Raw genomic sequence first — 56,101 nt, 5'->3', positions numbered from 1 at the left:
TCGCGCTTCATCCGCGTGGGCCGCATTGGCGAAATTTCCATCATCGGTTTTGTCTTGCTGATGCTGGCCATCATCGGCGGCCAGTACGTGCAGGAACACGCCGTGCTGGGCCCGATGTTCACGTTCACGGGTACGGAACTGACATGGATGCTGATCGGCTACGGCTTCATCGCTTCCGTGCTGCCCGTGTGGCTGCTGCTGGCGCCGCGCGACTACCTGTCTACTTTTCTCAAAATCGGCACCATCCTGGGCCTGGCCATCGGCATCATCGTCGTTGCGCCGTACCTGAAAATGCCGGCCATGACCAAGTTCATCGACGGCTCCGGCCCCGTCTGGTCGGGCAATCTGTTCCCCTTCCTGTTCATCACCATCGCCTGCGGCGCCGTGTCCGGCTTCCACGCCTTGATTTCCTCGGGCACCACGCCGAAGATGATTGAAAACGAAAGCCACGCCCGCTTCATCGGCTATGGCGCCATGCTGATGGAATCGTTTGTGGCCATCATGGCCCTGGTGGCCGCCTCGACCATCGAGCCGGGCATCTATTTCGCCATGAACAGCCCGGCCGCCCTGATCGGTACGACAGCCGAGTCCGCCGCACAGGCGATCTCGCAGTGGGGCTTCTATGTGACGCCGGACATGCTGACGCAGACGGCCAAGGACGTTGGCGAACACAGCATCATCTCGCGCGCCGGCGGCGCACCGACCCTGGCCGTCGGCATGGCGCAGATTCTGTCCGGCGCCATCGGCGGCAAGGCCATGATGGCCTTCTGGTACCACTTCGCCATCCTGTTCGAAGCGCTGTTCATCCTGACGGCCGTCGATGCGGGCACGCGTGCCGGCCGCTTCATGCTGCAAGACTTGCTGGGCAGCTTCGTGCCAGCTTTGAAACAGACGGAAAACGTCATCGCCAACCTGCTGGCCACGGGCCTGTGCGTGGCGGCCTGGGGCTACTTCCTGTACCAGGGCGTGGTCGATCCGCTGGGCGGCATCAACACCCTGTGGCCGCTGTTCGGCATCGCCAACCAGATGCTGGCGGCCATCGCGCTGATCCTCGGCACCTGCGTGCTGTTCAAGATGAAGCGTGGCCAGTATGCGTGGGTCACCATCACGCCGACGATCTGGCTGCTGCTGTGCACCCTGACGGCGGGCTGGCAAAAGATTTTCGACGCCAACCCGCGCGTCGGCTTCCTCGCGCACGCCAAGAAATACTCGGCGGCCCTGGATGAAGGCACCCTGCTGGCGCCGGCCAAGTCGGTGGCGCAGATGCAACAGATCATCTTCAACGATTACCTGGACGCCGGCCTGGCCGCCTTCTTCGTCATCGTCGTGATCAGCGTGCTGTTCTTCGGCATCCGCACCATCATGAAGGCGCGCGCCGACAGCCGTCCGAGCACCAAGGAAACGCCGTTCCAGGCCATGCCCACGGTGCAATGATGATAGACGAAATCATCAAGGCGGGTCGGTATCTGGGGCAAAGCATGCGGCTGATGTGCGGCTTGCCCGAGTACGACACCTACGTGGCCCACCGGGAAGTCACCCATCCCGACGAGCCGATGATGACGTATGAAGAGTTCTTCCGCGAACGGCAGGAAGCCCGCTACGGCGGAGCGGGCAAACGCGGAGGTTGTTGTTAGTAGCGGGGTCAGACCCTTCGGGTCTGACCCCAGCTTTTCACCGGGTTTGATTTTATGAACCCCAAAAGCAACAACTGGGGTCAGACCCGACAGGGTCCGACCCCGGAGTTCCCCTCCCCTCTCTTCCCTTAGACCCACATCAACATCTGGGTGTGTCTTCGCGTCTATATTTTTCCAATAGGAATTAAATAACAGTCAACGGGCGACCGGGGAAGCAGCGACTCATGTTCAATTTCCAACGCTCCAGCATCAGCCAGAAGCTGACCATGATTTCGGTACTGTCATCGGGCTGCGCGCTGCTGCTGGTGTTCGTGGCGTTTGCGCTGACGTCCGTGCTCAGCCACAAGAACGATGAAGGCAAGCAATTGCTGTCGCTGGCGGGCGTGATCGGTGCGGCCGGCGCGGTGCCTTTGCTGGCGGGTAAATCGGCGCAGGGGCAGGCGGAACAGGTGCTGGCGGCCTTGTCCGCGCGCGACGAGGTAGCCCAGGCGGCCCTGTTCGATAAGGGCGGGCGTTTGTTCGCCCTGTACCGCGCGCCGCAGCATGCGGACGGCCTGCCGGCGCCGGAAGACATGGACCCGGCCTTGCTGGCCGACATGGCCGTGCAGCCCGTCACGCAAGGTTCGGGCACGACCCTGGCGCCGGCCATGCGTTTGTACCGCCCCGTCTACCGGCCAGGCGAGCCGCAACAGATCATCGGCGCCGTGCTGATCGAGGCGGACCTGAACCACATGTGGCGCGACATCGGCCGCCACGTGGGCGCCATCGGCGGCGCCACCGTGCTGTCCTTCCTGATCGCCGTGTTCCTCGCGCGGCGCTTCAAGAGCGTGATCGCCGAACCGATCACCAAACTGATCGATACAGCGCAAAAAGTGTCGAGCAGCCAGACCTACAGCCACCGCATCGCGCACCAGCGCAGCGACGAGCTGGGCGTGCTGATCGACAGTTTCAACGACATGCTGGCGCAGATCGACAGCCGCGACAGCACCCTGGCCAATTACCGCGACCAGCTCGAACGCCAGGTGGGCGTGCGCACGGCGCAGCTGGAAAAGGCCAAGGATGCGGCCGAGGCGGCCAGTCACGCGAAAAGCGCCTTCCTCGCCACCATGAGCCATGAAATCCGCACGCCGATGAATGGCGTGCTGGGCATGACGGAACTGCTGCTGGCCAGCCCTTTGAGCCCGCAGCAGCGCCACTACACGAGCATGGTGCAGCGCTCGGGACAGAATTTGCTGGTGATCATCAACGACATCCTCGACTTTTCCAAGATCGAGGCGGGCAAGCTGAGCGTGGAATACATCCGCTTCAATTTCCGCGAATTGCTCGACGACATAGAACACGTGTTCGCGCCGCAGGCGGAAGCGAAAAACATCAGCCTGGAATTCGATATCGCCTACGACATCCCCATCGCCATCTGCGGCGACCCGAACCGTTTGCGCCAGATCATCGTCAATCTGCTGGGCAATGCCATCAAGTTCACGGAAACGGGCAAGGTCACGGTGAAAGTGACCGTGTGCAGCGAAGACGCACCCAGCGTGGGCTTGCGTTTCGAGGTGCACGACACGGGCATCGGCGTGTCGAACGAGGCGCAGACGCGCATCTTCGAATCGTTCTCGCAGGCGGACGGTTCGACCACGCGCAAGCACGGCGGCACGGGCCTGGGGCTGACGATCTCGAAACAGCTGGTGGAGCTGATGGGCGGCACTATCGGCGTTGATAATGCTTTAACGCAAGGCTCGATCTTCTGGTTCGAAGTAAATTTCGATAAGCGGCGGGTCGACAGCGACGACCCGTCCTTCAACCTGAAAACCACGCGAGGGTTACGCGCCTTGATCGTCGACCACACACCCGCCACGCGCGCCGTGCTGGAGCGGCAACTGGCCAGCTGGCACATCGTCAGCGACAGCGCCGGCACGGCCAGCGACTGCCTGGGCAAGCTGCGCGCGGCGGCCCAGGCGGGCACGCCGTATGCCGTGGCCCTGCTGGACATGGAATTGCCGCGCACCAGCGGCCTGGCCCTGGCCGCCAACATCAAGAGCGATCCGCTGCTGGCCGACCTCAAATTACTGCTGCTGAGCACGGAACAGGCGGCGGCCGATCCCGTGCAGCGGCGCGAGGCGGGCGTGGCCTTCCAGCTGATCAAGCCGGCCCGCGAATGCGACCTGTTCGACTGCATCGTCACGCCGCCACGCGCCAGCGACATCCTGCGCATCCATCCGCCGCACACGGCGCGCCAGGTAGGCCGGCGCCAGCGCCGCCGCGTGCTGCTGGCCGAGGACAATGCCGTCAACGTGGAAGTGGCGCTGGCCATGCTCGACAGCCTGGGCCTGGACGTCGTCTGCGCGCGCAACGGCGAAGAAGCCTTGCAGGCGGCGCAGGCCGAGGATTTCGATTTGATCTTGATGGATTGCCAGATGCCGGTGATGGATGGCTTTGCCGCCACGGCGGAAATCCGCCGCCACGAACAGCAGTGCGGCCACGCGCGCGTGCTGCCTATCGTCGCCATCACGGCCAATGCGCTGCAGGGCGACCGCGAAGCATGCCTGGCGGCCGGCATGGACGATTACCTGAGCAAACCATTCACGCAGCAAGACCTGGGCCACACGATCGCCCGCTGGATCACCCTGCCGCGCGCGGCCACCGTGCACCACAGCGAAGCGCCGCAGTCACACACGCCGCAGGAGGCGCCGCCCGAAGTGCCACCGCCTGCGCCTGCCTCCGCGATATCGGCCCAGCCGCTGAACCGGCAGGCGCTGGAAAACATCCGCGCCCTGTCCGGCACGGATGGCGATGCGCTGCTCGAACGGGTCATCCTCGCCTTTACCGGCGAGACGCCGCGCCAATTGAGCGCCATGCGCGAAGCGATTGCCGGCGCGGATGCGGAAGCGCTGCGCAAGGTGGCGCACAGCCTCAAGTCGGGCAGCGCCAACGTGGGCGCCGACGGCCTGGCGCAGCTGTGCAAGGAGATGGAAAAACTGGGCCGCGCCGGCAGCACCGAGGGCGCGGCTCCCCTGCTGCAAGAAATGCAGCAGGCCTTCCTGGCCGTACGCGAATCGCTGAACGCCATCCTCGTGAAGGAACACTGACATGACAGCGCCCCTCTCCCCTCCCCGCGGCCTGGTGCTGGTGGCCGACGACGATCCCGTGATGCGCTTGCTGATGCGGCAAATGCTCACGCAGGTGGGCCTGGACGTGATCGAGGCCGAGGACGGCGTGCAAGCCCTGGCCAGCTACAAGCACAGCGGGCCGGACCTGGTCATGCTCGACGTCGACATGCCGGCCATGGACGGCTTTGCCGTGTGCCGCGAAATCCGCCACCAGGAAGTGGGCGGCACGGTGCCCATCATCATGGTCACGGGCGGCGACGAACTGGAAGCCGTCACGCGCGCCTACGAGGTGGGCGCCACGGATTTCATTTCCAAGCCCATCAACTGGCCCATCCTCGGCCACCGCGTGCTGTACGTGCTGCGCGCCAGCGACGCCATCGCCCGCCTGCGCATCGCCGACGCGCACAACCGCGCCGTGCTGGCCGCCATCCCCGACACCTTCTTCCGCCTGAACCGCGAAGGCTTTTATCTCGACTACGAACAGGGGCACGACGCCAGCGCCGGCTTTTCCCTCAGCGACTGCGTGGGCAGCCATATCCGCGATGTGCTGCCGCCCGAAATCGCCGCGCGCCTGCTGGACCAGGCGCACGCCGTGCTGGCCACTCAGCATATCGGCTCGGTCGACTACACGCTCACGCACGAAGACAGCACGCGCCATTTCGAGGCGCGCCTGGTGGCGACGGGGGCCGATGAAGTGCTGGGCCTGGTGCGCGACATCAGCGAGCGCAAGCGCACGGAGGAGCAGATCCGCCGCCTCGCCTATTGCGACAGCCTGACGGGCATCCCCAACCGCCAAGCGTTCCTGGAAACGCTGGAGCGCGAACTGGTGCGCTCGAAGGAACACGACAAGAAATTCGCCGTGCTGTTCATGGACCTCGACGCTTTCAAGCGCATCAACGATACCCTGGGCCACGACGTGGGCGACCATTTGCTCAAGGTGGTGTCCGAGCGCCTGCGCGAAACCATCCGTCCCAGCGACCTGGTGCTGCGCGCAGAGTATGAACTCGACGGCATCTCCGGCGGCAGCAACCTGGCACGCCTGGGCGGCGACGAATTCACGATCCTGATTCCCGACCTGGAGCGGGTGGAGGACGCGCTCAACGTGGCGCATCGCGTGAAAGAAGCCATGCGCCGGCCCTTCATGATCGAAGGACACGAGATTTTCGTCACGGCCAGCATCGGTATCTCGCTGTATCCGGAAGATGGCGAGGATTGCAACTCGCTGCTCAAATATGCGGACACGGCCATGTACCACGCGAAGAACTGCGGCAAGAACAACGCCAAGCTGTACAGCTCATCGCTGACGATGGAAATCATGAGCCACGTCAAGATGGAGGTGGGCCTGCGCAAAGCCTTGCAGAACAACGAGCTGTATCTGCTGTACCAGCCGCAGATCGACGTGCCCAGCACGCAGATCGTCGGCGTGGAAGCGCTGGTGCGCTGGCGCCATCCCGAACGGGGCATCATCTCGCCCACGGAATTCATCCCGCTGGCCGAAGAGACGGGGTTGATCGTGCCGATCGGCGAATGGGTGCTGCGCACGGCGTGCAACCAGGCCAAGGCGTGGCAAAGCGACGGCGGACGCGCCATCCGCATGGCCGTGAACCTGTCGGCCAAGCAATTCAAGGATGAAAACCTGATGCAGATCGTGCTCTCGGCTCTGGCCGACACGGGCCTCGACGCGCGCCTGCTGGAACTGGAATTGACGGAAGGCACCTTGATGGACGATGCGCGCGCCACCATGGTGACCCTGGAGCAATTGCGCGGCATCGGCGTGTACCTGTCGATCGACGACTTCGGCACGGGATATTCTTCAATGAATTACCTGAAACGCTTCGATGTGCGGGCCTTGAAGATCGACAAGAGTTTTATTGCCGGCTTGCCGCAGGATACGGAAAACGCGGCCATCACGCGCGCCATCATCGCCATGGCGCATGGCTTGAAGATGGTGGTGGTGGCCGAGGGCGTGGAAACGGACGAGCAACTGCTGATGCTGGAAGAATACGGCTGCGACATGGCGCAGGGATACTTCCTGGGCCACCCGTCGCCGCACGACACGATCACGGCCATGCTGGCCAGGCAGAGGGGCCAGTTGGCCAGCGTGGAAACTAGAGCACTTCGAAGGCAAGGATTTGCGTGACTTGCTGGGCGTTGAAATTGTCGTCGGAAATCATCACCAGGCTGCGGCGGCCGTTTTCCAGACGCGGCCCCCAGCTGATGCCTTCGATATTGTCGACTCTTTCAAGGCCGGTCTTTTCCAGGTCCAGCAGCAATCGCTTGCGCGCCGGCACATAGCTGGCGCCCGCCAGCGCCGGAATGGCCTGGATATCGGTGGCGCCCTGCGTTTCCATCTCGTAGATGCGCACGTGATTCGTATACAGGCCATCGGCGTGTTCCACGCCGGCCCGCTCCACCACCAGCAGCTGGTGATCGTTGACGGCGAGGATTTCCGACACGCCATTGTCCGCTTCCTTCCCCGGCGCGGGCCGCGACGCCACGGGCTCAATCGGATACGCGTACTGGCCCAGCACGCTGCCGGCGCGGTCCAGGCGCGTAATGCGCACCACGGAGCCGATGTCGGGCGTGGCCAGCGGAGCATCCTGGTACAGGGCCGCTTCCATGCCCAGCCACAGGCTCTTGCCATCCGAAGAAAACGACAGCGCTTCAAAGCTCATGTTGTTGCGCGAGCCGATTTCATCCTTCGCAACCTTGAACATGGCCGGCGTGGGCAAGGTGGCCAGGTAGTGGCCGCCACTATCGGCATGGCGCACGAACGGGTCCAAGCCCACCTTGCGGTTGCCTTCGCTGCCGTACCACAGGCTGCCGTCCTGGGGATCGACGCGGATGGTTTCGATGTCGGGTACCTGGTCGCCCTGCTCCAGCTTTGCATGCGCCAGGTTCGGATAGCGGCTGCCGTCGGGCTGCGTGAAGAAATGCACGCTGGCCAGGGTCACGCCCGTAAACGCCTTGCTGTCGTAGGCCAAGGTGGCGCGGTAGAAGCGGGCCGGATTGATTGCCGAGCGGTCATCGCTTTCCATCACCCAGCTCTTGTTGGCCGCATCGTAATCGATGCCGGACAAGCCGCCCACCGTGGTGCCCTCGAACGGGTATTTCAAGGCGATGCGCTGTTCGCCGATCAGGCGCAAGCCCGTGACCGGTGCGTCGCGGGGGAAGCTGGCGCAGGCGGAAAAGAGGATGGAGATGGCCAGCGCGGGGATCAGACGCGCACGGGGGGCGCGGAGGGACGACTGCTTCACGATATTCCTTAATAAAACCCAAAGGACAGAATCCGGGGTCAGACCCTGAGGGTCCGACCCCAGCCCTTGCCTGGGGTCAAGATGATTTACCAAGCTAAACCTACACCACCCCATCGGCCTTCAGCCGCGCGATGGCGGCCGCGTCATAACCCAGCGACGCCAGCACCTCGTCGTTGTGCTGACCCAGGGTCAGCCCCAGCCACTGGGTCTTGCCCGGCGTGGCGGACAGTTTCGGGCTGATCGCCGGCAATTTCACGGGCGTGCCGTCGGCGAAATGGTGCTGTTCGAACATGTCGCGGGCGAGGAATTGCGGGTCGCTCAGCATGTCGCGCACCGAGTAGATTTTGCCGGCCGGTACGTCGGCTGCCTTCAACACGGCCAGCGCGCTGTCTATCGTGTGCGTGGCGCACCAGGCGCCGATGGCGTCGTCGATTTCCTGTGTGCGCGCCACCCGGCCGTCGTTGCGCGCCAGTTGCGGGTCGCCCGCCATGTCGATGCGGCCCATGGCCAGCATCAAGCGCTTGAAGATGGCGTCGCCATTGCCAGCAATCACGATATTTTCGCCGTCGCCCGTCGTGTAGGTATTCGAGGGTACGATGCCGGGCAGGGAGCCGCCCGTGCGCTCGCGCACCACGCCCGCCTGGTCGTATTCGGGCACCAAGGACTCCATCAGGTTGAACACGGATTCATACAGGGCCACGTCGACCATCTGCCCTTCGCCGCCATCCCGGCCACCCGTCACGTCGCGGTGACGCAGGGCCATCATGGCGCCGATCACGCCGTGCAGGGCCGCCACGGAGTCGCCGATGGACACGCCCACGCGCACGGGCGGGCGGTCGGCAAAGCCGGACACGTAGCGCAAGCCGCCCATCGATTCGCCGATGGCGCCGAAACCGGGCAAGTCCTTCATCGGCCCCGTCTGGCCAAAGCCGGACAGGCGCACCATGATGAGCGACGGTTTCTCTTTCTTGAGCTGCTCGTAGCCGAGATCCCACTTTTCCAGCACGCCGGGGCGGTAATTCTCGATGATGATGTCCGCTTCCAGGGCCAGCTGGCGCGCGATGGCGCGGCCCTCGGGCGACTTCAGGTTCAAGGTGATGCTTTTCTTGTTGCGTGCCTGCACCGACCACCACAGCGAGGTGCCATCCTTCAGCACGCGCCAAGTACGGATGGGGTCGCCGCCATCGGGCGACTCGATCTTGATCACGTCGGCGCCGAATTCGGCCAGCATGCGGGCACAGAACGGCCCCGCGATCAGGGTGCCCAGTTCCAGCACTTTAATGCCTTGCAATGGACCAGTGGTCGCGGAGGATGTTGTCATGTTGTGCTCAGGTTGCCCTGCGGTCGAGCATCGCGCGGGCAATCGTGCCCGCGTCGACGTATTCCAGTTCGCCGCCCACGGGCACGCCGCGGGCCAGGCGACTCACGCGCAAGCCCCGCGCCTTCAGCATTTCGCTGATGTAGTGGGCCGTGGCTTCGCCTTCATTCGTGAAATTGGTGGCCAGCACCACTTCGCCGACCACGCCATCGTTGGCGCGGTTCAGCAATTTTTCGAGGTGGATATCTTTCGGGCCGATGCCGTCCAGCGGAGAGAGTCGCCCCATGAGGACGAAATACAAGCCCTTGTAGGTGAGCGTCTGCTCGATCATCAGCTGGTCGGCGGGCGTTTCCACCACGCACAGCAAGCGCTTGTCGCGCTCTTCGTCGAGACAGGTCTCGCACACTTCGTGTTCGGTAAACGTATTGCACAGGCCGCAGTGATGCACGGCATCGACGGCCTGGAACAGGGCGCGCGACAGCATGGCCGCGCCTTCCCTATCGTGCTGCAACAAATGAAACGCCATCCGCTGCGCCGACTTGGGGCCGACGCCGGGCAGGCGCCGCAGCGCCTCGGTCAGGAATTCAAGCGACTTGGACATGGATCAACCTTGTCCCGTGCCATAGATCGAGCGCATGCGGTCTTGCATCAGAATGGCATTTTGAAGCCGGCTGGCAAGTTCATGCCGCCAGTCAAGCCCGCCATTTTTTCCGCGGACGTCGCTTCCGCCTTGCGCACGGCGTCGTTGAAGGCGGCGGCCACCAGGTCTTCCAGCATGTCCTTGTCGTCGGCCAGCAGCGACGGGTCGATGGAGACGCGCTTGACGTCGTTCTTGCACGTCATGACGATTTTGACGAGGCCGGCACCGGACTGGCCTTCCACTTCCACCAGCGCCAGTTGTTCCTGGGCCTTTTTCATGTTGTCTTGCATTGCTTGCGCCTGCTTCATCAGGCCAGCCAGTTGATTTTTCATCATGAGAATGCTCCGTTCAATTCAGTTTGTGAGTGTGTTAATCATCAATGCAGGGTCGGCGCGGCGGAGCCGGCCGGTGCAGGGGTAATCGTTCCCGGCACAACAAAAGCGTCGAATGCACGCTTCATGTCGAGCACGAAGGGATCGCTGGCGATGGTTTCTTCCGCTTGCAGCTGGCACGCCTCGCGGTGGGCCTGCGCTTCCGCGCTGGCCGTATACCAGACGGCGCCCAGTTCCGTATCGACATTGACCTTGCGGCCGAAGCGCTCGCTCAGCACGGCAGCCAGTTTTTCCACGTTGGCCGGACTGCGCCACGTGTCGATCGGCACGCGCAGGCGGAACGTGGTGCTGTGACCGTCGTGCAGGCATTCGATCAGCTCGGCCTGCACGGCCAATTGCTGGGCTATGCCGCGCAGGGGCAGCACGGCGGCGACGGCCGGCCAGTTGCCGTCCCAGTCCAGGCCAGGCACGGGCGTGATCACATACGGTCCGCTGGGCGCGGCTTGCTTGGCGGCACGCTGCGGCATGATGACGGCCGGCTGCTCGCTGCTCTGCGCGGCGGGCGCCGACACGGCCGCGGAGGCGCTGTCGTCGGAAAATTCGGTGACCCACGGCGGCAAGTCGTCGTCAGCGGGCGCCTGCTGCTGTGGCGGCGCCTGGCGTACCGGTGCCGCCGTCGATACGGATACCGGTGCTTCCATCACGGCCACGGGTGGCGCGTCGTCCCACGGCGCCGGCGCTTTCGCGGCGGCGGGCGGTGGCGGCGGAGCTGCCTGGACCGGCGCGGCCGGGGCAGCGGCGGCAGGCGCCACTGCTGGTACCGGTGCGGCTGGCTTGGGCGCCGACGATGGCGCCGATGGCGCGCTGCCCGGACGGCCCTTCGAGGCGGCGCGGGCCGCTTCCAGCGCCGCATTGATGGCGGCGCGCGCGGAACTGATCGGGGCGCCCGATGCTGCCGGGGCAGCCGCAGCCGCTGGCGGCGTAGCGGGCGGCGGCGCCATTGGTGCCGGCGCCGGTGCAGCGGCTGGCGCCGGCGCAGCCGCGCGCGGCGGCGGCGCTTCGCTGCGCGCCATGCTGGCGGCTGCGGCGGCGACCACGGCGGGCGGTGTCACGGCGGCGTGGCTGGCCACGCTGTTCGTGGCGGCGCGGGCGGCGGGAGCCGAAGCCCCAGCCGCAGCGCGCGCGGCGGCCACGGCGGCCGGACGGTTGCCCGTGGCAGCGGCCGGTGCAGCCGGCACGCCATCGGCGCCGCCTATGCCGGGCCGAAAGGCCAGCATGCGCAGCAAGGTCATGGTAAAGCCCGCGTATTCATCGGGCGCCAGGCCCAGCTCATTGCGGCCATGCACGGCGATCTGGTAAAACAGCTGCACTTCTTCCGCGTCAAACGCGGAAGCCAGGCGCACGATGTCCGCGTATTCGGGCAAGTCCTGCGGCAAGGCGGCGGGCACGGTTTGCGCCAGCGCAATGCGGTGCAACAAGGTGCCCAGGTCCTGCAAGGCGCCGTTGTAGGACAGGCTGCGCGAAGCCATTTCGTCGGCCACGGCCAGGAGATCGGCGCCATCCTGCTGCGCCAGTGCGTCGAGCAGGCGCACCAGATACGACTGGTCGAGCGCGCCCAGCATGCCTTGCACGGCGTCCAGCGTGACTTCGCCAGCCGCATACGCGATGGCCTGGTCCGTCAGGGACAGCGCATCGCGCATGGAGCCGTGGGCGCCCTGGGCCAGCAGGCGCAAGGCCGGCTGTTCGAAGGCGATGCCCTCTTGCCCCAGGATATTGTCCAGGTGGCTGATGATGTGGCCGGGCGGCATCTGCTTGAGGTTGAACTGCAGGCAGCGCGACAGCACGGTCACGGGAATCTTTTGCGGGTCCGTCGTGGCCAGGATGAACTTCACGTGCTCGGGCGGCTCTTCCAGCGTCTTCAGCATGGAATTGAACGCGTGGTTCGTCAGCATGTGCACCTCATCGATCATATAGACCTTGAAGCGCGCATTGCTTGGCGCATACACGGCTTGCTCGAGCAGCTGCGCCATTTCATCGACGCCACGGTTCGATGCCGCATCCATCTCTATATAGTCGACAAAGCGTCCCGCATCGATCGCCGTGCACGCTTCGCACACGCCGCAAGGCTGGGCCGTGATGCCGCCCGTGCCATCGGGGCCGATGCAATTGAGCGACTTGGCCAGGATGCGCGACAGGGTCGTCTTGCCGACGCCGCGCGTGCCCGTGAACAGGTAGGCGTGATGCAATCGGCCGCTGTGCAAGGCATGCGTGAGCGCGCGCACGACGTGCTCCTGGCCGACGAGCGTCTCGAAATTCTTGGGGCGGTATTTACGGGCGAGGACTTGATAGGACATGCTGAGATTTTACCATGCGATTTTGCGGGTGATCCTGCGCGGCGGGCGCAAGCCTCATGGCCGGGCCATTCAAAATGGCAAACGCGGCAAAGCAGCAATTGTATAACATGGCCAGCTGGAAATATGGAAAACACGGCAAGCCCGGCAATGCTGCGGGCCGGCAAGAAAATGGCGCCGTAAAAGCAAAAAAGCTGCCCATGGCAGCTTGATTGTTGATCCTGATAAAACATTCCCGAAGGAGGCGAGCCTGATCTGCGGCACTCATGGTTAATAGCCGTGGCTGCTTCGTTCCCGACCTGACCAGGTTAGCCATGCCACGATGCGCAGGGGCCCGCCAGGGACAATTATACCCGACCTGGGCAGGATTGGGAAATTGCCGTACTGAACGCGATCATTTTATGCGTAGGTCGGCTTAGGCCGCAGGCCGTAAGCCGACACTGCTGACTACGCAGGCCCTGAACATGCAAGCGCCGCAACGTCGGGTTACGCGCAAGCGCTAACCCGACCTACTTAGCGCCTACAAACCCAGCTCTTGCCAGATGCCATCCACCTTGGCCTTCACTTCCGGCGTCATGGCGATCACCGTGCCCCACTCGCGCGTCGTTTCGCCCGGCCATTTATTCGTCGCGTCGATCCCCATCTTGCTGCCCAGGCCGCTGACCGGCGAGGCGAAGTCCAGGTAATCGATGGGCGTGTTGTCGACCAGCGTGGTGTCGCGGATGGGGTCGACCCGCGTCGTGATGGCCCAGATGACTTCTTTCCAGTCGCGGATATTCACGTCTTCGTCGACCACCACGATGAACTTGGTATACATGAACTGGCGCAGGAAGCTCCACACGCCGAACATCACGCGCTTGGCGTGGCCCGCGTACTGTTTCTTGATCTGCACCACGGCCATGCGGTAGCTGCAGCCTTCGGGCGGCAGATAGAAGTCCGTGATTTCGCTGAACTGCTTTTGCAGCAGCGGCACGAACACTTCATTCAGGGCCAGGCCCAGCACGGCCGGCTCGTCCGGCGGTTTGCCCGTATACGTGGAGTGGTAGATCGGGTCGCGGCGCATGGTGATGCGGTCGATGGTAAACACGGGGAAACTGTCCTGCTCATTATAGTAGCCCGTGTGATCGCCATACGGCCCTTCCAGCGCGTGCTCGTAGCCGCTCGGATGGTTTTCATCCGGGTAGATATGGCCTTCGAGCACGATTTCGGCGGAAGCAGGCACGCGCAGCTCGCTGCCGATGGCTTTCACCAGCTCCGTGCGGCTGCCGCGCAGCAAGCCGGCGAACTGGTATTCGGACAGGCTGTCCGGCACCGGCGTGACGGCCCCTAATATAGTAGCGGGATCGGCGCCCAGCGCGACGGCGATCGGATACGGCTTGCCCTTGCTCTGGATCGCGTGCTCGCGGAAGTCCAGCGCCCCGCCCCGGTGCGCCAGCCAGCGCATGATGACCTTATTACGCCCCAGCACTTGCTGGCGGTAGATGCCCAGGTTTTGCCGCTTCTTGTTCGGCCCCTTGGTGATCACCAGGCCCCAGGTGATCAAGGGAGCGACGTCGCCGGGCCAGCAATGCTGGATCGGCAGGCGCGCCAGGTCGACGTCGTTGCCTTCCCATACGATTTCCTGGCACTTCGCGCCGCGCAACTCCTTCGGCGACATGTCCCACACGGATTTCACCAGCGAACCGAGACCCAGCAGATCCTTGAAATCCTTCGGCGGCTCCGGTTCCTTCAGCCGCGCCAGCACATGGCCGATCTTGCGCAACTCGCTCACATCTTCCGCGCCCATGCCCAGCGCCACGCGGCGCGTGGTGCCGAACAGATTGCCCAGCACCGGCATGTCGTATCCCGTCGGATTGTTGAACAGCAAGGCCGGTCCGCCCGCGCGCAGGGTGCGGTCGCAGACTTCCGTCATCTCCAAAATCGGTGAAATGGGGGTCGAAATGGGCTTAAGTTCACCCATTTGTTGCAGTTGAGAAATAAAATCTCGCAAATCTGAATATTTCATGTGTTTTTAATTTTTTTTGACGTCGGACGCCGTTGCTGAAGGATCTATGCCAAGTAATTGATTTTATTGGCTTTTGGCACAATGCAAGTCAAAAAGTAAGACATAAAAGTAATAAAGAAACGATTCGTTAGTATTGACTTGATATAAAACGGCTTCTACAATTCGCCCAACTTGAAAGAGCACGCCGGCCCAGAGCTTGATTTTAGCGTTTCTCTTTCATTCACGGAGTCGGGGCTCCACATGACATTTTAAGGAGTGTTTTCAAAAGGCGTCTGCCTTACCCCCGGTAAAAGTTGTATTGCGACTGATCCAATACCAAAAACGGGACCGATCAGCTCAAGCAAGCAATGACGGCGTTTCTCGCACGCATCCATACGCGGCGGAAACGATGATATTTCTGATGCACGGCATTGGCAGTACCCACAACACCGCGAGACCGCGGAGGGACTGCCTGTTGACGCGACATTTCGGGGAACTCTATGACTCATCGTAGCACTGAAGCAGCTTTGCCTGCTTCAACCGTGGCTGGCCAGCCAGCGTTAGCGCGTTTGCGCGCCCGCGCACAAGCCATTTCGGCACGTGGCGTATTGACCACGGCACAACACACACTGACAGTCTTCGGCATTTCCGCCCTCGCACTGATCGCCCTGCTGATGTTCCGCCCTGACCTGGGCAAGCAACTGACGCACAGCCTGTTCCCGCTGCCGATGGCAGAGGCGCAAGCCGTTGAAGCACCGGCCCTGTCGGCACTGATGGAAGCGCCTGCTTCCGTGCAAACGGCCGCCAGCGACGCACCGCTGAGCAAGGAAGAAAAAGCCTTGCTGGGCACGCAAAAGCAGCAGCAATGGGTCACCAACTGGCTTTCCAAGCGCTACCGCGTAGCCAACGATGCGACCAATATGCTCGTCTCGACGGCCTACCTGACAGCCCGTGAAATCAAGCTGGACCCGCTGCTGATCCTGGCCGTGATGGCCATCGAATCGGGCTTGAACCCGTTCGCGGAAAGCCCCGTCGGCGCGCAAGGCTTGATGCAGGTCATGTCGAAAGTGCACCATGAGCGCTTCCAGGAAATGGGCGGCGTGCAGGCAGCGCTGAATCCCGTCGCCAACATCCGCGTCGGCTCCCTGATTCTGAAAGACTACGTCACGCGTGGCGGTTCCGTCGAAGCGGGCCTCAAAACCTACGTCGGCGCCGCCAACTTCGCCACCGACTCGGGCTATGGCTCGCGCGTGCTGGCCGAATACCGCCGCCTGAAACAAGTGTCGGCCGGCCAGCGCGTGCCGACCACGACGCCGGTGATGGCATCGAACACGCCAGCGCCAGCCAAGGCCCCGGCAGCGGAAAGCGGCATCACCATCAAAGTATTGCCCCATAACGAGATCGCCGGCCTGTGACCCTTTAAAAGCCTTCACAGGGGCATCCAAAAAGCGGCACCCAGTAAAAAAGCCACCGCACGCAAGTGCCGGTGGCTTTTTTATTGCCCTGCGGCATTGGCCGCAGGAACTGCTCTATATTACTTGCGCTTGTTGGCGCCCACTTCTTCCTCGCGGAATTTCACTGCCAGCTTGTCCAGCACGCCGTTCACATACTTGTGGCCATCGATACCGCCAAACGACTTGGCCAGCTCGACCGCTTCGTTGATGACGACGCGGTACGGGATTTCCATGTTGTTCTTCAGCTCGAAAGCTCCGATCAGCAGGATGCCGTGTTCGATGGGCGACAGTTCCGCGATATTGCGGTCGATCAATGGTGCCATGCTTTCACGCAGCGCCAGCGAATCCTTGATGGCGCCGTACAGCAACACCGTGAAATGATCGCCATCGGCCTTGTCGAAACCATGCGCGGCGCGAATATTGTTCACGACGGTGGTCGCGTCTTCATTGTTCAGCAGCCACTGGTACAAGCCCTGCAGCGCAAACTCGCGCGCGCGGTGACGCGGCGTGCGGTTTTTGCTGGGATTGGCGAGCAAATTTTTCTCAGTCATGATTGTTACCTGTTCTTAAATACGTATTTACTGCAGATAGTGACGAATACCGCGGTGCGCTGCCAGGCAGCACACTGCGGCGCAAGCACGATTAATCCTCGTCTGTGTCTTGCAACTCTTCTAGCGCTTGCGCCAGATTGGCCATTTCCACTGCCACGCGTGCCGCTTCCGCTCCCTTGACCAGCATGCGTACTTCCGCCTGCTCGTCGTTTTCGGTCGTCAACACTGCGTTGGCGATGGGGATGCCGTAATCGAGACCGACGCGCGTGATGCCCGCGCCCGATTCGTTCGATACCAGCTCGAAGTGGTAGGTTTCACCGCGAATCACGGCGCCCAGTGCGATCAGGGCATCGAATTGCTCGGTTTCCGCCATTTTTTGCAGAATCAGGGGGATTTCCAGGGCGCCCGGCACGGTCACGTGCAGGATATCTTCATCGGCCACGCCCAGCTTGCTCAACTCTTCCAGGCATGCCGACAGCAAGCCACCACCGACGATTTCATTGAATCGTGCCTGGACGATACCGACGCGCAAACCTTCGCCGGCAAAATTGGTTTCATATGTTCCTACGCTCATCATAAGCCTCTTTATCAGGTGATCAGCGGCGGCGCAATGCGCCAGGCCGCTGAAATTAATTTAATTACTGCTGGCCAGGATGGCACTGAAAACCCGTTACCTCCAGGTCGAACCCGGCCATCGACGGCATCTTGCGGGGGCTGGCCAGCAATTGCATCTTGCTCACGCCCAGGTCGCGCAGGATTTGCGCGCCGATGCCGTAACTGCGCAAGTCCATGCTGGCGGCGCGGCCTTTCGGCTTGGCTTGCGGCGTATCGAGCGCGGCGAACTGGGCAAACAGCTCGCCCGACGTCTCGCCGCAGTTCAGCAAGACCATCACGCCCCGCTCGGCCTGCTTGATGGCGGCCATCGAGGCAGCCACCGTCCACGAGTGGGTGGTCGCTTCGCTTTCCAGCACGTCCAGCAGGGAAACGGGCTGGTGCACGCGCACCAGGGCTTCCAGACCGGGCGCCAAATCGCCATGCACGAGGGCCAGGTGGGCCGACGCGCTGGGCTTGTCGCGGAAGGCGATCAGGCGGAATTCGCCGTGCGCCGTGTGCAAGGTGCGCTCGGCAACGCGCTCGACCAGCGATTCCGTCTGGCTGCGGTAATGGATCAGGTCGGCAATCGTGCCGATTTTCAAGCCATGCTGCTCAGCAAAGACCAGCAAGTCCGGCAGGCGTGCCATGGTGCCGTCGTCCTTCATGATTTCGCAAATCACGGAGGCGGGCGTCAAGCCGGCCATGGCCGTCAGGTCGCAACCGGCTTCCGTATGGCCTGCGCGCATCAGCACGCCGCCTTTTTGCGCTTTCAGCGGGAAGATATGGCCAGGCTGGACGATATCGCTGGGCTGCGTGCCCTTGGCTACGGCCACCTGGATGGTCTTGGCGCGGTCGGCGGCGGAAATGCCCGTCGTCACGCCTTCGGCCGCTTCGATGGACACGGTGAAATTGGTGCCGTAGGCGGTGCCGTTGCGCGACGTCATCATCGACAAGTTCAGCTCGTCGCAACGCTCTTCCGTCAGGGTCAGGCAGACCAGGCCACGCGCATGCGTGATCATGAAATTGATGGCTTCAGGCGTCACGAAATCGGCGGCAAGCACCAGATCGCCTTCATTTTCCCGGTCTTCTTCATCGACCAGTATCACCATGCGGCCGGCGCGCAATTCAGCGACGATCTCTTCGGTGCTGGATATAGACATTGTTCATCCTCGTATGACGCCCGGCAAAACCTGCTGCGCGTCGGTATAGGCGGCTTGCGATGCTCACCGTACCTTCGTACGGTTGCGCTTCTCAGCCACCTCTTCCTTCCGCTCGCGACGGTTTTGCCTGGCGTTGTTAGTGAAACTAAAAACTGAAACCGAACTGAAACATCGAGTGCGAATATTCCTCAGATTTCCGGGAATTTTCTTATAACCTGCTATTTTAAAGGATTTAGCGCTTGCAGACCTGAAATAAGACAGCTTTGCGGCACGGACGCCACCGCCTGCCCCGCAAAGCGCCCATTCCCTGATCCAGCGCATACGGCGACGGCAAGGCGCGCGCCGCCGGCCTTGCAAAGAGCATAAGATCAGCCAGTCACCGCCACGGCGCTGACGCCCCACTCGCAGCGACACCCCACACAGGAGCGGCACTATGAAAACCAATGGATCGGCCATCTGGTCAGGCGGCATCAAGGATGGCAAGGGCGCCATCAGCACGCGCAGCGGCGCCTTGCAGGAATATCCCTACGGCTTTGCCAGCCGCTTCGAAGGCAAGCCCGGCACGAATCCCGAGGAATTGATCGGCGCCGCGCACGCGGGCTGCTTCACCATGGCCCTGTCGCTGATCCTTGGCGAAGCGGGCCTGACGGCGGAAAAGATGGAGACGACGGCCGAAGTCACCCTCGACAAGGTCGACGACGGTTTTGCCATCACGGCCGTCCATTTGATCCTGAAGGCAAAGATCCCCGGCGCCAGCCAGGCTCAATTCGAGGAATTGACGGGCAAGGCCAAGGCCGGCTGCCCCGTGTCGAAGCTGCTTAAAGCCAACATTACCCTGGACGCTACCCTGCAGCCCTAGATTTTCGTCACGGGCTTGACGGGTTCCACGGGGGCTACCGGCGCCACCAGCGGCAGGCGCGAATCGCTGGCCGGCAATGGCCGGTTCATCAAACCGGGATTCAGGGCTGCATTGTTCAGGTTATAGGCGGCGATGGCCGCCGCCACGGACGGGTCTTGCGATGAAGGCGGCGGCACGGCCTGGCCCGCGTTTTGCGCGGCCAGCTCTTGCGCCTGCGCATTTTGCTGGGCCAGCCGGGCTTGCGCCGTCGCCAGGCCGGCATCGGCCTGCCCCTGCGCCGCGCGCGCCAGCGACTGCGCCCGGTCGGATGCCGCCTGGGCCGCCATCTGCGCGTCGCTGGCGGCCAGCTGCGCCCGCGCCGCATCGTCCGCCGCTGCTTGCGCCTGCTGCTGCAATCCCTGCTGCTGCACTTGCCCCTGCCGCAGTTCGTCCACCCGCGCAGCTTCCTGCTGCTGCGCCTGCTGATCGGTATTGATGCGTTCGCTGTCCAGGCGTTCGGCGTCCAGGCGCTGGGCATCGACGCGCTGGTTGTCGGTGCGCTGCGTCTGGGGCCGCAGTTCCTGCAAGTCCAGGTTCAGCTCCTCCGCTTCCAGTTGCTGCTGCAGTTCCAACTGCCGCTGCGCAATGGCGGCCGTTTGCGACGGCGCTTCGTCGATGGCCTGCATCTGCTCGGCCTGCGGAGCCTGCGCAGCGCTGGACGGCAGTGCTTCGCCCGTCAAATCCGCTTCGACCACGGCAGCCAGCGGCGCGCCCTGCTGCTGGGCCAGCACGGCGCCCACCTGCGCCAGCACGTCCGTTCCCTGTTGCAAGGCATCCAGGGTGGCATTGCTGTCGGCCGCATACGCGGCCTGCAAAATGACCGCATCGACATCTTCATTGCGCAAGTCGATGCCAATGCGGGCCAGTTGCGCTTGCGTGAGCAAGCTGCCGTCCTGCGCCAGCGCGGCGGCCGCATCCGTCGTGCCGTCGCCCGACAGCAAATCGTAGCGCTGCGCCAGGCTGCCCGGCGCATCGCCGGCCGTCGCCAGCTGGCTGGCATCGATGCCGCTCGTTTGCAGCTGGGCGAACGATTCCGTCAGCTGCCGCGCCAGCGCCAGCAAGTCGTCATTGATATTCACTGGGGTATTTGCCGCCCTGGCCTCTTCCGTGGCGCCCTGCAAAGCCAGCAGTTGCCGGCGCGACAAGGCCACGCCGGACAGGAACTGGCCCAGCGGGGAGATGTCGACCTGGGTCGATGACAGGATGGCAAGAGCAGCCGCCGCACTGGAAGGCGGCACGGGCAGTACAGGCGGCAGCGGCGCCGTTGCGCCCACGCGGGACGTGGCCGGGATGGTGTTGGGCACGGTTGCGCGCGAAATCGGGTCCATGGCTAGCCTCCACTGCGGAAAGCTTCATAGTATGCGCGTCTGAAAGAAAAGCAACACACGCTTGGCAGGGCAGCAAGTATGTTGCTTCAAGCTGTGGTGTTAAGCGGCAGCCTTGTCCAGCGACAGCATGCGCTCGACGTAGCGGGCGATCAGGTCGATTTCCAGGTTGACCTTGCCATCGACCGTCAAGTGCTTCAAGGTCGTCATGGCGATCGTGTGCGGAATCAGGTTGATCGAGAAGCGGCAGCCATTGACGGCGCCCGCGCCCAGGTCTTCCACGCGGTTGACGGTCAGGGACACGCCATTGACGACGACGGAACCCTTGAAGGCCAGGTATTTCGCCAGTTCGTGCGGCGCCTCGATCACCAGTTCCCACGATTCGCCCACGGCTTCGAACTTGCGCACGATACCCAGGCCGTCGACGTGGCCGGACACCAAGTGGCCACCCAGGCGCTCGGCCAGGGTCAGGGCTTTTTCCAGGTTCACTTCTGTGGGGGTATCGAGGCCCACGGTGCAATTGAGGCTTTCGCGCGAGACATCGACTGCAAAACCCGTGTCCGACTTTTCCACCACCGTCATGCAGGCGCCATTGATGGCGATCGAATCGCCCAGGGCCACGTCAGCCAGCGGCAAGCCGCCCGCGTGGATGTTCAGGCGCACGCCTGCATCGAGGCCGCCGTCGAGCGGTTGCACGGTTTCAATCTTGCCGATGGCGGCAACAATTCCTGTAAACATGAACTAACCCTATAAAAGTATGAAAGTATTAATTGCGCTGGGCGAATCTTGCAAGGATACGCAAATCTTCGCCCACTTGCTGAACCTGGTGAAATTGCAAAGTGTGCTGCTGCTTGATATCCGTCAATGGGGGCAAGGCAAACATGCCTTGCGCATCGCCCAGCAAGGTAGGCGCCAGATAGACCAGCAGCTCGTCGACGCAGCCTTCGCGGATTAGCGAGCCGTTCAGTTTGGAACCGGCCTCGACGTGGACTTCATTGCATTGCCGGCGTCCCAGTTCCAGCATCAGCGCGGCCAGGTCGACCTTGCCGGCCGCGTTCGGCAGCATGATGACTTCCGCGCCGAGCGCCTGCAACTGCGCTTCCTTTTCCGGGTTGGCCACGGCCGCCACGATCCACGTGCCGCCCCCCTGCAGGATGCGCGCGTCGGGGCTGATGTCGAGCCGGCTGTCGACGACGATGCGGCGCGGCTGGCGCGGCGTCTCGACGGCGCGCACGTTCAATTGCGGATCGTCCGCCTTGACGGTGCCGATGCCCGTCAGGATGGCGCAGGCGCGCGCGCGCCAGGCGTGGCCGTCGGCGCGCGCTTGCGGCCCGGTGATCCACTGGCTTTGCCCGTTGTGCAAGGCTGTCATGCCGTCCAGGCTGGCCGCCGTTTTCATGCGCACCCACGGCTTGCCGCGCTGCATGCGTGAGAAAAAGCCGATATTCATTTCATATGCCTCGTCGGCCAGCACGCCCGTGGTGACGGCGATGCCGGCCGCCTCCAGCTTGGCCAGTCCCTGCCCCGCCACCAGCGGGTTCGGGTCCGTCATGGCGGCCACGACGCGCCCCAACCCCGCGCGCACGAGCGCATCGGAGCATGGCGGCGTGCGGCCGTGGTGGTTGCACGGTTCCAGGGTGACATAGGCGGTGGCGCCGCGCACATCGTTGCCGCGCGCCGCCGCATTGGCCAGCGCTTGTACTTCGGCATGATCCTGCCCGGCCGCCTGCGTCACGCCGGCGCCGATCACCTGGCCATCCCTGACGATCACGCAGCCGATGCGGGGATTGGGCGAGGTCGTGTACAAACCGCGCGCCGCCCATTCCAGCGCCAGGCGCATGCCATCGATATCGTTGAGTATTTCCACGGGCTTCTTTGCTAGTGAGTGATAGGTGAGTCGGGTTACGAACTGTCGGCCACGCCGCTGCAATTGACCGCCTGCTGCTGCGGGTCGCACACACGCACCCTGCCCAGCATATTGATTTTAATATGCCGTACCTGCTTTCCCAAAGCCAGGGACAAGGTACCCCAGCGCGCCGCCAGGCTATTGGTCGCGCTGCAACTGCGTCCTGCGCCATTGTAGGCGATATAAAACGGCGCCGTGGCCGACGAAAACGCGAACTGGGCCGTGATGCCCGCCGGCAGCGGCCCCTGGCGGAACAGCAATTCGTCATCGCCATCGAACGCCAGGTTGGCATTGCGGTCGATGAATATCAGCCAGCCCGTACGCCAATCCACGCCACCGGCTCCGGCCGGCATCAACAGCACGCGCCGTCCCCGCGCCATCGCCTGTGCCCGCGTCAATTCGATGGCCGAAAACAAGTCCATGGCCGCCGCGCGCACCTGCTGGCGTGCCAGCACCTGCTGCAGGCTGGGCATGGCGGCGGCAGCCAGCAACGCGGCAATCGCCAACACGGCCAGCAATTCGGGCAGGGTATGCCCGACGGTGTCCCCGACGGTGTGCCCAATCCGCAGTGAGCGATTGTGCATGGCCATGGCCTAGGGCCAGCAGTGGCTGGACGGGCCGCTGCTGCCGCGCTGGCCCGTGCTGCTCAAGGACAACACGCCGCAATCGGCATCCTGGAAGTGCGCATCGACCTTGGACGTGCCCGGCATCGCGCGCAACAGCACGCATTGCCCGATCGCCAGGCCGGGACAAGCCAGCGCCTCGATTTCATACGCGCTGCCGGCCGCGCCCCCTTCGCCAGACCACCATGGAAACTGCTGCACTTGCGACGACGGCGACGCGGAGGAAAATGCCAGATAGTGGTTGTTTTGCGAATAATAGCGTTCCTGCTGCTGCATCAGCCGCAGCAGGGCCGCCTGTCCCTGCACCCGCTTGGCGCGCACGACATGGCCGTGATAGGCGGGCACGGCCAGCGCCAACAGCAGGCTCATGATCGCCAGCGCAGACAGCAGTTCGATCAGGCTGAAGCCCAGTGTGGCAGCAGGAGCACCACCGTTTGCAGCGGGACCGTTCCGGCTTGCCACCACGCCCATATAAGCTCCCGTCGTTCCTGAAATCGCCGCCGATGCGATGCGCCAGCCTCGCTGGGCCTATTTTTTCTTGGCCGCCTCGTGCAATTCGCGCCAGTTCGCCACTTCGCGCCAACTGAGGCGCCGGGCCGGCAGCGGTGCGCTGACGACCTTGAGTCCCGCCCCGCTGGCTGCGCCAGGCAAGCCAGGCTGCAACACCGCCAGTTCCTTGCGCCCCTCGGCCCGCCCCGCCGCCGTCGCGGCACCCACCGTGCTGTTCAATTCCAGCGCCAGCGGCGGTGCGCGCGCCAGGCCGTCGAACAAGCGCCCCGTCTGCGCACCCGCCTGCACGACCCCGGCGCCATCGGCGGCAAAGCCGCTCAGCACATCAAGCACGTACAGACGCGTGGCCGGCTTGGCGCAAGGATCGCGCCCCGGCAGCACAGTGTTGAACAGCACCCTGCCGGCGTCCAGCACGGGACTGCCGATGCTGCGTTCGCCCGTTTGCGCGGTATTGAGGAAATCGAGGTACCAGCCGCGCATGGCGTCGCTGCCTGTATAGCGCAGCTCGGCGCCATCGACGCGCACGCCGCCCACCGCCTCGCCCAGGCTGCGCTGTTCCAAATCAGCCCGGCTGCGCGTGGGAGACGACTCCCGCAAATCGTCGTGCACGGCATAAAACGATTGCGACAAAAAGGCGGAAGGCCAGGTATCGGCCGCTTCGACCAGTTTGCCCGTGCCGAACAGCAGCAGATAGCCGCCACCGGGTGCGTAGGCCACGTTCAGCTGCTGCGTCACGGGCTGGCGCCTGCCCTGCGCATCGCGCGCGACAAAGACGAGCTTGCGCCCCGCCCCCTCTTTCCACGGCGGCCCGCCAGCCATGTCAAGGCGCCAGATATTGCCCTGCAAATCGCCCGCATATAGATAAGCCAGCGCGCCGTCGCCGCCCGGCACCACGACGGGCGGACCCAGCGCGTGGGGCATGGCGTCAGCGCCCGCGTGCGCGCCCGCATCAGTGTCATGGCCGCCATCGCCACCACCACCGCTGGCCACATGCACCTTGAGGCGGAAGTAATTACTTCCCAACATCCAGGGCGTGCCGGGCGCCTTGTCCAGCGCCAGCAGGAAAATGGCGGCGGCCGATGCGGGCGCCGTCGTATTCTTGCCATCATCCACATGGTTGTTGTAGCCGCTGGCGACGATGGCAAAATCGCGGTAGGCTGGCGCGCCCTCCTTGCCGCCCATGTTGATGCGGGCAAAGCTGGGCGGCCCGCGCACGTTGCCCATGAGCCTGTCATCACGGTCCGTAAACTCCCACAGCGCTCCGTCTTGCGCGAAGCGGGCCGGATCCGTGATGTCGAGCGCAAAAACGCCTTGCGCCCCGCCGCCCATGCCCGATACCAGTACCGTCTTCCAATGCCCCAGCGCCAGCACTTCCGCCGTGGCCGCCGCACCATCGAGCAGCGGGCCGGGGCTGTAGTGAGTACTCGCAGCGGCTGGCGCAAGGTGCAGCAGCGCTTGCGGCAGATAGGCAAACAATTCGCTGCCCGTGCGCGCATCGTAGGCATGCAGCAAGCCGTCGTTGGCACCCAGGTACAGCATTTTGCGCCGCTGCAGCAGCGCCTTGCGGTGCAAGCCATAGCCTGCCCCCGGCATGCCCAGCCCCGGCGTGCCCACGTACAGCAAATTGCCATGCGGCGCGGCGCCCAGGCTGCCTATGCGGCGGCGCAAGAAGCCGCCCGGCTGGCCCACCTCATGCGTGCGCTGGCCCAGCAGATACGCCAGGCGCTCTTCCCCTCGTCCATCGCCACCGTCGAATGCGCCGCGCTGCTCCGTATCGAGCCGCTTCCAGGCCAGCGGCATCAGGGAGCCCTTGGCGTCGAGCGTGTAGACGGGACGCAAAACCGCCGGCGTTCCATCTGGCGCGACCTGCTCCTGCCCGCCCGTGCGCCACCATGGCTTGCCGGGAAGCAGTGCGCCATCGGCCCCCACGGTAAATGCGGTGCGCGACAAGGTCATGCTGCCATCGGCCAGGCGTATCTGCGCCTGGAACCAGTAAGCCTCTTCCGTGCCGCTGGCCAGCGCCATCAGGGCCGGCCCGGCGAGCGTCGCCGGCAAGCTGCCCTTGTCGGCGGCAGCAAAGGCTGCGCGCAGTCCCCCGATCAGGGCGGCCGGGTCGCTGCCGGGCAGGTAATGGGCGGGCCAGCGGCCATCCAGGCTCCACTCGCTCAGCGCGCTGCCAGTCGCGCTCTTGAAGGGGTTGGCATCGCCATTGGCATCGAGAAAGCCGCCATACTTGGCCGCCAATAACAAGGGCGTAGCGGCGGGAGTGGCGGCCGATTCGCCTGCCGGGTCGCCCTGGCGCAAGTCGCCCGCATAGTGCTCGACCTTCGCCATGCCGTCGCTCTTGCCGCCGGGACGCAGGGCCTGCACATGCGACCAGTAGGCCAGTCCTGCCGCATGGTAGCTGGCGCCGCCCGCCCCCTCGGCCAGCAATTCCAGTGCCGCCAGTTCGGGCCGTGGCGCGGGATTGCCTTGCGCGCCACCGCTTTCCAGGCTGCCCACCGCATGCGTCCAGGCCATCGCATCGAACGGGGGCGGCGCAAAACTGTCCGGCGCGCGGGCGCGGTCGCCGTTTGATGCGGGAGTCGCCGGGACGTTGCCGGGCACGTAGCGGTCGCCCGCCATGCCCGCATCGCCGAAACTGACAACGATGTGACGCTGGCAACTGGCCGTTTGCGGGTCGCTCCATTGCGTCACGACCGGCCAGCCGTCGTCGATGGCAGGCGGTGCCGTAGCGGGTGGCACGATGGCGCTCGCTTGCCGCCCCTGCAGATAGCGCAGCGATTCGTACAGCAATTCAGCCAGCGGCGCCGCGCTGGCGTACGCGCCGGGATGCCCGGCGTTGCCGCGGCCCAGGCCATTGATGTAAGCGGTCACCCCGCCGCCAGGGCTCGCGCCTTGGGCCGCAGCTTGAACCGCATACACGCCAGTGGCGGGATGCCACTCGGCGCCGGTATTGTCTTGCGGCATAAAGTCGGGCGCCATCCAGCGCTGCTGTCCCACGTGGGCCAGCGGCGCGCGCAGCACGCCGCCATACACGGCGCCGGCGCTTGCAGGCAGGCCATTCAAATGGCCAAACACGCCCACGCGCACCCTGCCGCCATGGCGCTGCACGGCGCCCACCGGCTTGTAGTTCTTGCCATACGCCAGGCACAAGTCGGCGCGCAGCGGCCCCTCATCAGCGTCGCACACGCGCACGCGCGCGAGGAACACGCCGTGCGTGGCGGCGGCTCCAGGCGCGTCGCAATTGCCGCCCGGAGGCAAACTGGCGTCGCCGAACAACAGGCGATTACGGCAAGAAACGATGGCCAGTTGCGACAACGCAAATGGTGTCGCCGCCGCCACGCCAGTCTGCAAGACCTTGCGCGGGAAAAAGACGGGGTGGGCAAAAAAGTCGATGGGGCTGTCGGCATCGGGCAAATAGGCGCGCTGCAGCACCGTCTTGCGCACCTCGTCGATGACGCGGTCGCCGCCCGTCAGCGCATAGCGCACGATGTCGAGCATGCTGGCACTGGCCCAGTTGAGAAAGTTGCCGCTGAAACTGTCTCCGCCGCAGCCGTGCAGCGCATCGGCCGGTTTCAGCACGGAGAAGTAAGCGGTCGCTACGCGCAAGTCCGGCAGCATGACGCCGTCCTTGCTGCGATACGGATAGCTGTAGCACATGCGGGCATGGAAATAACCTTGGTACTCGCGCTGCGGCGCATAGTCGCCGCCATGTGCGGCAGCGGCAGCAGCGTGGGTGAGGGACAGGTTGAGCAGCAGATTCGGCGGCACCCTGGCGCCGTGCAAGCCCGCGTCGGCCCGCGCCAGCGCCACCGGGGGAGCGGCGGCAAGGACACTACTGCAAATCAGGCCAGCCCCCAGCAGCCAGGCCCAGCCGGAGCAGCGCAGCGCGGATGAGAAAGCGGACGGCAAAGCCCTCATGGCCCCGCTCCCGCCGCCTCTTTGCGATAGTAGCTTTGCAGCACGACTTGCGTGCTTTCCTGCGCGCCAAAACCGATGGCCGTGATGCGGTACACATAGCTTTCCGTTGCCAGACCACTGGCCACTGCCGTGGCCTGCGCGCCGGGCGGATGAAACGGCAGCAATTCGATCAGGTAGCGGGGCCGGCGCGACGGCAGGAAACCCTGCCCCGTCTGCATGGCGGCGCCCGTAAACTGGCCGTACGGCACGGTGCGGCTGCCCCCTTCGGCACCATCCAGGTCCGTGCTCAGCCAGAGTGCCGGCGCACCCGGGGCTGCCGGCAGGCACAGGCCCAGTGTTCCCCCTTCGCCGCAGCCGTCCGCAAACCCTGCCGCACTGCCTGGCGCGAAGAGGCTGCTGCGCCCCGGTGCGCCGGGAAAGCCTTCGATATCGTTCTGCGCATCCACCAATGCCTCCTCCGCCGCCTGAAACGCGATCTGCCTGTCGCGCTCGCCCCGTGCCGCCTTTTCGCCCTGCAAGGCCATCTGCGCCGCCGATATGCCCAGCAACAAGATGATCACCAGCAGACACAGCACATACACGAGGGTGGCGCCGCCACGGCGCCCACGAAGTGCGCGACAAGGTACGCAACAGCGGACGCCCGCGCCAGCCATCGCGCCGCCCGCCTAGGCCGGCCCGTTGCGCAGCATGATGCTCGTCTGCGCCAGTTGCCGCAGCCGGGAGCGCGTTGCGGCGGGCAAGGACGCGCGCGCGATGCGCACGCCCGTGTCCCCGGCGCCGTGCGCCTCGGCATACGCCTTGCCGAACAGATCGAACTGCGCCGGTCCCAGTTCCGCCATCTTGTCCGCCTGGCCCGCCTCGCCATGCAACAGCAAGGCCACGCGCACGCTGGCCACGCGCTTCCAGTGCGTGCGCCGGTGAAAATCGCGCTGGCGCGCGGCCGCGTCCGCGCCAACCAGCACCAGCGCCGCATCGTAGGCGTCGAGCGCGCTGGCGTTGACATAGCGGTTCGCCACGCCGTCGGCCGGCGTATCCGTGTCGAGGCCATACAGCACTTGGAAAGCGTCGACGCCGCGGATGATGGCGTCTGCGCCCCAGCCGTTCGCGCCACGGTATTTGCAGCGCAGCTCGCCCTCGCCATCGGCGCCCTGCGCCACATAGAAAATGCTCCAACCCCGCAGCGCCTCCGTTTGCGCGGCGCCCACGCCAAAACCCGCGCAATTGAGCACGGAACCGTCGCCGCCCTCTTCCTTGCCGGCGCCGTAATAGCGCAAGGCCAGCACATCGCTGCCATGCAGGGCGCCGGGCAGCGCGCCGCTGATGCCTTCGCTGTTCTTGCCCAGGCTGCGCGCGTCGAGCCCGGCCACATTGGCGCTGTCGTCATCGGCATGGGCGACGGGCGCGGCGCTGCTATCCCAGTTCACGTACGCCGTCTGGCGCACGGCGCGGGCGATGGTATCGAGCGCATAGCGGCCATTGTCATCCAGCCGCGCGCTGGCGGACTGGTCGCCATAGCTGCCGCTGGCCGCCAGCAACACGCTACTGGCCGCCAACATCAACAGCGCGCCCAGCGACAGGGCCACCAGCAATTCCACCAGGCTCATGCCACGATGCCGGCGGTTCATGCGCCGCCTCCGCCCAGCTGGAATGCCAGCCTGGGCAGCGACTCGCCTGCCGCATTCTCGGCGGACGAGCCATCGGGCAGGCGGGCGCGCCAGCCCAGCTTGATGACGATGGGCGCCCCCTTGCCGCCGCTGCAAGCCCAGTGCAAACCCTGGGCAGCGGCGTCCCACGCGGCGAGGTCCCGGCAAATATGCAGACGCGCGCCGGGCAAGGCCGCATGCAGCCGTTGCTTCCATTCGGCGATATCGAATTGCGCCAGTTCAGCCGCACCGCAGGCGGCGGCACCGAAGCAGTCCGGCGCACCGCCGCCAGCGTCGGCGCCGTCCGTCGCCGCGTACGCCACGTTCAGGTAGGGATTGCCCGCATCGGGTCCATTCATGAGCACGCTGTTTGCGCGCATGCGCTCGGCCATGCCGGCGGCCAGTTGCACGCCCGCCGACAACAACGCCGACTCGTGGCGCGCGCGCAGGGCGTTCAGTTGCAGGATGCTGGCACCGAGCAGACCCAGCGCCAACAGCAGCAGCGACACGAGCACCTCGACGAGGCTGCTACCACCCGCAGGAAACATAGTGCGACCGCCATTGCGCATGCGCTACTCCCTTCCGCAGAAAGAGTCGCAAGAACAGGCGGCCCAGCTACAAGATAGGCGCGCGCAAAAAACCGGATCTGCGCTAGCGCAAACAGGACAGCGATAAGGTGAGAAGAACAGCGTTGAATTGATCAGGCCGCTTGCCAGGCGAACGCTGGCGTGGTGAAAACGGGGCGCATGAGCGGCCCCGTTGGCGGCGAAGTGAACGTCAGGGCTTGCGTGCCTGTCCCACTTCGGCAATCGCATCCTGGAACTCGGCCAGGTCTTCGAAGTTCTTGTAGACGGAGGCGAAGCGGATGTAGGCGATCTTGTCCAGGCGCTTCAATTCTTGCATGACGAGTTCGCCGATATAGCCGGAATCGACTTCGCGCAAGCCGCTGGTCAACAGTTTTTCCTGGATGGACGCGATGGCCGTATCCACGGAGGCGGCCGCGACGGGACGCTTGCGCAAGGCCAGCATCAAACTGCCGCGCAACTTATCCGCAGCGAACTCCGTCCGGCTGCCATTCTTTTTGACGACGGCCGGCATGATAAGTTCAATGCGCTCGTACGTGGTAAAACGCTTGTCGCATTTGCCGCAGCGGCGGCGGCGCCGAATGGCATCCCCTTCCTCCGATACGCGCGTATCGAGAACCTGGGTGTCGCCGTGCTGGCAAAATGGACATTTCATGGGCTGGCTACAACTTTATAGTAATAATTACGGGAAATCGCCGCCCTTGTACAAAGGGCGCCCGAATCACTCCGGGCGCCCTTGGGCACGACTGGAATGTGTCATACAGAATCTTACTCCGTATGACACATTCTGGACAAATAATTAGCGACTATTCCGGTAAGGAGCGTCTGCAGCAGATTGCTCATCGGTCGCGCGGACAAGGCGCGAGGAGGACGCATGGCTAGCCATGCTACGACGAGCAACGCAGTACCCGCTTCCGAGGGGCTGTCTGCTGTAGATGTATTCCTTCACCGGAACAGGCTCTTAAGCTGCGTATACCGGGTGCGCGTCGGCCAGCACTTTCACGGCCGCTTTCACGCGCTCGATGGTGGCGGCGTCATGCGGATTGTCCAGCACGTCGGCGATCAGGTTGCCCACTTCTTCCGCTTGCGCTTCCTTGAAACCGCGCGTCGTCATCGCCGGGCTGCCCAGGCGGATGCCCGAGGTGACGAATGGCTTTTGCGGGTCGTTCGGGATGCCGTTCTTGTTGCAGGTGATGTGCGCGGAACCGAGGATGGCTTCGGCTTCCTTGCCCGTCAGGTTCTTGGCGCGCAGGTCGACCAGCATGACGTGCGATTCGGTGCCGCCGGACACGATGCGCAGGCCGCGCTTGATCAGGGTTTTCGCCAGCACGTCGGCGTTCTTGATCACTTGCTTCTGGTATTCGACGAATTCAGGGCTCAGCGCTTCCTTGAAGGCGACGGCCTTGCCGGCGATCACGTGCATCAGCGGGCCGCCCTGGATGCCAGGGAAGATGGCCGAGTTGATGGCTTTTTCGTGTTCGGCCTTCATCAGGATGATGCCGCCGCGCGGGCCGCGCAGAGATTTATGCGTGGTCGAGGTGACGAAGTCGGCGAACGGCACCGGGTTCGGGTACAGGCCGGCGGCGATCAGGCCGGCGTAGTGGGCCATGTCGACCATGAAATACGCGCCAACTTCCTTGGCGATCTTGCTGAAGCGTTCGAAGTCGATCTTTTTCGAGAACGCGGACGCGCCAGCGATGATCAGTTTCGGTTTGCGTTCGCGGGCCAGGCGCTCCATTGCCTCGTAGTCGATGTCTTCTTCCGCCGTCAAGCCGTAGGAGACGACGTCAAACCATTTGCCGGACATGTTCAGCGGCATGCCGTGGGTCAGGTGGCCGCCTTCGGCCAGCGACATACCCATGATCAGGTCGCCTGGTTTCAGCATGGCGAAGAACACGCCCTGGTTCGCCTGCGAGCCGGAATTCGGCTGCACGTTCGCGCATTCGGCGCCGAACAGCTGTTTCACGCGGTCGATGGCCAGTTGCTCGGCCACGTCGACGTATTCGCAGCCACCGTAGTAGCGCTTGCCTGGGTAGCCTTCGGCATATTTATTCGTCAGCTGCGAGCCTTGCGCTTCCATTACGGCTGGCGACGTGTAGTTCTCCGACGCGATCAGTTCGATGTGGTCGTGCTGGCGCGTATTCTCTTTTTGAATGACGGCGAACAATTCAGGATCGACGTTGGCGAGGTTGTGATCTTTTGCAAACATGTAAAAACTCCAAGTATGAGGGTGCTTGTACTGGCAGGTTGGATCGAATGAGGGGAGCCGGCGTTAAGTGAATAACAACATTGGACAGGCAGCCTCTTCGTGCTTTTCCATAGTGGCTACCCAGGCGAACGGCTGATGAAAAATCTCACGTTTCCCGGTGGATGCCCACCTTTCGCCGGTTTGCCGATCGCCATTCATGGAGATCGCCCGACTTTTCGCCAGTCACGTGAGACGTAATGGAAGCCAAATTGTAAGTTAAGTGCCCAAATTGAGCAAGGAATGCAACCGTGCGGCTATAATCGCCGCGCGCCACCCCAGCCAGGGTGCGGCCACAAGCTGCCCCGGGGCATGACTGCGGCTTTTAAGCTGAACTTAAACCTGGCCATGGCATGTAAGCGTATGTTACGAAGCTTGCCATTGCACACGCCGGATTTACAATGCTGCGGTGCAACTTATATGCAGCTTTTGCATGGCTTTCCAGCAAGCGCCCACAGTCACAAGAAGAAAAATCGCGTAAAATGTTGCTCAATCTCACTACTGGCGCAATAAACATGCCTTCAGTCTTTACCTGGAACGTACGTGTCTACTATGAAGACACCGACGCCGGCGGCATCGTCTATTACGCAAATTACCTGAAATTCTTCGAACGCGCGCGTACCGAATGGCTGCGCGCCATCGACGTGGGCCAGCAGGAATTGCTGGAGCAGCACGATGCAATGTTCGTTGTCAAAAGCGTCAACGCCGACTATCATGCGCCAGCCAGGCTCGATGACACGGTAAGATTAACCTTAAGCATAGAAAAAATGGGGCGCGCCTCCATCGTTTTCCTGCAACAAGCCTGGTGCGGCGACCGCCTGCTCAATACGGCCCGCGTCAAGATCGGCTGCGTCGATTCGGCACTGCGCCCGCGCGCCGTGCCTGATGCAGTCGCGGCCCGCATGCGCGCCGCCTGAGCCCTACCCGCCACTCCCGGACAATTCACCCAACAGACTGCCAGCCAATGAACGTTACACAAGATCTTTCTTTCCTCGCGCTCATCTCCAATGCCCATTTGATCGTGCAACTGATCATGGCCCTGCTGCTGCTGATTTCCCTGACCAGCTGGACCTACATTTTCCGCAAGATGTTTGCCGTGCGCCAGGCGCGCAAGCAAACCATCGAATTCGAACGCAGCTTCTGGGCCGGCGGCAACCTGCATGCGCTGCACCAGAACGCCAGCGGCAACCGCGACCAGAGCGGCGCGCTGGCCCGCATCTTCGATGCCGGCATGGGCGAATTCATCAAGGGCAAGGCTTCCTACGGTTCGCGCGAAGCGCTGGACGTGGGCGCCGTGCTCGACGGCGCACGCCGCGCCATGCGCGCCGCGTTCCAGCGTGAAATGGACGTGCTCGAATCGCACCTGGCCTTCCTCGCTTCCGTCGGCTCCGTCTCGCCGTACATCGGCCTGCTCGGTACCGTCTGGGGCATCATGAACGCCTTCCGCGGCCTGGCCAACGTGCAGCAAGCCACGCTGGCCGCCGTCGCGCCCGGCATCGCCGAAGCGCTGATCGCCACCGCCATCGGCCTGTTCGCGGCCATTCCCGCCGTCGTCGCCTACAACCGTTTTTCGCATGACATCGACCGTCTGGCGATCCGCTTCGAAAGCTTCGTCGAGGAATTCTCCAACATCCTGCAGCGCCAGTCGCGCTAAGAGGGAGCAGCGTCCATGGGTTCCTCATTCAATAGCGGCGGCATGCGCGGTGGCCGTGGCCGCAAGTTCAAGTCCGAGATCAACGTCGTGCCGTATATCGACGTGATGCTGGTACTGCTGATCATTTTCATGGTGATGCCGTCGTCGAACAATCCCAGCGTGGTGAACTTGCCCAACGCGGAAAAATCGGCCAAACCGCCCGATGACTATATTCAGATCGTGCTGAAACCGAATGGTTCGCTGTCGATCGGCGTCATCGGCAAGGAACAGCTGTCGCCGGAAACGGAGCCGAACCGCGACGCCCTGCTGCGCAAGCTGCGCGGTTTGCATGAAAGTAATCCCGACTATCCCGTGATGATCGCGGGCGACAAGGAAAGCAAGTACGACGATGTGATCCAGCTCATTTCGGAAGCGAAAAAGATGGGCATTACCCGCGTCGGCCTGGCCACCAAGTAAGCGCAGCACCCTGTTTCCAGACTTGACCGTTTTTAGATAGACTAGACTTTGCAGAACAAACAAATCGACCATGTACTCGGCAAGCCCTACAGCGTGCCGCGCGAACGCAGCCGCTGGCCCTCGCTGGGCCTGGCGCTGGCGATGCACCTTGGGCTGCTGTTTTTCCTGTGGGTGGGCGTACACTGGCAAAATACGGAACCTGTCGCCGTCGAAGCGGAAGTGTGGGATATGAAAGTGCAGACGGCCGCGCCGCCGCCTGACGTGGCGACGGAACCGGAGCCGACACCGGCGCCGCCGCCGGAACCGCAAGTGGAACAGCCGGCCCCGCCGCCACCGCCGCCCGTGGCAGCGCCCGAGCCGAAGGTCGACCTGCGCGAGGCGGAGATCGCCCTCGAGCGCAAGAAGGCCAAGCTGAAGGAAGAAAAAGACAAAGCGGCAGCGGAAGAACGCCGCAAGCAGGAATTGAAGGAACGCGAGGAAGAAAAGCGCGAACTGGAAAAACAGAAGCAGAAAGAAAAAGACAAGGCTGAAAAGCTGGAAAAAGAAAAAGCCGACAAGCTGGAGAAAGCCAAGGAAGCCAAAGAGAAAGAAAAAGCGGCGGAAGAAAAAGCCGAGAAAGAACTGTCCGAGAAAAAGGCGGCGGCGGAAAAAGCCGCCAAGGCGAAAAAAGCGGCGGAAGAGAAAAAAGCCGCCGACAAGGCGCGCGCCGCGGAAATGAGCCGCATCACGGGTGCGGCGGGCGCCGGCACGACGGGCACGGCCGCGAAAGCGACCGCGCCACGCAAGGACAGCGGCTATGTCGCTGCCCTGACGAGCAAGATCAAGAGCAATATCGCGTACAGCGGTAGCACGGACGTGCCGGGCAACCCGCGCGCCGTGTTCAAGATCGAGCAACTGCCAACTGGGGAAATTATTTCGGTCCGAAAGATTAAAAGTAGCGGCCTGCCGGCGTATGACAGCTCGGTGGAAAACGCCATTAATAAATCGTCGCCACTGCCGAAGAAAAAAGACGGCACCGTGGAACGCGAGATTGAACTCATATTCGAGATGAAGGATTTGCCTAAATGATGACCATGAAAAAAATGAGCTATGTCGTGCTCTGCGCCAGCCTGGTGCTGGGAGCGTCAAGCGCCCAGGCGCAGCTGCGCGTGGAGATTACGGGGATCGGCAGCAACCAGATCCCGGTGGCTGTCGCCAGCTTCGTCAATGAATCGGCGGCGCCGCAATCGCTGTCGGGCATTATCAAGGCCGACCTGGCGCGCAGCGGCGTGTTCAAGCTGATCGACGCCGATGCGCCCGTATCGGAAACGGCGCCCGTCAGCTACGAGCAGTGGAAATCGCGCGGCGCCGACGCGCTGGCGGCCGGCACCGTGCAAAGCATGGCCGATGGCCGCCTGGACGTGCGCTACAAGCTGTTCGACACCATCAAGGGCGCCCAGATCTCCAGCATGAACAATGCGGCCGCGCCGCAGTTCAACCGCTTGCTGGCGCACAAGATCGCCGATGACATCTATGAAAAGCTGACGGGCGTCAAGGGCGCGTTCGCCACGCGCATCGCCTACGTCACGCAATCGGGCCGCGAATACCGCCTGGAAGTGGCCGACGCCGATGGCGAAGGCATCCAGGTCGCCCTGCGTTCGAACGAACCGATCATTTCGCCGTCGTGGTCGCCGGATGGCACCAAGGTCGCGTATGTGTCGTTTGAAAAGAAAAAGCCGATTGTCTACGTGCAAAATCTGGTGACGCGCCAGCGCACCATCGTGTCGAATGAAAAAGGCAGCAATTCGGCGCCGAGCTGGAGCCCGGACGGCTCGCGCCTGGCCGTGGCCCTGTCGCGCGATGGCCATACCCAGGTCTATACCGTCAATGCCGACGGCAGCGGCTTGCGCCGCGTCAGCAGCAGCAGCGGCATCGATACGGAACCTCAATTCTCGGCCGATGGCCAAAGCATTTACTTCACCAGCGATCGCAGCGGCGGACCACAAATCTACCGCATGTCGGTCAGCGGCGGCGAAGCCAAGCGCGTGACGTTTGGCGGCTCCTACAACATCAGCCCGCGGATTTCATCCGACGGGAAGACACTCGCTTATATTTCCCGTCGCGACGGCAATTTCCAGCTCTACGCGCTCGACCTGGCTAGTGGCCAGGAACTGCGCCTGTCGGACACCGCCAACGACGAATCACCGAGCTTTTCGCCCAACGGGAAATATATCATGTACGCGACCGAATCCGGACGACGCAAGTCGCTGGCAGTGGTATCGGTGGATGGCCGCGTCAAACAGCGTTTGACTACGCAAGCTGGCAATATCAAGGAGCCCACCTGGGGTCCTTTTATGAAGTAAATGCTGTACAGTTTCACCTTTAACCATGACCCGGAGAATAAAAATGAGTAACTTTAAAAGTTTGGCTTTCATCGCCGCTACCGCAGCCCTGCTGTCCGCCTGCAGCACCCCAGTCAAAGTCGCAGAAACCCCAGTGGTTGAGCGCGCTCCTGAAAAAGTCGTTGCTCCAGTTGACACCCGTCAAGTTCAGCCAGTGACGACCGCATCGGTCGATCCACTGGACGATCCAAAAGGCGTGCTGGCTAACCGCAGCATCTACTTCGACTTCGACAAGTACGTCGTGCGCGAAGCGGACACCCCAGTCGTGCAAAACCACGCTGGCTACCTGGTGAAAACGCCTAGCCGCAAGATCCTGATCCAAGGTAACACCGATGAACGCGGTGGCGCTGAGTACAATCTGGCCCTGGGTCAGAAACGTGCTGAAGCCGTGCGCAAGTCGATGGCCGCCCTGGGCGTGCCAGAAGGCCAAATGGAAGCCGTTTCGCTGGGCAAAGAAAAGCCTAAAGCTCAAGGCAGCAACGAAGCAGCATGGGCAGAAAACCGCCGCGCTGACATCGTTTATTGATGTTCAGGGGTGAGCGCCGCAGCATTGACGCTTACCTAACTGGCCAGTCATAGGCATAATAATGGGGCGCAGCGCGGTGATTCACCGCCCGGCGCCCCGTTTGCATGTTTTGCGTAACCTTTGAAAGCCCGACCCATGATGACATTCTCGAAAGCCGGCGTCGCCGCCGCCTTGATGGCCGCGTTTGCCTACCTGCCCCTGCACGCCAACGCCGCCCTGTTCGACGACGACGAAGCACGCAAGGCCATCCTCGAGCTGCGCGCCAAGGTCGACGCCATGGCGCGCGACCTGAACAGCCGCATCGACACCAAGGCGGACAAGACCAGCACCTTGAGCCTGATCAACCAGCACGACCAGACCATGCAAGAGATCGCTCGCCTGCGCGGCCAGATCGAAGTGCTGGGCAACGACCTGGCGAATGTGCAAAAGCGCCAGAAGGATTTCTACACCGACATCGACGCGCGCCTGCGCAAGCTCGAGCCGCGCCAGGTCACCATCGACGGCCAGGAAGCGGCCGTGGGCGTCTCCGAGCAAAGCGCGTACGAATCCGCGTTCGGCCTGTTCAAGTCGGGCGACTACAAGGGCGCCGTCACGGCGCTGGACGGCTTCGTGAAACGCTATCCGGAATCGGCCTACGCGGCCAACGCGCAATACTGGCTTGGCAACGCCTATTACGCCCAGCGCGACTGCAAGAGCGCCATCACGGCACAGCAGGCAGTGCTGAAGAACTACCCGGACAGCCCGAAGGCGGCCGATGCCATGCTCAACATCGCCAGCTGCTACACGGAGCTGAAAGACAAGCCGAACGCGACCAAGACGCTGAACGCGCTGATCTCGCGCTACCCGGACTCCAGCGCGGCCCAGGCGGCCAAGGAACGGGGCGGCAAAAAGTAAAAGCGGGGAAAAAGTTGCCCGTTAGGTTTGACAGAATCCCGGGCACCCCCTATAATCTTTCTTCTTCGGGTCGTTAGCTCAGCTGGTAGAGCAGCGGACTTTTAATCCGTTGGTCGCAGGTTCGAATCCCGCACGGCCTACCACGAATACGCAGTACTGATCTGCTTGCGAGTTGTTATAGCAAGCATTTTTTTACGGCACAGTGTTACCGAAGTTGTTGTAAAAAGTTTTTGGGTCGTTAGCTCAGCTGGTAGAGCAGCGGACTTTTAATCCGTTGGTCGCAGGTTCGAATCCCGCACGGCCTACCAAATACTATGAAGAAGCCAACCGTTCGCGGTTGGCTTTTTTGTTTTCTAGGTTTGCCTGGATCGCAGCCACTCCTTCAACGCATCATTCATGCGCGTTTGCCATCCATCGCCGGTGGCCTTGAAGGCTTCGAGAATGTCGGCATCGAAACGTATGGTCGTGCTGACCTTGCCTCCGGTGCCAGCGGGTCTGCCGCGGCGGCGTGCCGCTTCCTGCCGCGCGTCGGGACGGGAAACGGGCTTGTCGCCCACTTGCCAGACACCCTGCTCGAAAAAACCGTCCGTCAACTCAGGTGCATCGTCGGGATCAACCCAGGCTTTGCTTGTATTTGTCGATTTCGCGTTCATTTGCCTTCCTCATGCTGATGATTCTGCGCGCCCGGCCACGCGGCGTCCAGACCAGTACAACCAGGCGCTCGTCGAGCCAGCCTGCAGTGATGAAGCGGGGTTCGCCGTAGTCCTGGCGCTGGTCCGGCAGCGTAATGGTGAGCCCGTCAAACACTACACGCGCACGCGCAAAGTCGAGACCACGCTCCCTGAGCGCCTTTTCACGCTTGACAGCATCAAAAGTGATTCTCATTATTTATTGTAGTAACAAATAATAGAAACAGCCAGCCCTGTTTCGCGAGCAAGGGCGCCATCGGGACTGCTACATCGCCACCCTTAACGCGACGCCAACGCCGACCTGCCCGCCAGATGCGCCAGCACACCACCCATCACCCGCCCCAGCGGCACCTCCACCCAGCGGTAAAACGCGGCGCCGGCCGCCAGGCTGGCACCCCAGGCTGTCAGCATGCCCAGCGCCTGCCATTCCGGCTCGAGCGGCACATACGCGATGAACAAGGCATTCACCAGCAGGCTGACGGGGAAGTGGACGAGAAACACGGCATACGAGATCCGCCCCAGCGCATTGATGATGTTCCAGGCGCCGCCTTGGGATGGCGTGCGGGCGCGACCGAACAGGAACAGGGCGCAGGCGACGATCAGGGCCAGCGCGATGCGGCTGCGGTAATCGATGGCCAGGGCCAGCAGGACGGGCACGGCGGCCATGGCCATGAGCACGGTCATGGCGCCGGGTTTGCGGGCCGGATCGCTGGCCCACCAGGCCAGCATGCCAAGGCCATAGCTGCCGAAGAAATACGGCGCCCAATTGTCCCAGTCCGCGTCGAGATTGAAATACAGCAGGGAAAAGGTAATGCCCACGGTGACGGCCAGCGGCATCAGCCAGTGCCCGCGCCGCTGGCCCGCCAGGCGGCCGCCCAGCCACAGCAGCGATACCGTCAGCAAGTACAGCTGGAAATCGATGGCCACGTACCAGGCGCCGGCGGACAGCGACTCATAACCGAGCACGCCATGCAGCAGCAAGGCATGGGCGCTCAGCTGGCCCAGGGTGACGGCGGCCGACATGGAGTCGTGCTGCATCCAGATGCCGGCGACCGGCGTAATCACGGCGGCGAGCAAGGTGGCAGCCAGGAAAGGCGGCGCCAGCTTGGCATAACGGCGCCAGATCGCCTGTAGCGGGGTGGCGATGCCGGGACGGCCGGCGGGTGACAGGGATTTGGCGACGAGAAAGCCGCCGATGACGAGAAACACTTGCACGGCGATGCGCGCACTGCCGCCCAGCCAGTCCAGCAATGCGGGCCACATGGGCTGCACATAGTCGGACATGGGGCCGTAAAACGCCAGGTGATGCAACACGATCAACTGCGCCGCGCCTGCCTTCAAACCATTGATCCAGCCAAACTGCGGACGATTTGCCAGGTCCGCCTGTGATACCACTGCTGCTGCCGTCATTCCCATCCCTTGCCGTGCCAGGTAGCGTCGCCAGCCCATCGCGCAACAGGCGCGCGGCCGGGGACTTACCGAAAGGCCGATATCATAGCCGAGCCTGGAAGATGGCGGGGCACGGCAGGCCGCTACGCGCCCTGCCCGCCCGCGTCCGGCGCCTCGGGCGCCAATGGCTGTTGCGCCAGGATGGCGTCCAGCAAGCCGGGGAAGCGGCTTTCGATATCGGCGCGGCGCAAGGTATTCATGTGCGTCGTGCCCGCGTTTTCCGTATAGACGAGGCCCGCTTCGCGCAAGACCTTGAAATGGTGGGAAACGGTCGATTTCGGCCGTCCGCCGTCGAGGTCGCCGCAAGCGGCCGCGTCGACTCTGGCCAGGTGGCGCACGATGTCGAGGCGAATGGAGTCGCTCAAGGCGTAGAGCACGCGTTCGAGCACGAATTCGCTGGCGGGAGGATGTTTGTGTGGACGCATGAGCAGAATCATACAGCATGCGCTATACTAATTCCATTCTTCGAATATTTACGAACTACCGAATCAGCATCCCCCAATACTTCCACCAACAAACACAAAGGCCACCATGTCCGCCCTCTTCCAGCCCTACACCCTCAAAGACATCACCCTGCGCAACCGCATCGCCGTGCCGCCGATGTGCCAATACATGGCCGTCGATGGCCAGGCCAACGACTGGCATCTGTCGCACTACGCGGGCATGGCCCGTGGCGGCGCCGGGCTGGTGATCGTCGAAGCGACGGCCGTGGCGCCGGAAGGCCGCATCACGCCCGGCTGCACGGGCATCTGGAACGATGACCTGGCGCAAGCCTTCGTGCCGGTGGTAAAGGCCATCAAGGCGGCCGGCTCCGTGCCCGGCATCCAGATCGCCCACGCGGGCCGCAAGGCCAGCGCAAACCGTCCATGGGAAGGCGACGACCATATCGCTGAAGGCGACGCGCGCGGTTGGCAAACCATCGCCCCGTCCGCCATCGCCTTTGGTGGCGGCCTGCCGAAAGTGCCGCGCGCCATGGACCTCGACGATATCGCCCGCGTGAAACAGAACTTCGTCGACGCGGCCGTGCGCGCCCGCGAAGTGGGCTTCGAATGGCTGGAACTGCACTTCGCCCACGGCTACCTGGCGCAAAGCTTCTTTTCCGCCCACTCGAATCAGCGCGACGACATCTATGGCGGCAGCGTGGAAAACCGCAGCCGCTTCCTGCTGGAAACCTTGAAAGCCGTGCGCGAAGTGTGGCCCGAGCACCTGCCGCTGACGATCCGCTTCGGCGTGCTGGAATTCGATGGCCGCGACGAGCAAACCCTGCTCGAATCGATAGCCCTCGTGCGCCAGTTCAAGGATGCCGGCATGGATATGCTCAGCGTCAGCATGGGCTTTACCATTCCCGACGTGGCGATTCCGTGGGGTCTGGCCTTCATGGGTCCGATTGCCGAGCGCGTGCGCCGCGAAGCGGGCGTGCCCGTCTCGTCCGCCTGGGGCTTCGGCACGCCGGCCATCGCCGAGCGCGTCGTCAAGGATGAGCAACTGGACGTGGTGATGGTCGGCAAGGCGCACCTGGCCAACCCGCACTGGGCATATTTTGCCGCCAAGGAGCTCGGCGTCGAGCGCGCCTCGTGGACCCTGCCGGCGCCCTACGCGCACTGGCTGGAACGCTACTGATCGTCCTTCACCGTTGCCGGATGCCCCTCCAGGGGCAATTCCGGCAGGAACAGCAGGAAGACCAGCCCCACCAGCAACAGCACGGCGCCGGCGCCAAACACGCTGGCGATCGCATGGCGGTAGACGTCCACCGTCTGTGCCGCCGCATGCGCGCCCAGCGCCGACACGGCTTCCACGCCGTGTTTGTGCAGCTGGTGCGCGAGGATGGCGCCGGACGCCGTCACGCCCAGCAAGCCGCCCAGCGAGCGAAAAAACGCCAGCATGGCCGTACCCACGCCGCGCCGTGCCAGCGGCAAGGCATTTTGCACGGCAATCGTCATATTCGGCATCACCAGTCCCAGCCCCGTGCCGAGGAAGAAGATGGCCGGCTCGATGATCCAGTAACCGCGCGACGTTGCCATGGCCCAGGCCAGCACGGCAAACGCCAGCAGCGCCACGGCCAGTCCCGCCACCTGCACCATCTTGTACTTGCCCGAGCGCGACAGCACGCGGCCGTTGAACATCGACGACGCCACCAGCCCCACCATCATCGCCACCGTCATCACGCCGGACTCCGCCGGGCTGGTGCCCATCACCAGCTGGAAAAACAGCGGGAAGAACACGCTGGCGCCCATCAGGCCCATGAAAGTCACGGCCATCACCAGGCTGGCGATATTGAAGGTGCGGTTTTCGAACAGGTCGGGCGGCAGCACGGGCTCATCCACCCTGCCCACGTGAAACGCCAGCCAGATACCCAGCAGCACGGCGATGCCGCCGCACACCTTGATGGCCAGCGCGTCCCACGGCCACTCCGTGCCGCCCAGCGCCAGCACCAGCAGGGCCGCCGTGATGGCCCCCGTCAGCAAGGCAGAGCCCAGATAGTCGATCTTGTGCGCATGCGTGCGCACGGGTTTGCGCATGGCGCGCGCGATGATGACAAAGGCGGCCGCGCCGATGGGCAGGTTGACATAGAAAATCCAGTGCCACGACAGGGCATCCGTGATCACGCCGCCCAGCACGGGACCCAGCACGCTGGTGACGGCAAACACGATGGGCACCATGCCTTGCCGCTTGCCCCGCTCGGCGGGCGGCACGATGTCACCGATGATGATTTGCGCCAGCGGCATGAAACCGCCCGCACCGAGTCCCTGGATGGCGCGGAAGATGATCAGCTCCGTCATGTTCTGTGCCAGCCCGCACAGCACCGAACCGAGCAGGAAGGTCAGCAAGGCAGTAAAAATCATGGGGCGGCGGCCGTACTGGTCGGCCAGCTTGCCGTACAGGGGCATGGTGGCCGTCGAGGCCAGCACATACGCCGTGACCACCCACGACAGGTGCGCCATGCCGCCCAGGTCGTCGACGATGCGCGGTAAGGCCGTGGCGACGATGCTTTGGTCCAGCGCGCCGAGGCCCAGCACGGCCATCAGGCCCAGGTAGATGGCGCGCACTTCGCGTTCGGTGACTGGCTTGGCCGCGTCTTTTTGTGCGCCTGCGGCGCGATCGTGGCCGCTCATGCCTGACCAATCTCAAGAAGAGGCTGCATGGCGGCGGCCAGCGCATCGATCTGCTGCGGCGTCAGGCGGGCGATGCGCCGCGCCAGCGCATCGCGGCGCCGCGCGCGCAGGGTCTCGAGGATGGCCAGGCCTTGCGCGGATACTTGCAGGCCGGAACGGCGCCGGTCTTGCGGATCGGGCGCGCTGCGCTCAACGAGCCCCGCTTCTTCGAGCGACTTGACCTGCGCGCTGACCGTGGGCCCGCGCACGTTCTGCAGGCGCGCCAGCGCGGCCACGCCGATGCCGGGCTGCTCGTGGATCAGGGCCAGCAGCATGTACTGCATCATCGACACACTGCCTTCCAGCTCGCCCCCTTCGCGCTGCATGGAGCGCAGCAGGAGCTTGAACGCCGTGCGCAATTCATCGGACAGCGCCAGCGCGCGTTCGGGGATGGGAAGGTCTTCGGTAATGGGCATGGGAATATATGAATAGGTAGGCTACCTACCTATCTTAGGCCGTGCATGAGGGCCATGCAAGGCTTTTTTCCGCCCACACGCCACCCAGCCCTTCCCAAAACCGCCGTTGGCCGTCATAATAGCCGCCCTTGGGTCGTTAGCTCAGCTGGTAGAGCAGCGGACTTTTAATCCGTTGGTCGCAGGTTCGAATCCCGCACGGCCTACCAAGATTCGTCGTCAACATGGCAAGCATGTTGATACGGCACAGCGTTACCGCAGTAAGTAGTCAAAGTTTTTGGGTCGTTAGCTCAGCTGGTAGAGCAGCGGACTTTTAATCCGTTGGTCGCAGGTTCGAATCCCGCACGGCCTACCAAATACTTCAGAAAAGCCCACGAATTCCGGTTCGTGGGCTTTTTTGTTTTTTTGACCGCTCTCTGGTAGCGCCAAAAGCATCAGCCCACATCGCTACCTATTTCAACAACGAAAATGTTAATCTAGAACGATGAACATTTCCGCACCTACCTACATCTCAGATCGCCCTTCCGAGCTTGACGCACTAGGGCGCAGTCACTTCGCAAAATCACTAGCAAGGGCACTCTCGTCGGTTAGCGCAAGCGATGGCTTAGTAGTCGGCATTGAAGGCGGATGGGGGAGTGGGAAAAGCACCATTATCGGCTTCACAAAGAGGGAATTAGCCGAATATGATGATGGTATCGCAAAACCTATCGTTGTCGACTTCAACCCTTGGATGGTGAGCAACACAGGAGTACTCGTCGACGCACTGGTAACACAAATAGCGGCAGCCATCAGTCTCAATCCTAATTTGCCCGAAAAAGCAATTAAGGCAGGGGAAAAGCTCCTAAGTTACGTAGGATTGATCAAACACCTCAAATATCTCAAGTACGTTCCCGGCGCAGCTTTTGCCGGAAACATCGCAGAAGATATTGGAGGCATCGCTGGAGACGTTGCAGAAGGAGCGAAGGATGCCCGTGACACTCTAGACGATTTTAAAAAGTTGATCCCGACACTCGATCTCGCCAAACGAAAAGCAGAGGTTGTAGAAGCTCTTAGAGATCTAGACCGGCCCATCGTGGTAATTGTAGACGACGTAGATCGGCTCCCAGCAGACGAAATCCGCACGGTGGTTCAGGCAATCAAAGCCGTGGCGGACTTTCCTAGAACAACCTACCTCCTTGCGTACGATCGAGATATCGTAGCGATGGCATTGGGAAACGGCAGTATTTCGTCTGGATCGTATTACTTAGAGAAGATAATTCAAGTAGCCTACCCCATCCCACCGCTTTTCGAATATCAGCTCAGAAACTTCATTGAGAAACACCTCCAAGCGCTTTTGTTGGGTCTCAATATAAAGTTACGAGACTACGAGGCATCGGCATACCCCAAAGCCGTTGGTCACCTTACTCGACTTGCACGCCACCCTAGAGATGTCATCCGACTGATGAACAGGCTGATGTTAAGCCTCCCTGAAACCAGTAAGGAAGTCAATGCGCTCGATGTTATCGTTTTCGAGGCCTTATCCCAGCGCTTCCCCCGCGTCCGTGATAACGTCCACCGTCACCCTACTGATTTCACGGGAGGACACGCATTTCGAGGTGACTCAACTTTCGATGACGAAGATTTTGATTGGGCTGGCTGGGCTGAATCAGAAACCGAAAGAAAAAATGACAAGCCGCTGTGGGCGAAGCACTTGCCTGAAGATGAGTCAGACAACATTGCCGCAACAAAGGTGTGCAAATTTCTTTTCCCGGAAGGATTGGGAAAGCACGAGAGAGCGCCAGAAGAGGAACTCCATATCGCCGACCCGGACAGGCTGGCAAGGTACTTCCGCATGACATCACTAGAAAACGTACCAGAGGCAAGCGACATCCACGAAAAGCTAGCCAAACCAGAATTGCTTGCGAGTACGCTAGCAAATGCAGAAAAACCAGAGCTCGTTTTCCTACTCGAATGGATATATAACTACTTGCCGTCTTGCCCAGTCGTGGAATCCAATGGAAGCACCGAGGCGCTGATAGCGCGGGCGATTCGCGCAGATACGGATGCAGACCTAACCGAAGACGTTGCGGAATTATTCGCAAAGGTGATGACAAGAGTGATCAGAAAATCCTCCGTAGACAATCGCATTTCATGCTTCAATCAAATTATAGACACAGCCCCACTTTCGATCTCCGAGAAGGTTCTGCTCGAAGCGGCTCTCGAACAAGGGAAGTGGCTCGTGCATCCTGAGATGATCAAGCCAAACGAATCCCAGTTGATAGCTGATAGCAAGAAAGTCGATGAGGCACTCGCGTGCTGGAGCGGCAAGGTTCGACAAAGCGTAGACTCAGGTGCATTTTCGCGAGAATCAAGGATGCACTCCATCCTTTATCGTTTCGCACAACTTAATTTCGCCTATGAGGAAACCTATCAATCTGTAGCGAAAATTTGCGCCACAGATAATGGGCTGCGAAAATTCCTATCAATACACGTGGAAAATAGTCCCTTCGACACGCTAAGCTCATACAGCTTAGTAGAGGATGCGACTTTACTTGCCAACCGCATTGAAAATTCCACACTTAAGGATGAATACTTGTGGCTTACGCGGTCGCTAGCCATACCAGAACGCATTACCGGAATCCAAGAGCAATCAACTCGCCTTAAGGGTATCAAGCGCGGTAATCAGAGCTAAAGGAATGGCCAGCAGAAGACGCTCCAGCAGCAACTAGCGGCAAGCTGTCAACGGGGTCAAGGAAGCGGGGGGGGCAAGTCCGCCATTCGTACACGATTTCAGCCTTGGCCGTCTCTATCTGCAGCAAGTTGCACTTTGCCAAATACCGATATTGCTCGATTAGCTGCCATCCCCTTCCCCATACCTTCCCGGCGTCACGCCCATCACCCGCTTGAACATGGCGATAAAGGCGCTGACGGTGTCGTAACCCAGGTCCAGTGCAATCGTCGTGACGGGCCGGCCGGCGGCCAGCAGTTCCAGGGCGCGCAGGATGCGGGCGCGCTGGCGCCAGGCCGAAGGCGCAAAGCCGGTCTCGATCATGAAGCGGCGCGCCAGGGTGCGCGGCGACACGCCGGCCCAGGCGGCCAGCGCTTCCACGCCCTGCTCGTCGGCTAGGTCATCGAGCACGGCGCGCGCCACGCGCAGCAGGCGCGGGTCCGTCGGCAGAGGCAAACCGAAGGCCTCGTGCGGCGCGGCGGCGATCTCGTCGAGGATCACGCCCGCCACCCGGGCCTGCCGGGTGTCCAGTGCGCCGCCTTCCCAGGCGCAGGCGCGGCCCACCGCCTCGCGCAGCAAACCCGAGACGCGCATCACGCACGGCGCGGCGGGCAAGCTGCCGCAACTGGCCTCGTCCACATACACGCTCCAGCCCGCAAACGGGCCATGGGAACGCAGCGCATGGACGTGATGGGGCGGCATCCACACGCAGTGGCTGGCCGGCACCACCCATTGCCCGCTGTCGGCGGCAACGGAAAGCAAGCCCCGCATGGCGCCGAACAGCTGGCCGCTGGCATGGCGGTGCGCCGCCGTCACCCGCTCCTGCGGCTGGACAATGCGCATGGCGCGCAGCGGCGACGCTGGAAAAATTGGCGGATTTGACGTATCGAATGACATAAACAACGCAGACAAGACAATCCCATCATCATACAGTGAAGTCTTTCGATATTCAGGAGTGCATCATGCGTGCAGAAGACGTATTACCCGATCAACAAAACCAGGGCCAGTTCAATGGCGTCACCGTGCGCAAGGGAACGGTGGGGGCCTTCCTGGCCAACGCCCGGCTATGGCTGGACGAGACCAGCAGCGACGCCGACCGGAGCATGGCCGAGCGCGACATTATTGAAGCGCTGCCCGCCCTGCACGCGCTAGGACTGTTCGACATCGTGCAAGTGCGCGATGCGGCGCTGCGCGAACTGGTATCGCCATCGGGCGCCTAGGCGGCACCGGCTCGTCGCCGGCGCGCATTTCCTCTATCATGCTACTTTGCCCGCCTTCGCACCCGCCATGCCGTTTACCATTGCCGCCCCCGTCCACAGCGAACTGATCATCAAGAAAAGCCGTTTCATCGGTTGCGTGCAGCCGATGACGGACCGCGCCAGCGCGCAGCAGGTGGTCAACGATTTGAAGGCGCAGCATCCGGGCGCCTGCCATGTGTGCTGGGCGCTGCTGGCGGGCGGGCAGTCGGCGGCCGTCGACGATGGCGAGCCGAGCGGCACGGCCGGACGGCCCATGCTCGACGTGCTGCGCCACCAGGACCTGGAAGGCGTGCTGGCGACGGTCGTGCGCTACTTTGGCGGCATCAAGCTGGGCGCGGGCGGCCTCGTGCGGGCCTACACGGATAGCGTGGCGCAAGCGTTGTTGCAGGCGGAAAAGACGGCCATCGTGCGCCAGCGTACCCTGCGTTGCACGGTGCCGTATGCGATGGAAGGCATGCTGCGCCGCGAACTCGATGGCGCCGGTGCCACCCTGCTGAACGTGGAACATGGCGAGCACGTGCTGTTCGACTTCAGCCTGACGGAAGCGGCGGCCACCGCCCTGCTGGCCCATCTGGATGAGGCAGGCAATGGACGGATAGCCTGGCTGAAAGCAGAAGCCGAAGAGGAAGAATAAAACTTACAAGTTGCCAGGGCGCTTGATCTGCAACAAGATGAAATGCGTCCACGCCAGCGCCGGCAGCACCATCAGCAACAACATCAGTCCGGCCGGCATGTCCGGCACGAAACGCACGAAGCAACCGAGAAAACCGGCGATGGCCAGCCAGAAGCGCCAGTTGAACGCATACGCCTTGCGCGCCACGGTCGCCAGGGCGATGCGCCAGAATTCCAGCAAGGCCCACAAGCCGCCCGTCAGCAACAGCGCGGCCAGCGCATTGGCGCCGGGGGCGTCGGCCCAGGTGCGCACCAGGTTGTACAACAGCACGGGATAGCCGGCCGTGATGGCCAGGGTGGCCGGGCCGGCGGCGATGACAGCTTCCAGCAGCTGCCCTTTGGAACGATGATCCACTAACTCTTGCTCCTCAAGCCACGACGCCGGAATGGGCGGCGATCACTTGCAGCGCGCCGGCCGCATCCTGCGCCCAGACGCGCGTAAAACGGAAGTCGCCATGCGTTTCCACGTCGTGATAGCTGCCTGTCAAGTGCATGCGCACGGAGACGACGGCCACGTTGCCATTGACACGCACATGGCGCTCGGACGCGCGCAAGTCCGTGATGGTCAGCAGCCGCTGCTCGTGCGCGGCCAGGTCCGCATGTTTGCTCAGCAGATGACCCAGGTGATTGGTAAACAACAAGTCATCGGCCAGCAACACATTCAGTACAGCCACGTCGGAGGCCATCATGGCCAGGCGCAAGCGTTCTTCCGCATCGAGTACCTGCACTTCCGTTAAAGCATTCATCTTTTTCCTTGAAAAAATTGGCACGACATTAATAAATAGGCAAAACATGCTTGCATGAAATCTTCTTTTTCACAATCCACCGGAAGACTTATGCCTGTGGAGCATATTTATATAGCGTAATATTCGCAGCGGTATTGCGCAAAACGCCACCATAGTACTGTACAGTGCTTGCCCTTCCGCCCCGGGCTGGGGCAGCTGTCAGTTGTAGTACTGTTTTATGTGCTCCGTGCAGTCTCGAATAAAACCAAGATAAGGCCCCTTCATGGCAATTAACATCATCCTGAACCTGCTCGTTGCGTTGCTCGTCTTCGCTTTCATGTTCCACCAGCAACGCAAACACGCGACATTTACCGTGCGCGTCTTTACAGGCCTGGGCCTGGGCGTGCTGCTCGGTGCGGCCGTGCAGTGGCTGTACGGCGCCGGCTCGCCCATCATCGCCGGCACCAATGAATACATCGACATCGTCGGCAGCGGCTACGTCAAACTGCTGCAGATGATCATCATGCCGCTGATCATGGTCTCGATCATTTCCGCCATTCTAAAGCTCAAGGATGCGAGTTCCCTGGGCAAGATCAGTGCGCTGACCATCGGCACCCTGCTCATCACCACGACCATCGCCGCCGCGCTGGGCATCCTGATGGCCAAGCTGTTCGGCCTGACGGCTGTCGGCCTGACGTCGAGCGCCGCCGAAGTGGCGCGCGGCGTGCAGCTGCAAGGCTCGCTGGAAACGGCGAAGGCCCTGTCGCTGCCGAAACTGCTGGTCAGCTTCGTGCCGACCAACCCATTCCTCGACATGACGGGCGCGCGCAAGACGTCGACCATCGCCGTGGTCGTATTTTCCATCTTCATCGGCATCTCGGCCACGGGCATCGCGGCGAAAAAGCCGGAAATCTTCGCGTCCTTCGAAAACTTCATGAAAGTGGCGCACGCCATCGTCATGCGCATGGTCACCCTGGTGCTGCGCCTGACGCCGTACGGCGTATTCGCGCTGATGTTTGAAGTGGTGGCGTCGTCGAGCTACACGGACATCTTGAAACTGATCAACTTCGTCGTCGCCTCGTACAGCGCGCTGATATTGATGTTCCTCGTGCACCTGGCCATCATCGCCGGTGTGGGTCTCAATCCGCTGCGCTTCGTGAAAAAAGTCTTCCCCGTGCTGGCCTTCGCGTTTACCTCGCGCACCAGCGCCGGTTCGATCCCGATGAGCGTGCAGACGCAAACCCAGCGCCTGGGCACGCCGGAAGGCATCGCCAACTTTGCTGCCTCGTTCGGTTCGACCATCGGCCAGAACGGCTGCGCCGGCATCTATCCCGCCATGCTGGCCGTCATGATCGCGCCCACCGTCGGCGTCGACCCGTTCACGATCAGCTTCCTGCTGCCCTTGCTGGCCATCATCACCATCGGTTCCGTCGGCGTGGCCGGCGTGGGCGGCGGCGCCACGTTTGCCGCCCTGATCGTGCTGTCGGCGATGGACTTGCCCGTCGCGCTGGCCGGCTTGCTGATCTCCGTCGAACCGCTGATCGACATGGGCCGCACAGCCCTGAACGTGAGCGGCTCGATCACGGCCGGCACCGTCACCAGCCGGGTCATGGGACAAACCGACCTGGCCGTCTACAACAGCGACGACGCGCCCGACTTGGACGAAGCGGAACATACCGCCTAGAACGCATAACCAAACCTACTGCGCGTCGCGGGTCGCGGTTTCCGATGCTCACTGGCTCGGCGCCCCCGTACATTCGCACAGTTCCGCTTCTCAAGCCAACGGGGGCGCCGAGCCTCGCTTCCGCTCGCTACGGTTTTGTTAGGCGTTCTTAAGCGCGTCCAGCCACACCACCGGCGCGCCGCGCCTTGCCGCTTTCGTCTATATTTATTAACAATAAATACAGAGGAAGGCGCAAGGCGATGGAACAGAAATGGCCGCAGCAAATCTGGATCGTGCGTCACGGCCAAAGTGCCGGCAACGTGGCGCGCGATGCCGCAGAAGCGGAAAAACAGTTATTGATCGCCATCGCCGAGCGCGATGTCGACGTTCCCCTCTCCGAGCTGGGCGCGCGCCAGGCGCAAGCCCTGGGCGACTGGTTCGCCACCCTCCCCCCTGAACAACAACCGACCGTGGTGCTCTACTCGCCGTATGTGCGGGCCCAGCAGACGGCGCAAGCCGTGCTGGCGCGCATCGATGCGGACAGCCTCGCCTCCGTGGTGGCCGACGAGCGCCTGCGCGAAAAGGAATTCGGCATCCTCGACCGCCTGACCGTGCACGGCATCGCCAGCAAGTACCCGGAACTGCACGAACAGCGCCAGCACGTCGGCAAATTTTACTTCCGTCCGCCGGGCGGCGAAAGCTGGTGCGACGTCATCCTGCGCCTGCGCAGCGTGCTCGACACCATCACCCGCGAATACCGGGGAGAGCGGGTGCTGATCGTCGGCCACCAGGTCATCGTCAACTGCTTCCGCTACCTGCTCGAACGCTGCGACGAGCACGCCATCCTGGCCATCGACAAGGCCGCCGACGTGCCCAACTGCGGCGTTACCTCCTACGCCTTCAACCCCGCCCTGGGCAAGCACGGCAAGCTGCAGCTGGACCTGTGCAACTTCGTCGCGCCGCTGGAAGCGGCCGGCACACCCGTTACGGCCCAGCCCGACATGCCGGCCGCGCCCAAGTCCTAGTTTTTTCGGAGTCACGCATGGACACCACCGACATCACCCCATCCCTGCTGCGCTCCTGGCCCCTGCCCATGCCGCAGCCCGACGGCGACAAGGAAGTGCGCGGCCACCTGCTGATCGTTGCCGGCTCGGCGGAAATGCCGGGCGCCATCCTGCTGGCGGCCACGGCAGCGCTGCGCGCGGGCGCCGGCAAGCTGACCCTGGCGACGGGCGCATCGGTGGCGGCGCAGGTAGCCATCGCCATGCCCGAGGCGCGGGTCATTGGCCTGGACGAGACGGCGCTGGGCGGCTTCCGGCATGAGGCGCAACACCAGCTGGCGCCGCTGGCCGGCAAGGTGGACGCCGTCCTCGTCGGGCCAGGCATGTGCGACACGACCGCCAGCTGCGAGCTGATGCGCCACCTGCTGCCCCTGTTTGCCGGCAGCCGCCTCATTCTCGACGCCTGCGCCATGCAGGTCGTGCGCAAGCCCGCGCACTTCCGTTTTGCGCACCCCGTGCTGCTGACGCCGCACGCGGGCGAGCTGGCCCAGTTGATGGGCCTGTCGAAAGACGCCGTGCTGTGCGACCCGCATGCCTGCGCCGTGGACGCGGCGCGGCGCTGGAACGCCATCGTCGCCCTGAAAGGCGCACTGACCGTCATCGCCATGCCTGACGGCACCAGCCGGACGCACGGGGCTCACGCAGGCGGCAATATCGGCCTGGCCATTTCCGGTTCCGGCGACACCCTGGCCGGCATCATCACGGGCCTGGCCGCGCGCGGCGCGCCGTTGGAGCAGGCGTGCGCCTGGGGCATCGCCCTGCATGCGCTGGCAGGCGAACAGCTGGCCCTGCGCTTCGGCAGGCTCGGCTACCTGGCACGCGAAATCCCGGCCGAGATTCCCGCCCTGCTGCGCCATCTGGCCGCATGAACTGCGCGGCGTGGAAACAACAGCATAAGCATATCCAGAAAGAATCGTTAGCGCCAGCGGGCGCCTCCCTTAAGCTCATTGCAACTGTTTCCATACGAACACCAATCGAGCCCAAAGGACACCGCCTTGCATCCGCGCCATTCATCCACCCCTGCCTCCCTTCCCGCCATGCGCCTGCGCGCCATCGTGCTTGCCTGCGCCATGCTGGGCACCGTGCCCGCCTGGGCCCAGGACGCGCAAGCCAGCGCCAGCACAGGCACCACCGCTGAAACGACCGGCGCCAGCATCGACCAGGTCACCGTCGTCGGCTCGCGCGCGCGCAACCGCACGGTGTTCGACAGCAGTGTGCCCATCGACCGTTTCGGCGCGCGCGAAGTGAGCAATGCGCTGGCGACGGGCGACGTGGGCGCGGCCCTGCAAAACCTGTCGCCGTCGATCAACTTCCCCCGCATCGAGTCGAGCGGCGCGTCCGATTCCGTGCGCGGCATCCAGTTGCGCGGGCTGGCGCCCGACCAGGTGCTGGTGCTGATCAACGGCAAGCGCCGCCACACGAGCGCCGTGCTCGACACGGAAAGCAGCTTTGCCGGCACCGTGCCGGTCGACATCAACGCCATTCCACCGAACGCCATCGACCATATCGAAATCCTGCGCGATGGCGCTGGCGCCCAGTACGGCAGCGATGCCGTGGCGGGCGTGATCAACATCGTGCTGAAGAAGGCCCGCACGGGCGGCGCCGCTTCCGTCAGCTATGGCGCCAACCATACGCATTTCGCCCCGACCGACCAGACCCTGACGGATGGCCAGACCGTCATCGTCAACGCCGACTATGGCGTGCCGCTGGGCGAGGCGGGCTTCTTCCGCTTCGGCGCGGAGACGCGGCGCCGCTCGCCCACGGAACGGGCCGGCCCCAGCGACGCGGGCTGGACTTCCTACAACTTCACGCCAGCCGACCAGGCCCTCGACGGCAAGGTGGTGTTCAAGTCGGGCGACTCGCGCCAGCGCAACCACTATTTGTTCTACAACACCCAGCTCACCCTGGACAGCGGCCTGGACCTGTACTCGTTTGCCACCCTCAACGAACGCACATCGGACGGCAGCGCCTACTTCCGCTATCCGGGCGACCCGTCGAATGTACTGGCCCTGTATCCGAACGGCTACCGCCCCGTCACCAATGGCGACAAGCGCGACCTCAGCATCGTGGCCGGCGTGCGCGGCAGCGCTGGCGAATGGAACTGGGACGCCAGCGCGCGCCACGGTAGCGACCGCTTTGACTATGGCGTGAGCCACTCCGTCAACGCTTCGCTGGGTGCGGCCAGCCCCACGCGTTTTGATCTGGCCGGCTTCGACTTCCGCCAGAATGCCTTGAACCTCGATGCCACACGCAGCATCGACATCGGCTTGCCCGCGCCATTGAGCCTGGCCGTGGGCGCCGAATGGATGCGCGAAACCTACACCAGCTCGGCCGGCGATCCTGCCTCGTATGCGGCCGGCAGCTTCACGGACGCTCCGCCGGGCGCCCAGGCGGGACCGGGCTTGCGCCCCTCGGACGCCTATGACGGCAGCCGCCAGATCCGCTCCGTGTATGCGGACGTGGAAAGCGACCTCACGCCGCGCCTGCTGGTGGGCGCCGCCGCCCGCTATTCCCACTACAGCGACTTCGGCAGCGCCAGCACGGGCAAGCTGTCCACGCGCTATAAAGTGACGGATAACTTCCTCGTGCGCGGCTCGCTGTCGAACAGCTTCCGCGCGCCGGCCCTCGTGCAGACAGGTTTCCGCTTCGCCACACTGAACTTCAACGCCGATGGCACGGCACTGCAAACGGCGGCCCTGCTGCCGGCCAGCGATCCGCTGGCGCGCAGCTTCGGCGCGCAACAGCTGAAACCGGAAAAATCGACCAACGTATCGCTGGGCCTGGCCTGGAAACCGGCTACCGCCACCAGCGTGACGGTGGACGCCTACGTAATCCGCATCCGCGACCGCATCACCCGCTCGAGCGACCTGCAAAGCGACGCCGTCACGGCCTACCTGGCCGCCAACGGCCGCAGCGACATCCAGTCCGTGGCCTACCTGGCCAACCTGCTCGACACGCGCACAAAAGGCCTGGACGTGGTGCTGAACCATGACCTGGCGTTCACCTCAGGCAAGCTGAACCTGAATGCGGCGCTGAACCTGAACAAGACCAGCCTCGACAAGGTGCACCAGAGTTCCGCCGCGCTGGCCAACATCGATCCGAGTCTGACCCTGCTGACGGAGACGAGTTTGTTCCGCATCAAACATGCGTCACCCGTGAGCAAATTGATCCTCGGCGCCGACTGGCAAGCGGCCGGCTGGGGCGTGCAGGCGCGCGCCACGCGCTTTGGCGAGCTGAAAGATTTTTCCTACGACAGCGATGCACCCTTGATCGACGGCATCCCCGCACAGCGCTTCGGTGCCGTCTGGTCGCTGGACCTGGAAGGCCAATTGAAACTGAGCAAGCAACTGACTTTGAGCGTGGGCGGCAACAACATCCTCGACCGCTATCCGCAGCGCGTGCGGGAAACGAATAACGCCACGTATGGCGGCGCCCTGCCCTACAATTTCATCAACCCCATCGGCGTCAATGGCGCGTACTTCTACGCCAAGCTGAACTACACCTTCTAACGCCACGGAAAGAACCCATGATCATCAAGAAAATCTCCCACCTCGTCGCCGGCGCCTGCCTGAGCGCCCTCCTGCTGTCGTCCGCCCAGGCCGCCGCGCCGCTGGTGCTCATGACGGACTTCGGCACGGCCGACGGTGCCGTATCGGCCATGCATGGCGTGGCCTATGGCGTCGATCCCCAGCTCACCATTTCGGACCTGACGCACCAGATTCCCGACTACGACATCTGGCTGGGCGCCTATCGTTTGTACCAGACGGCCAATTACTGGCCGCAAGGCACGGTGTTCGTGTCCGTCATCGACCCGGGCGTGGGCACGGCGCGCAAGTCGGTGGTGCTGAAAACCAAGGGTGGACGCTATTTCGTGGGGCCGGACAATGGCCTGTTCACCCTGATCGCCGAGCGCGACGGCGTGGCCGAACTGCGTGAAATCGATGAAAAGGTCAATCGCCTGGCGGGTTCCGCCGAATCGTACACCTTCCATGGCCGCGACGTTTACGCGTATGTAGGCGCGCGCCTGGCGTCGGGCGCCATCACGTATGAACAGGTGGGTCCGCAATTGCCGAGCGAATCCGTGGTGAAGATCGCGTATCAAAAACCTGTACGCGACGGCAACACCATCCGCGGCATCGTGCCCGTGCTGGACGTCAAGTATGGCAATGTGTGGACGAATATCCCGAAATCCCTGCTCGACGAGTTGCAGGTAAAGCTGCACGATCCACTGCAAGTGCGCATCTTGCACAAAGGCAAGCAAGTGGCCAAGGTCACGGCGCCATTCGAACACACGTTTGGCGGCGTCGCCAAGGGCAAGCCGCTCGTCTACCTGAACAGCCTGCTCGACGTGGCCGTCGCC

At 63.1% G+C, this 56,101-nt stretch carries 52 protein-coding genes, 4 tRNA genes, 1 other RNA gene and 1 riboswitch (2 of these 58 only partly in view); of the genes, 27 read left to right on the top strand and 30 right to left on the bottom strand.

Translation table 11 applies throughout. The features are described 5' to 3' along the window. From CSQ92_RS00535 to CSQ92_RS00520, 4 genes are all read left to right on the top strand, one after another. Positions 1–1,434, top strand: the 3' portion of a protein-coding gene (locus tag CSQ92_RS00535) for a carbon starvation CstA family protein (protein ID WP_099392943.1). It extends 627 nt beyond the left edge of the window; 1,434 of the gene's 2,061 nt are visible here — the last part of the coding sequence; its start codon lies off the left edge, out of view; it ends in the stop codon at positions 1,432–1,434. After that, the gene (locus CSQ92_RS00530) at positions 1,434–1,634 is read left to right on the top strand and encodes a YbdD/YjiX family protein (protein ID WP_099388506.1); all 201 of its coding nucleotides are present in this window, start codon (positions 1,434–1,436) and stop codon (positions 1,632–1,634) included. The genes CSQ92_RS00535 and CSQ92_RS00530 overlap by 1 nt, the downstream gene beginning before the upstream one ends. A gap of 224 nt (positions 1,635–1,858) precedes the next feature. Beyond that, positions 1,859–4,720 carry a hybrid sensor histidine kinase/response regulator gene (locus tag CSQ92_RS00525; RefSeq protein ID WP_099392942.1) on the top strand — a complete coding sequence of 954 codons (2,862 nt, stop codon included), beginning with the start codon at positions 1,859–1,861 and terminating at the stop codon, positions 4,718–4,720. Between the two features lies 1 nt (position 4,721). Then, positions 4,722–6,881: a putative bifunctional diguanylate cyclase/phosphodiesterase gene (locus CSQ92_RS00520; RefSeq protein ID WP_034786602.1), complete on the top strand. Its 2,160-nt coding sequence runs from the start codon at positions 4,722–4,724 to the stop codon at positions 6,879–6,881. Here the strand turns inward: CSQ92_RS00520 and CSQ92_RS00515 are convergent. The 5 genes from CSQ92_RS00515 to dnaX form a co-directional block, all read right to left on the bottom strand. After that, positions 6,850–7,998, bottom strand: coding sequence for an esterase-like activity of phytase family protein (locus tag CSQ92_RS00515; RefSeq protein ID WP_099392941.1), 1,149 nt, complete (start codon positions 7,996–7,998; stop codon positions 6,850–6,852). The genes CSQ92_RS00520 and CSQ92_RS00515 overlap by 32 nt on opposite strands. Before the next feature lie 100 nt (positions 7,999–8,098). After that, positions 8,099–9,319: a CaiB/BaiF CoA transferase family protein gene (locus tag CSQ92_RS00510; RefSeq protein WP_099392940.1), complete on the bottom strand. Its 1,221-nt coding sequence runs from the start codon at positions 9,317–9,319 to the stop codon at positions 8,099–8,101. Between the two features lie 7 nt (positions 9,320–9,326). Continuing rightward, positions 9,327–9,917 carry a recombination mediator RecR gene (gene recR, locus CSQ92_RS00505; RefSeq protein ID WP_034786598.1) on the bottom strand — a complete coding sequence of 197 codons (591 nt, stop codon included), beginning with the start codon at positions 9,915–9,917 and terminating at the stop codon, positions 9,327–9,329. A 47-nt stretch (positions 9,918–9,964) separates the two neighbouring features. Continuing rightward, the gene (locus CSQ92_RS00500; protein ID WP_034759121.1) at positions 9,965–10,291 is read right to left on the bottom strand and encodes a YbaB/EbfC family nucleoid-associated protein; all 327 of its coding nucleotides are present in this window, start codon (positions 10,289–10,291) and stop codon (positions 9,965–9,967) included. 41 nt (positions 10,292–10,332) lie between these two features. Next, entirely contained in the window at positions 10,333–12,642 is a 2,310-nt protein-coding gene (dnaX, locus tag CSQ92_RS00495; protein ID WP_099392939.1) for a DNA polymerase III subunit gamma/tau, read from the bottom strand. A gap of 56 nt (positions 12,643–12,698) precedes the next feature. Between dnaX and CSQ92_RS28955 the strand changes: the two genes are divergently transcribed. Further along, positions 12,699–12,851: a hypothetical protein gene (locus CSQ92_RS28955; protein WP_161789605.1), complete on the top strand. Its 153-nt coding sequence runs from the start codon at positions 12,699–12,701 to the stop codon at positions 12,849–12,851. 28 nt (positions 12,852–12,879) lie between these two features. Here CSQ92_RS28955 and ffs read toward each other — a convergent pair. Continuing rightward, positions 12,880–12,978: signal recognition particle sRNA small type (gene ffs / locus CSQ92_RS00490), an RNA gene on the bottom strand. A 181-nt stretch (positions 12,979–13,159) separates the two neighbouring features. Next, positions 13,160–14,644 carry a 4-hydroxy-3-polyprenylbenzoate decarboxylase gene (ubiD, locus tag CSQ92_RS00485; protein ID WP_099392938.1) on the bottom strand — a complete coding sequence of 495 codons (1,485 nt, stop codon included), beginning with the start codon at positions 14,642–14,644 and terminating at the stop codon, positions 13,160–13,162. Between the two features lie 479 nt (positions 14,645–15,123). Here ubiD and CSQ92_RS00480 point away from each other — a divergent pair, with 479 nt between their 5' ends. Then, positions 15,124–16,038, top strand: coding sequence for a lytic transglycosylase domain-containing protein (locus CSQ92_RS00480; RefSeq protein WP_052140520.1), 915 nt, complete (start codon positions 15,124–15,126; stop codon positions 16,036–16,038). Positions 16,039–16,157: 119 nt separating this feature from the next. Here the strand turns inward: CSQ92_RS00480 and nusB are convergent, their stop codons facing one another. From nusB to ribBA, 3 genes are all read right to left on the bottom strand, one after another. Next, entirely contained in the window at positions 16,158–16,628 is a 471-nt protein-coding gene (nusB, locus tag CSQ92_RS00475; RefSeq protein ID WP_034786595.1) for a transcription antitermination factor NusB, read from the bottom strand. Between the two features lie 91 nt (positions 16,629–16,719). Further along, complete coding sequence (gene ribH, locus CSQ92_RS00470) at positions 16,720–17,202, bottom strand: 6,7-dimethyl-8-ribityllumazine synthase (protein WP_034786791.1); 483 nt, start codon at positions 17,200–17,202, stop codon at positions 16,720–16,722. Positions 17,203–17,266: 64 nt separating this feature from the next. Further along, positions 17,267–18,382, bottom strand: coding sequence for a bifunctional 3,4-dihydroxy-2-butanone-4-phosphate synthase/GTP cyclohydrolase II (gene ribBA, locus CSQ92_RS00465; RefSeq protein WP_099392937.1), 1,116 nt, complete (start codon positions 18,380–18,382; stop codon positions 17,267–17,269). A 433-nt stretch (positions 18,383–18,815) separates the two neighbouring features. Here ribBA and CSQ92_RS00460 point away from each other — a divergent pair, with 433 nt between their 5' ends. Continuing rightward, positions 18,816–19,241 (top strand): OsmC family protein, encoded by a 426-nt coding sequence (locus CSQ92_RS00460; protein WP_034786592.1) that lies wholly within the window; start codon positions 18,816–18,818, stop codon positions 19,239–19,241. Here the strand turns inward: CSQ92_RS00460 and CSQ92_RS00455 are convergent. The 11 genes from CSQ92_RS00455 to glyA all read right to left on the bottom strand — a co-directional run bounded on the left by CSQ92_RS00455 (position 19,238) and on the right by glyA (position 32,004). Beyond that, positions 19,238–20,608 (bottom strand): hypothetical protein, encoded by a 1,371-nt coding sequence (locus tag CSQ92_RS00455; protein ID WP_099392936.1) that lies wholly within the window; start codon positions 20,606–20,608, stop codon positions 19,238–19,240. The two genes, CSQ92_RS00460 and CSQ92_RS00455, sit on opposite strands and share 4 nt — an antisense overlap. Positions 20,609–20,707: 99 nt before the next feature. Beyond that, the gene (locus CSQ92_RS00450) at positions 20,708–21,343 is read right to left on the bottom strand and encodes a riboflavin synthase (protein WP_099392935.1); all 636 of its coding nucleotides are present in this window, start codon (positions 21,341–21,343) and stop codon (positions 20,708–20,710) included. Positions 21,344–21,371: 28 nt separating this feature from the next. Continuing rightward, complete coding sequence (ribD, locus tag CSQ92_RS00445; protein ID WP_176386040.1) at positions 21,372–22,445, bottom strand: bifunctional diaminohydroxyphosphoribosylaminopyrimidine deaminase/5-amino-6-(5-phosphoribosylamino)uracil reductase RibD; 1,074 nt, start codon at positions 22,443–22,445, stop codon at positions 21,372–21,374. Positions 22,446–22,507: 62 nt separating this feature from the next. Further along, positions 22,508–23,095 carry a GspH/FimT family pseudopilin gene (locus CSQ92_RS00440; protein ID WP_257219089.1) on the bottom strand — a complete coding sequence of 196 codons (588 nt, stop codon included), beginning with the start codon at positions 23,093–23,095 and terminating at the stop codon, positions 22,508–22,510. Positions 23,096–23,104: 9 nt separating this feature from the next. Further along, positions 23,105–23,605 (bottom strand): type IV pilin protein, encoded by a 501-nt coding sequence (locus tag CSQ92_RS00435; RefSeq protein WP_099392933.1) that lies wholly within the window; start codon positions 23,603–23,605, stop codon positions 23,105–23,107. A gap of 57 nt (positions 23,606–23,662) precedes the next feature. After that, entirely contained in the window at positions 23,663–27,568 is a 3,906-nt protein-coding gene (locus tag CSQ92_RS00430) for a pilus assembly protein (RefSeq protein ID WP_143450245.1), read from the bottom strand. Further along, entirely contained in the window at positions 27,565–28,149 is a 585-nt protein-coding gene (locus CSQ92_RS00425) for a pilus assembly PilX family protein (RefSeq protein ID WP_373606006.1), read from the bottom strand. Before CSQ92_RS00425 ends, CSQ92_RS00430 begins: the two co-directional genes overlap by 4 nt. Before the next feature lie 84 nt (positions 28,150–28,233). Next, positions 28,234–29,193 carry a PilW family protein gene (locus CSQ92_RS00420; protein ID WP_099392930.1) on the bottom strand — a complete coding sequence of 320 codons (960 nt, stop codon included), beginning with the start codon at positions 29,191–29,193 and terminating at the stop codon, positions 28,234–28,236. Continuing rightward, the gene (pilV, locus tag CSQ92_RS00415; protein ID WP_099394531.1) at positions 29,190–29,759 is read right to left on the bottom strand and encodes a type IV pilus modification protein PilV; all 570 of its coding nucleotides are present in this window, start codon (positions 29,757–29,759) and stop codon (positions 29,190–29,192) included. The genes CSQ92_RS00420 and pilV overlap by 4 nt, the downstream gene beginning before the upstream one ends. 229 nt (positions 29,760–29,988) lie before the next feature. Next, the gene (gene nrdR, locus CSQ92_RS00410) at positions 29,989–30,450 is read right to left on the bottom strand and encodes a transcriptional regulator NrdR (RefSeq protein ID WP_034759169.1); all 462 of its coding nucleotides are present in this window, start codon (positions 30,448–30,450) and stop codon (positions 29,989–29,991) included. Positions 30,451–30,756: 306 nt separating this feature from the next. Continuing rightward, complete coding sequence (gene glyA / locus CSQ92_RS00405; protein WP_034786580.1) at positions 30,757–32,004, bottom strand: serine hydroxymethyltransferase; 1,248 nt, start codon at positions 32,002–32,004, stop codon at positions 30,757–30,759. 111 nt (positions 32,005–32,115) lie between these two features. Continuing rightward, a riboswitch (ZMP/ZTP riboswitch) is annotated at positions 32,116–32,240 on the bottom strand. A 315-nt stretch (positions 32,241–32,555) separates the two neighbouring features. On the opposite strand from glyA, the gene ybgC reads away from it, so the two are divergent. The 9 genes from ybgC (at position 32,556) to CSQ92_RS00360 (ending at position 38,259) form a co-directional block, all read left to right on the top strand. After that, positions 32,556–32,957: a tol-pal system-associated acyl-CoA thioesterase gene (gene ybgC / locus CSQ92_RS00400; protein ID WP_046682324.1), complete on the top strand. Its 402-nt coding sequence runs from the start codon at positions 32,556–32,558 to the stop codon at positions 32,955–32,957. Between the two features lie 47 nt (positions 32,958–33,004). Continuing rightward, a complete protein-coding gene (tolQ, locus tag CSQ92_RS00395) occupies positions 33,005–33,694 on the top strand; it encodes a protein TolQ (RefSeq protein WP_034759183.1) in 690 nt (229 codons plus the stop codon). 15 nt (positions 33,695–33,709) lie between these two features. Further along, positions 33,710–34,150, top strand: coding sequence for an ExbD/TolR family protein (locus CSQ92_RS00390; protein WP_223278896.1), 441 nt, complete (start codon positions 33,710–33,712; stop codon positions 34,148–34,150). A gap of 48 nt (positions 34,151–34,198) precedes the next feature. Beyond that, positions 34,199–35,218 carry a cell envelope integrity protein TolA gene (tolA, locus tag CSQ92_RS00385; protein ID WP_081345451.1) on the top strand — a complete coding sequence of 340 codons (1,020 nt, stop codon included), beginning with the start codon at positions 34,199–34,201 and terminating at the stop codon, positions 35,216–35,218. 5 nt (positions 35,219–35,223) lie between these two features. Next, positions 35,224–36,492 (top strand): Tol-Pal system beta propeller repeat protein TolB, encoded by a 1,269-nt coding sequence (gene tolB, locus CSQ92_RS00380; RefSeq protein WP_034786777.1) that lies wholly within the window; start codon positions 35,224–35,226, stop codon positions 36,490–36,492. A 43-nt stretch (positions 36,493–36,535) separates the two neighbouring features. Continuing rightward, positions 36,536–37,057, top strand: coding sequence for a peptidoglycan-associated lipoprotein Pal (gene pal / locus CSQ92_RS00375; RefSeq protein WP_034786578.1), 522 nt, complete (start codon positions 36,536–36,538; stop codon positions 37,055–37,057). 135 nt (positions 37,058–37,192) lie between these two features. Next, a complete protein-coding gene (gene ybgF, locus CSQ92_RS00370; RefSeq protein WP_034786577.1) occupies positions 37,193–37,951 on the top strand; it encodes a tol-pal system protein YbgF in 759 nt (252 codons plus the stop codon). Positions 37,952–38,018: 67 nt separating this feature from the next. Continuing rightward, positions 38,019–38,094: transfer RNA gene (locus CSQ92_RS00365), tRNA-Lys, on the top strand. An 89-nt stretch (positions 38,095–38,183) separates the two neighbouring features. Continuing rightward, positions 38,184–38,259: transfer RNA gene (locus CSQ92_RS00360), tRNA-Lys, on the top strand. Between the two features lie 45 nt (positions 38,260–38,304). Here CSQ92_RS00360 and CSQ92_RS00355 read toward each other — a convergent pair. The 4 genes from CSQ92_RS00355 to CSQ92_RS00340 form a co-directional block, all read right to left on the bottom strand. Next, entirely contained in the window at positions 38,305–38,604 is a 300-nt protein-coding gene (locus CSQ92_RS00355; RefSeq protein WP_099392929.1) for a BrnA antitoxin family protein, read from the bottom strand. Continuing rightward, entirely contained in the window at positions 38,564–38,836 is a 273-nt protein-coding gene (locus CSQ92_RS00350) for a BrnT family toxin (protein ID WP_099392928.1), read from the bottom strand. The genes CSQ92_RS00355 and CSQ92_RS00350 overlap by 41 nt, the downstream gene beginning before the upstream one ends. Before the next feature lie 83 nt (positions 38,837–38,919). Next, positions 38,920–40,050: an acyltransferase family protein gene (locus tag CSQ92_RS00345; protein ID WP_099392927.1), complete on the bottom strand. Its 1,131-nt coding sequence runs from the start codon at positions 40,048–40,050 to the stop codon at positions 38,920–38,922. 122 nt (positions 40,051–40,172) lie between these two features. Further along, positions 40,173–40,514 carry an ArsR/SmtB family transcription factor gene (locus CSQ92_RS00340; RefSeq protein ID WP_052140607.1) on the bottom strand — a complete coding sequence of 114 codons (342 nt, stop codon included), beginning with the start codon at positions 40,512–40,514 and terminating at the stop codon, positions 40,173–40,175. A 106-nt stretch (positions 40,515–40,620) separates the two neighbouring features. Between CSQ92_RS00340 and CSQ92_RS00335 the strand changes: the two genes are divergently transcribed. Beyond that, positions 40,621–41,709 carry an NADH:flavin oxidoreductase/NADH oxidase gene (locus tag CSQ92_RS00335; protein ID WP_099392926.1) on the top strand — a complete coding sequence of 363 codons (1,089 nt, stop codon included), beginning with the start codon at positions 40,621–40,623 and terminating at the stop codon, positions 41,707–41,709. Here the strand turns inward: CSQ92_RS00335 and CSQ92_RS00330 are convergent. Continuing rightward, on the bottom strand, positions 41,703–43,202 hold the full coding sequence (locus CSQ92_RS00330) for an MDR family MFS transporter (RefSeq protein WP_257219088.1): 1,500 nt from the start codon (positions 43,200–43,202) through the stop codon (positions 41,703–41,705). The two genes, CSQ92_RS00335 and CSQ92_RS00330, sit on opposite strands and share 7 nt — an antisense overlap. Further along, positions 43,199–43,657, bottom strand: a complete 459-nt coding sequence (locus CSQ92_RS00325; RefSeq protein WP_099392925.1) for a MarR family winged helix-turn-helix transcriptional regulator — start codon at positions 43,655–43,657, stop codon at positions 43,199–43,201. Before CSQ92_RS00325 ends, CSQ92_RS00330 begins: the two co-directional genes overlap by 4 nt. Before the next feature lie 130 nt (positions 43,658–43,787). Here CSQ92_RS00325 and CSQ92_RS00320 point away from each other — a divergent pair. From CSQ92_RS00320 to CSQ92_RS00310, 3 genes are all read left to right on the top strand, one after another. Continuing rightward, positions 43,788–43,863 (top strand) — tRNA-Lys (locus CSQ92_RS00320). A 70-nt stretch (positions 43,864–43,933) separates the two neighbouring features. Beyond that, a tRNA-Lys gene (locus CSQ92_RS00315) sits at positions 43,934–44,009 on the top strand. A gap of 129 nt (positions 44,010–44,138) precedes the next feature. Beyond that, on the top strand, positions 44,139–46,325 hold the full coding sequence (locus tag CSQ92_RS00310) for a KAP family P-loop NTPase fold protein (protein WP_099392924.1): 2,187 nt from the start codon (positions 44,139–44,141) through the stop codon (positions 46,323–46,325). A gap of 159 nt (positions 46,326–46,484) precedes the next feature. On the opposite strand, the gene CSQ92_RS00305 is transcribed toward CSQ92_RS00310, so the two are convergent. Continuing rightward, positions 46,485–47,204: an AraC family transcriptional regulator gene (locus CSQ92_RS00305; RefSeq protein ID WP_257219087.1), complete on the bottom strand. Its 720-nt coding sequence runs from the start codon at positions 47,202–47,204 to the stop codon at positions 46,485–46,487. A gap of 119 nt (positions 47,205–47,323) precedes the next feature. Here CSQ92_RS00305 and CSQ92_RS00300 point away from each other — a divergent pair, with 119 nt between their 5' ends. Then, positions 47,324–47,581: a hypothetical protein gene (locus CSQ92_RS00300; protein ID WP_070278009.1), complete on the top strand. Its 258-nt coding sequence runs from the start codon at positions 47,324–47,326 to the stop codon at positions 47,579–47,581. A gap of 67 nt (positions 47,582–47,648) precedes the next feature. Further along, positions 47,649–48,254: an IMPACT family protein gene (locus CSQ92_RS00295; RefSeq protein ID WP_099392922.1), complete on the top strand. Its 606-nt coding sequence runs from the start codon at positions 47,649–47,651 to the stop codon at positions 48,252–48,254. A 3-nt stretch (positions 48,255–48,257) separates the two neighbouring features. Here the strand turns inward: CSQ92_RS00295 and CSQ92_RS00290 are convergent, their stop codons facing one another. After that, complete coding sequence (locus CSQ92_RS00290) at positions 48,258–48,647, bottom strand: hypothetical protein (protein WP_070278007.1); 390 nt, start codon at positions 48,645–48,647, stop codon at positions 48,258–48,260. A gap of 13 nt (positions 48,648–48,660) precedes the next feature. Continuing rightward, entirely contained in the window at positions 48,661–49,038 is a 378-nt protein-coding gene (locus CSQ92_RS00285; protein ID WP_099387054.1) for a nuclear transport factor 2 family protein, read from the bottom strand. A 262-nt stretch (positions 49,039–49,300) separates the two neighbouring features. Between CSQ92_RS00285 and CSQ92_RS00280 the strand changes: the two genes are divergently transcribed. From CSQ92_RS00280 to CSQ92_RS00260, 5 genes are all read left to right on the top strand, one after another. After that, positions 49,301–50,701, top strand: coding sequence for an L-cystine transporter (locus CSQ92_RS00280; protein ID WP_099392921.1), 1,401 nt, complete (start codon positions 49,301–49,303; stop codon positions 50,699–50,701). Positions 50,702–50,940: 239 nt separating this feature from the next. Further along, positions 50,941–51,705 (top strand): histidine phosphatase family protein, encoded by a 765-nt coding sequence (locus CSQ92_RS00275; protein WP_034785117.1) that lies wholly within the window; start codon positions 50,941–50,943, stop codon positions 51,703–51,705. Positions 51,706–51,722: 17 nt separating this feature from the next. Continuing rightward, positions 51,723–52,610 carry an NAD(P)H-hydrate dehydratase gene (locus tag CSQ92_RS00270; RefSeq protein WP_099392920.1) on the top strand — a complete coding sequence of 296 codons (888 nt, stop codon included), beginning with the start codon at positions 51,723–51,725 and terminating at the stop codon, positions 52,608–52,610. Between the two features lie 126 nt (positions 52,611–52,736). Then, complete coding sequence (locus CSQ92_RS00265) at positions 52,737–55,250, top strand: TonB-dependent receptor plug domain-containing protein (RefSeq protein ID WP_257219086.1); 2,514 nt, start codon at positions 52,737–52,739, stop codon at positions 55,248–55,250. Between the two features lie 17 nt (positions 55,251–55,267). Further along, positions 55,268–56,101, top strand: the 5' portion of a protein-coding gene (locus tag CSQ92_RS00260; RefSeq protein ID WP_083299500.1) for an SAM hydrolase/SAM-dependent halogenase family protein. The gene runs 90 nt beyond the window's last position; 834 of the gene's 924 nt are visible here — the first part of the coding sequence; it begins with the start codon at positions 55,268–55,270; its stop codon lies off the right edge, out of view.

Source organism: Janthinobacterium sp. BJB446 (genome assembly GCF_002735655.1).
Classification (GTDB): Bacteria; Pseudomonadota; Gammaproteobacteria; order Burkholderiales; family Burkholderiaceae_D; genus Janthinobacterium; species Janthinobacterium lividum.
The sequence above is the reverse complement of the archived record's forward strand: the minus strand, read 5'-3'. Positions and strand labels throughout refer to the sequence as shown.

What these genes read in the sequence shown, in the direction of transcription:
- CSQ92_RS00530 (WP_099388506.1), top strand. Translation starts at nt 1,434, where the DNA reads ATGATAGACGAAATCATCAAGGCGGGTCGGTATCTGGGGCAAAGCATG.
- CSQ92_RS00525 (WP_099392942.1), top strand. Translation starts at nt 1,859, where the DNA reads ATGTTCAATTTCCAACGCTCCAGCATCAGCCAGAAGCTGACCATGATT.
- CSQ92_RS00520 (WP_034786602.1), top strand. Translation starts at nt 4,722, where the DNA reads ATGACAGCGCCCCTCTCCCCTCCCCGCGGCCTGGTGCTGGTGGCCGAC.
- CSQ92_RS00510 (WP_099392940.1), bottom strand. Translation starts at nt 9,319, where the DNA reads ATGACAACATCCTCCGCGACCACTGGTCCATTGCAAGGCATTAAAGTG.
- recR (WP_034786598.1), bottom strand. Translation starts at nt 9,917, where the DNA reads ATGTCCAAGTCGCTTGAATTCCTGACCGAGGCGCTGCGGCGCCTGCCC.
- CSQ92_RS00500 (WP_034759121.1), bottom strand. Translation starts at nt 10,291, where the DNA reads ATGATGAAAAATCAACTGGCTGGCCTGATGAAGCAGGCGCAAGCAATG.
- dnaX (WP_099392939.1), bottom strand. Translation starts at nt 12,642, where the DNA reads ATGTCCTATCAAGTCCTCGCCCGTAAATACCGCCCCAAGAATTTCGAG.
- CSQ92_RS28955 (WP_161789605.1), top strand. Translation starts at nt 12,699, where the DNA reads ATGGCCGGGCCATTCAAAATGGCAAACGCGGCAAAGCAGCAATTGTAT.
- ubiD (WP_099392938.1), bottom strand. Translation starts at nt 14,644, where the DNA reads ATGAAATATTCAGATTTGCGAGATTTTATTTCTCAACTGCAACAAATG.
- CSQ92_RS00480 (WP_052140520.1), top strand. Translation starts at nt 15,124, where the DNA reads ATGACTCATCGTAGCACTGAAGCAGCTTTGCCTGCTTCAACCGTGGCT.
- nusB (WP_034786595.1), bottom strand. Translation starts at nt 16,628, where the DNA reads ATGACTGAGAAAAATTTGCTCGCCAATCCCAGCAAAAACCGCACGCCG.
- ribH (WP_034786791.1), bottom strand. Translation starts at nt 17,202, where the DNA reads ATGAGCGTAGGAACATATGAAACCAATTTTGCCGGCGAAGGTTTGCGC.
- ribBA (WP_099392937.1), bottom strand. Translation starts at nt 18,382, where the DNA reads ATGTCTATATCCAGCACCGAAGAGATCGTCGCTGAATTGCGCGCCGGC.
- CSQ92_RS00460 (WP_034786592.1), top strand. Translation starts at nt 18,816, where the DNA reads ATGAAAACCAATGGATCGGCCATCTGGTCAGGCGGCATCAAGGATGGC.
- CSQ92_RS00455 (WP_099392936.1), bottom strand. Translation starts at nt 20,608, where the DNA reads ATGGACCCGATTTCGCGCGCAACCGTGCCCAACACCATCCCGGCCACG.
- CSQ92_RS00450 (WP_099392935.1), bottom strand. Translation starts at nt 21,343, where the DNA reads ATGTTTACAGGAATTGTTGCCGCCATCGGCAAGATTGAAACCGTGCAA.
- ribD (WP_176386040.1), bottom strand. Translation starts at nt 22,445, where the DNA reads ATGCGCCTGGCGCTGGAATGGGCGGCGCGCGGTTTGTACACGACCTCG.
- CSQ92_RS00440 (WP_257219089.1), bottom strand. Translation starts at nt 23,095, where the DNA reads ATGCACAATCGCTCACTGCGGATTGGGCACACCGTCGGGGACACCGTC.
- CSQ92_RS00435 (WP_099392933.1), bottom strand. Translation starts at nt 23,605, where the DNA reads ATGGGCGTGGTGGCAAGCCGGAACGGTCCCGCTGCAAACGGTGGTGCT.
- CSQ92_RS00430 (WP_143450245.1), bottom strand. Translation starts at nt 27,568, where the DNA reads ATGAGGGCTTTGCCGTCCGCTTTCTCATCCGCGCTGCGCTGCTCCGGC.
- CSQ92_RS00420 (WP_099392930.1), bottom strand. Translation starts at nt 29,193, where the DNA reads ATGAACCGCCGGCATCGTGGCATGAGCCTGGTGGAATTGCTGGTGGCC.
- pilV (WP_099394531.1), bottom strand. Translation starts at nt 29,759, where the DNA reads ATGTTTCCTGCGGGTGGTAGCAGCCTCGTCGAGGTGCTCGTGTCGCTG.
- nrdR (WP_034759169.1), bottom strand. Translation starts at nt 30,450, where the DNA reads ATGAAATGTCCATTTTGCCAGCACGGCGACACCCAGGTTCTCGATACG.
- glyA (WP_034786580.1), bottom strand. Translation starts at nt 32,004, where the DNA reads ATGTTTGCAAAAGATCACAACCTCGCCAACGTCGATCCTGAATTGTTC.
- ybgC (WP_046682324.1), top strand. Translation starts at nt 32,556, where the DNA reads ATGCCTTCAGTCTTTACCTGGAACGTACGTGTCTACTATGAAGACACC.
- tolQ (WP_034759183.1), top strand. Translation starts at nt 33,005, where the DNA reads ATGAACGTTACACAAGATCTTTCTTTCCTCGCGCTCATCTCCAATGCC.
- CSQ92_RS00390 (WP_223278896.1), top strand. Translation starts at nt 33,710, where the DNA reads ATGGGTTCCTCATTCAATAGCGGCGGCATGCGCGGTGGCCGTGGCCGC.
- tolB (WP_034786777.1), top strand. Translation starts at nt 35,224, where the DNA reads ATGAAAAAAATGAGCTATGTCGTGCTCTGCGCCAGCCTGGTGCTGGGA.
- pal (WP_034786578.1), top strand. Translation starts at nt 36,536, where the DNA reads ATGAGTAACTTTAAAAGTTTGGCTTTCATCGCCGCTACCGCAGCCCTG.
- ybgF (WP_034786577.1), top strand. Translation starts at nt 37,193, where the DNA reads ATGATGACATTCTCGAAAGCCGGCGTCGCCGCCGCCTTGATGGCCGCG.
- CSQ92_RS00355 (WP_099392929.1), bottom strand. Translation starts at nt 38,604, where the DNA reads ATGAACGCGAAATCGACAAATACAAGCAAAGCCTGGGTTGATCCCGAC.
- CSQ92_RS00350 (WP_099392928.1), bottom strand. Translation starts at nt 38,836, where the DNA reads ATGAGAATCACTTTTGATGCTGTCAAGCGTGAAAAGGCGCTCAGGGAG.
- CSQ92_RS00345 (WP_099392927.1), bottom strand. Translation starts at nt 40,050, where the DNA reads ATGACGGCAGCAGCAGTGGTATCACAGGCGGACCTGGCAAATCGTCCG.
- CSQ92_RS00340 (WP_052140607.1), bottom strand. Translation starts at nt 40,514, where the DNA reads ATGCGTCCACACAAACATCCTCCCGCCAGCGAATTCGTGCTCGAACGC.
- CSQ92_RS00335 (WP_099392926.1), top strand. Translation starts at nt 40,621, where the DNA reads ATGTCCGCCCTCTTCCAGCCCTACACCCTCAAAGACATCACCCTGCGC.
- CSQ92_RS00330 (WP_257219088.1), bottom strand. Translation starts at nt 43,202, where the DNA reads ATGAGCGGCCACGATCGCGCCGCAGGCGCACAAAAAGACGCGGCCAAG.
- CSQ92_RS00325 (WP_099392925.1), bottom strand. Translation starts at nt 43,657, where the DNA reads ATGCCCATTACCGAAGACCTTCCCATCCCCGAACGCGCGCTGGCGCTG.
- CSQ92_RS00310 (WP_099392924.1), top strand. Translation starts at nt 44,139, where the DNA reads ATGAACATTTCCGCACCTACCTACATCTCAGATCGCCCTTCCGAGCTT.
- CSQ92_RS00305 (WP_257219087.1), bottom strand. Translation starts at nt 47,204, where the DNA reads ATGCGCATTGTCCAGCCGCAGGAGCGGGTGACGGCGGCGCACCGCCAT.
- CSQ92_RS00300 (WP_070278009.1), top strand. Translation starts at nt 47,324, where the DNA reads ATGCGTGCAGAAGACGTATTACCCGATCAACAAAACCAGGGCCAGTTC.
- CSQ92_RS00295 (WP_099392922.1), top strand. Translation starts at nt 47,649, where the DNA reads ATGCCGTTTACCATTGCCGCCCCCGTCCACAGCGAACTGATCATCAAG.
- CSQ92_RS00285 (WP_099387054.1), bottom strand. Translation starts at nt 49,038, where the DNA reads ATGAATGCTTTAACGGAAGTGCAGGTACTCGATGCGGAAGAACGCTTG.
- CSQ92_RS00280 (WP_099392921.1), top strand. Translation starts at nt 49,301, where the DNA reads ATGGCAATTAACATCATCCTGAACCTGCTCGTTGCGTTGCTCGTCTTC.
- CSQ92_RS00275 (WP_034785117.1), top strand. Translation starts at nt 50,941, where the DNA reads ATGGAACAGAAATGGCCGCAGCAAATCTGGATCGTGCGTCACGGCCAA.
- CSQ92_RS00270 (WP_099392920.1), top strand. Translation starts at nt 51,723, where the DNA reads ATGGACACCACCGACATCACCCCATCCCTGCTGCGCTCCTGGCCCCTG.